This is a genomic window from Pseudoxanthomonas sp. Root630 (genome assembly GCF_001427585.1).
Lineage (GTDB): Bacteria > Pseudomonadota > Gammaproteobacteria > Xanthomonadales > Xanthomonadaceae > Pseudoxanthomonas_A.
In genome coordinates this window covers 108,179-164,650 of record NZ_LMGY01000019.1, presented here as the reverse complement: position 1 = coordinate 164,650, position 56,472 = coordinate 108,179, and the positions used below count along the sequence as shown (strand labels likewise).

Annotated in this window: 52 protein-coding genes and 2 pseudogenes (2 of these 54 only partly in view); 28 read left to right on the top strand and 26 right to left on the bottom strand. The window is 68.2% G+C overall.

What is annotated here, in order from left to right:
* On the top strand, nt 1-272 hold the 3' portion of the coding sequence (locus tag ASD72_RS18560; protein ID WP_056881485.1) for a phosphatase PAP2 family protein. Its footprint begins 250 nt before the window's first position; only the last 272 of its 522 coding nucleotides appear in the window; the start codon falls outside the window, past its left edge; its stop codon occupies nt 270-272.
* Between the two features lie 10 nt (nt 273-282).
* Here the strand turns inward: ASD72_RS18560 and ASD72_RS18555 are convergent, their stop codons facing one another.
* The 7 genes from ASD72_RS18555 to creB form a co-directional block, all read right to left on the bottom strand.
* Nucleotides 283-1,164: a carbon-nitrogen hydrolase family protein gene (locus ASD72_RS18555; RefSeq protein WP_056881450.1), complete on the bottom strand. Its 882-nt coding sequence runs from the start codon at nt 1,162-1,164 to the stop codon at nt 283-285.
* Nucleotides 1,161-1,766, bottom strand: coding sequence for a GNAT family N-acetyltransferase (locus tag ASD72_RS18550; RefSeq protein WP_056881449.1), 606 nt, complete (start codon nt 1,764-1,766; stop codon nt 1,161-1,163). The genes ASD72_RS18555 and ASD72_RS18550 overlap by 4 nt, the downstream gene beginning before the upstream one ends.
* A gap of 58 nt (nt 1,767-1,824) precedes the next feature.
* Nucleotides 1,825-2,136, bottom strand: a complete 312-nt coding sequence (locus ASD72_RS18545; RefSeq protein WP_056881448.1) for a hypothetical protein — start codon at nt 2,134-2,136, stop codon at nt 1,825-1,827.
* Nucleotides 2,137-2,138: 2 nt separating this feature from the next.
* Nucleotides 2,139-2,624 carry a hypothetical protein gene (locus ASD72_RS18540; RefSeq protein ID WP_155944738.1) on the bottom strand — a complete coding sequence of 162 codons (486 nt, stop codon included), beginning with the start codon at nt 2,622-2,624 and terminating at the stop codon, nt 2,139-2,141.
* A gap of 81 nt (nt 2,625-2,705) precedes the next feature.
* Entirely contained in the window at nt 2,706-4,076 is a 1,371-nt protein-coding gene (gene creD, locus ASD72_RS18535) for a cell envelope integrity protein CreD (RefSeq protein ID WP_056881484.1), read from the bottom strand.
* Nucleotides 4,077-4,166: 90 nt separating this feature from the next.
* Nucleotides 4,167-5,606, bottom strand: coding sequence for a two-component system sensor histidine kinase CreC (gene creC / locus ASD72_RS18530; protein ID WP_056881446.1), 1,440 nt, complete (start codon nt 5,604-5,606; stop codon nt 4,167-4,169).
* A 3-nt stretch (nt 5,607-5,609) separates the two neighbouring features.
* A complete protein-coding gene (creB, locus tag ASD72_RS18525; protein ID WP_081420456.1) occupies nt 5,610-6,320 on the bottom strand; it encodes a two-component system response regulator CreB in 711 nt (236 codons plus the stop codon).
* On the opposite strand from creB, the gene rlmJ reads away from it, so the two are divergent.
* From rlmJ to ASD72_RS18490, 7 genes are all read left to right on the top strand, one after another.
* Nucleotides 6,319-7,176 (top strand): 23S rRNA (adenine(2030)-N(6))-methyltransferase RlmJ, encoded by an 858-nt coding sequence (gene rlmJ, locus ASD72_RS18520; protein ID WP_056881483.1) that lies wholly within the window; start codon nt 6,319-6,321, stop codon nt 7,174-7,176. The two genes, creB and rlmJ, sit on opposite strands and share 2 nt — an antisense overlap.
* 67 nt (nt 7,177-7,243) lie before the next feature.
* Entirely contained in the window at nt 7,244-8,197 is a 954-nt protein-coding gene (locus ASD72_RS18515) for a DUF808 domain-containing protein (protein ID WP_056881444.1), read from the top strand.
* A gap of 55 nt (nt 8,198-8,252) precedes the next feature.
* On the top strand, nt 8,253-8,801 hold the full coding sequence (locus tag ASD72_RS18510; protein ID WP_056881443.1) for a GNAT family N-acetyltransferase: 549 nt from the start codon (nt 8,253-8,255) through the stop codon (nt 8,799-8,801).
* Nucleotides 8,802-8,918: 117 nt separating this feature from the next.
* On the top strand, nt 8,919-9,968 hold the full coding sequence (locus tag ASD72_RS18505; protein WP_056881442.1) for a class I SAM-dependent methyltransferase: 1,050 nt from the start codon (nt 8,919-8,921) through the stop codon (nt 9,966-9,968).
* Nucleotides 9,969-9,987: 19 nt separating this feature from the next.
* Nucleotides 9,988-10,260 (top strand): DUF4242 domain-containing protein, encoded by a 273-nt coding sequence (locus tag ASD72_RS18500; RefSeq protein WP_056881441.1) that lies wholly within the window; start codon nt 9,988-9,990, stop codon nt 10,258-10,260.
* Nucleotides 10,261-10,371: 111 nt separating this feature from the next.
* A complete protein-coding gene (gene mfd, locus ASD72_RS18495; protein ID WP_056881440.1) occupies nt 10,372-13,959 on the top strand; it encodes a transcription-repair coupling factor in 3,588 nt (1,195 codons plus the stop codon).
* 58 nt (nt 13,960-14,017) lie between these two features.
* Entirely contained in the window at nt 14,018-14,623 is a 606-nt protein-coding gene (locus tag ASD72_RS18490) for an HD domain-containing phosphohydrolase (protein ID WP_056881439.1), read from the top strand.
* 2 nt (nt 14,624-14,625) lie between these two features.
* Here the strand turns inward: ASD72_RS18490 and ASD72_RS18485 are convergent, their stop codons facing one another.
* A complete protein-coding gene (locus tag ASD72_RS18485) occupies nt 14,626-16,176 on the bottom strand; it encodes a phospholipase D family protein (protein WP_056881438.1) in 1,551 nt (516 codons plus the stop codon).
* 116 nt (nt 16,177-16,292) lie between these two features.
* Here ASD72_RS18485 and ASD72_RS18480 point away from each other — a divergent pair, with 116 nt between their 5' ends.
* From ASD72_RS18480 to ASD72_RS18465, 4 genes are all read left to right on the top strand, one after another.
* Entirely contained in the window at nt 16,293-16,838 is a 546-nt protein-coding gene (locus ASD72_RS18480; protein ID WP_056881437.1) for a phosphoglycerate mutase family protein, read from the top strand.
* 106 nt (nt 16,839-16,944) lie between these two features.
* Nucleotides 16,945-17,808, top strand: a complete 864-nt coding sequence (locus ASD72_RS18475; RefSeq protein ID WP_056881436.1) for a pirin family protein — start codon at nt 16,945-16,947, stop codon at nt 17,806-17,808.
* Nucleotides 17,809-17,955: 147 nt separating this feature from the next.
* Nucleotides 17,956-18,678 carry an aquaporin Z gene (gene aqpZ / locus ASD72_RS18470; RefSeq protein ID WP_056881435.1) on the top strand — a complete coding sequence of 241 codons (723 nt, stop codon included), beginning with the start codon at nt 17,956-17,958 and terminating at the stop codon, nt 18,676-18,678.
* A gap of 243 nt (nt 18,679-18,921) precedes the next feature.
* Nucleotides 18,922-19,383, top strand: coding sequence for a hypothetical protein (locus ASD72_RS18465; RefSeq protein WP_155944737.1), 462 nt, complete (start codon nt 18,922-18,924; stop codon nt 19,381-19,383).
* Between the two features lie 40 nt (nt 19,384-19,423).
* Here ASD72_RS18465 and ASD72_RS18460 read toward each other — a convergent pair whose 3' ends face one another.
* The 10 genes from ASD72_RS18460 to ASD72_RS18415 form a co-directional block, all read right to left on the bottom strand.
* Nucleotides 19,424-20,284: a pirin family protein gene (locus ASD72_RS18460; protein ID WP_056881434.1), complete on the bottom strand. Its 861-nt coding sequence runs from the start codon at nt 20,282-20,284 to the stop codon at nt 19,424-19,426.
* Between the two features lie 116 nt (nt 20,285-20,400).
* The gene (locus tag ASD72_RS18455) at nt 20,401-21,762 is read right to left on the bottom strand and encodes an NAD-dependent succinate-semialdehyde dehydrogenase (RefSeq protein WP_056881433.1); all 1,362 of its coding nucleotides are present in this window, start codon (nt 21,760-21,762) and stop codon (nt 20,401-20,403) included.
* A gap of 76 nt (nt 21,763-21,838) precedes the next feature.
* Complete coding sequence (locus ASD72_RS18450) at nt 21,839-22,687, bottom strand: ABC transporter permease subunit (protein WP_056881432.1); 849 nt, start codon at nt 22,685-22,687, stop codon at nt 21,839-21,841.
* Nucleotides 22,684-23,598, bottom strand: a complete 915-nt coding sequence (locus ASD72_RS18445) for an ABC transporter permease subunit (RefSeq protein WP_200948930.1) — start codon at nt 23,596-23,598, stop codon at nt 22,684-22,686. Before ASD72_RS18445 ends, ASD72_RS18450 begins: the two co-directional genes overlap by 4 nt.
* The gene (potA, locus tag ASD72_RS18440) at nt 23,595-24,731 is read right to left on the bottom strand and encodes a polyamine ABC transporter ATP-binding protein (protein ID WP_056881431.1); all 1,137 of its coding nucleotides are present in this window, start codon (nt 24,729-24,731) and stop codon (nt 23,595-23,597) included. The genes ASD72_RS18445 and potA overlap by 4 nt, the downstream gene beginning before the upstream one ends.
* Before the next feature lie 100 nt (nt 24,732-24,831).
* Nucleotides 24,832-25,956, bottom strand: a complete 1,125-nt coding sequence (locus tag ASD72_RS18435) for a polyamine ABC transporter substrate-binding protein (protein WP_056881430.1) — start codon at nt 25,954-25,956, stop codon at nt 24,832-24,834.
* Between the two features lie 222 nt (nt 25,957-26,178).
* A complete protein-coding gene (locus ASD72_RS18430; protein WP_056881429.1) occupies nt 26,179-27,294 on the bottom strand; it encodes a polyamine ABC transporter substrate-binding protein in 1,116 nt (371 codons plus the stop codon).
* Nucleotides 27,295-27,382: 88 nt separating this feature from the next.
* Nucleotides 27,383-28,747, bottom strand: a complete 1,365-nt coding sequence (locus ASD72_RS18425; RefSeq protein WP_056881428.1) for an aspartate aminotransferase family protein — start codon at nt 28,745-28,747, stop codon at nt 27,383-27,385.
* A 152-nt stretch (nt 28,748-28,899) separates the two neighbouring features.
* Nucleotides 28,900-30,291 (bottom strand): glutamine synthetase family protein, encoded by a 1,392-nt coding sequence (locus ASD72_RS18420; protein WP_056881427.1) that lies wholly within the window; start codon nt 30,289-30,291, stop codon nt 28,900-28,902.
* A 105-nt stretch (nt 30,292-30,396) separates the two neighbouring features.
* Complete coding sequence (locus tag ASD72_RS18415) at nt 30,397-31,152, bottom strand: gamma-glutamyl-gamma-aminobutyrate hydrolase family protein (protein ID WP_056881426.1); 756 nt, start codon at nt 31,150-31,152, stop codon at nt 30,397-30,399.
* Nucleotides 31,153-31,361: 209 nt separating this feature from the next.
* Here ASD72_RS18415 and ASD72_RS18410 point away from each other — a divergent pair, with 209 nt between their 5' ends.
* The 4 genes from ASD72_RS18410 to ASD72_RS18395 all read left to right on the top strand — a co-directional run bounded on the left by ASD72_RS18410 (nt 31,362) and on the right by ASD72_RS18395 (nt 36,289).
* Nucleotides 31,362-32,741 carry a glutamine synthetase family protein gene (locus tag ASD72_RS18410; protein WP_056881425.1) on the top strand — a complete coding sequence of 460 codons (1,380 nt, stop codon included), beginning with the start codon at nt 31,362-31,364 and terminating at the stop codon, nt 32,739-32,741.
* 121 nt (nt 32,742-32,862) lie between these two features.
* Nucleotides 32,863-34,155, top strand: a complete 1,293-nt coding sequence (locus tag ASD72_RS18405; RefSeq protein WP_056881424.1) for an FAD-binding oxidoreductase — start codon at nt 32,863-32,865, stop codon at nt 34,153-34,155.
* A gap of 96 nt (nt 34,156-34,251) precedes the next feature.
* The gene (locus tag ASD72_RS18400; RefSeq protein ID WP_056881480.1) at nt 34,252-35,556 is read left to right on the top strand and encodes a diguanylate cyclase; all 1,305 of its coding nucleotides are present in this window, start codon (nt 34,252-34,254) and stop codon (nt 35,554-35,556) included.
* Nucleotides 35,557-35,827: 271 nt separating this feature from the next.
* Nucleotides 35,828-36,289: a bacteriohemerythrin gene (locus ASD72_RS18395; RefSeq protein WP_056881423.1), complete on the top strand. Its 462-nt coding sequence runs from the start codon at nt 35,828-35,830 to the stop codon at nt 36,287-36,289.
* Here ASD72_RS18395 and ASD72_RS18390 read toward each other — a convergent pair.
* From ASD72_RS18390 to ASD72_RS18380, 3 genes are all read right to left on the bottom strand, one after another.
* A complete protein-coding gene (locus tag ASD72_RS18390; RefSeq protein ID WP_056881422.1) occupies nt 36,286-37,572 on the bottom strand; it encodes an MFS transporter in 1,287 nt (428 codons plus the stop codon). The genes ASD72_RS18395 and ASD72_RS18390 overlap by 4 nt on opposite strands.
* A 209-nt stretch (nt 37,573-37,781) precedes the next feature.
* Nucleotides 37,782-39,284 (bottom strand): aldehyde dehydrogenase, encoded by a 1,503-nt coding sequence (locus ASD72_RS18385; RefSeq protein ID WP_056881421.1) that lies wholly within the window; start codon nt 39,282-39,284, stop codon nt 37,782-37,784.
* Nucleotides 39,285-39,437: 153 nt separating this feature from the next.
* A complete protein-coding gene (locus ASD72_RS18380; RefSeq protein WP_056881420.1) occupies nt 39,438-39,986 on the bottom strand; it encodes a cupin domain-containing protein in 549 nt (182 codons plus the stop codon).
* A 229-nt stretch (nt 39,987-40,215) separates the two neighbouring features.
* On the opposite strand from ASD72_RS18380, the gene ASD72_RS18375 reads away from it, so the two are divergent.
* From ASD72_RS18375 to ASD72_RS18350, 6 genes are all read left to right on the top strand, one after another.
* A complete protein-coding gene (locus ASD72_RS18375) occupies nt 40,216-41,589 on the top strand; it encodes an aspartate aminotransferase family protein (RefSeq protein ID WP_056881419.1) in 1,374 nt (457 codons plus the stop codon).
* A gap of 66 nt (nt 41,590-41,655) precedes the next feature.
* A complete protein-coding gene (gene ald, locus ASD72_RS18370; protein WP_056881418.1) occupies nt 41,656-42,771 on the top strand; it encodes an alanine dehydrogenase in 1,116 nt (371 codons plus the stop codon).
* A gap of 228 nt (nt 42,772-42,999) precedes the next feature.
* On the top strand, nt 43,000-44,490 hold the full coding sequence (locus tag ASD72_RS18365; RefSeq protein ID WP_056881417.1) for a CoA-acylating methylmalonate-semialdehyde dehydrogenase: 1,491 nt from the start codon (nt 43,000-43,002) through the stop codon (nt 44,488-44,490).
* A gap of 32 nt (nt 44,491-44,522) precedes the next feature.
* A complete protein-coding gene (locus ASD72_RS18360) occupies nt 44,523-45,734 on the top strand; it encodes a serine hydrolase domain-containing protein (protein ID WP_056881416.1) in 1,212 nt (403 codons plus the stop codon).
* 102 nt (nt 45,735-45,836) lie between these two features.
* The gene (locus ASD72_RS18355; protein WP_056881415.1) at nt 45,837-46,205 is read left to right on the top strand and encodes a response regulator; all 369 of its coding nucleotides are present in this window, start codon (nt 45,837-45,839) and stop codon (nt 46,203-46,205) included.
* A gap of 43 nt (nt 46,206-46,248) precedes the next feature.
* A complete protein-coding gene (locus ASD72_RS18350) occupies nt 46,249-47,094 on the top strand; it encodes a hypothetical protein (protein ID WP_056881414.1) in 846 nt (281 codons plus the stop codon).
* Between the two features lie 9 nt (nt 47,095-47,103).
* Here the strand turns inward: ASD72_RS18350 and rlmKL are convergent, their stop codons facing one another.
* The 3 genes from rlmKL to ASD72_RS18335 form a co-directional block, all read right to left on the bottom strand.
* Nucleotides 47,104-49,239: a bifunctional 23S rRNA (guanine(2069)-N(7))-methyltransferase RlmK/23S rRNA (guanine(2445)-N(2))-methyltransferase RlmL gene (rlmKL, locus tag ASD72_RS18345; RefSeq protein WP_056881413.1), complete on the bottom strand. Its 2,136-nt coding sequence runs from the start codon at nt 49,237-49,239 to the stop codon at nt 47,104-47,106.
* Between the two features lie 106 nt (nt 49,240-49,345).
* The gene (locus ASD72_RS18340) at nt 49,346-49,873 is read right to left on the bottom strand and encodes an alpha/beta fold hydrolase (protein WP_056881412.1); all 528 of its coding nucleotides are present in this window, start codon (nt 49,871-49,873) and stop codon (nt 49,346-49,348) included.
* Nucleotides 49,870-50,361 carry an MOSC domain-containing protein gene (locus ASD72_RS18335; RefSeq protein WP_056881411.1) on the bottom strand — a complete coding sequence of 164 codons (492 nt, stop codon included), beginning with the start codon at nt 50,359-50,361 and terminating at the stop codon, nt 49,870-49,872. The genes ASD72_RS18340 and ASD72_RS18335 overlap by 4 nt, the downstream gene beginning before the upstream one ends.
* 88 nt (nt 50,362-50,449) lie before the next feature.
* Between ASD72_RS18335 and ASD72_RS18330 the strand changes: the two genes are divergently transcribed.
* From ASD72_RS18330 to ASD72_RS18310, 5 genes are all read left to right on the top strand, one after another.
* The gene (locus ASD72_RS18330) at nt 50,450-51,019 is read left to right on the top strand and encodes an N-acetylmuramoyl-L-alanine amidase (protein WP_056881410.1); all 570 of its coding nucleotides are present in this window, start codon (nt 50,450-50,452) and stop codon (nt 51,017-51,019) included.
* Between the two features lie 57 nt (nt 51,020-51,076).
* Entirely contained in the window at nt 51,077-51,991 is a 915-nt protein-coding gene (tesB, locus tag ASD72_RS18325) for an acyl-CoA thioesterase II (RefSeq protein ID WP_056881409.1), read from the top strand.
* A 10-nt stretch (nt 51,992-52,001) separates the two neighbouring features.
* Nucleotides 52,002-52,505: a DUF2007 domain-containing protein gene (locus tag ASD72_RS18320; protein ID WP_056881408.1), complete on the top strand. Its 504-nt coding sequence runs from the start codon at nt 52,002-52,004 to the stop codon at nt 52,503-52,505.
* A 79-nt stretch (nt 52,506-52,584) separates the two neighbouring features.
* Nucleotides 52,585-53,802 carry a sigma-70 family RNA polymerase sigma factor gene (locus ASD72_RS18315; protein ID WP_056881407.1) on the top strand — a complete coding sequence of 406 codons (1,218 nt, stop codon included), beginning with the start codon at nt 52,585-52,587 and terminating at the stop codon, nt 53,800-53,802.
* A gap of 90 nt (nt 53,803-53,892) precedes the next feature.
* Nucleotides 53,893-55,038 carry a sigma-70 family RNA polymerase sigma factor gene (locus ASD72_RS18310; protein WP_056881406.1) on the top strand — a complete coding sequence of 382 codons (1,146 nt, stop codon included), beginning with the start codon at nt 53,893-53,895 and terminating at the stop codon, nt 55,036-55,038.
* Nucleotides 55,039-55,107: 69 nt separating this feature from the next.
* Here the strand turns inward: ASD72_RS18310 and ASD72_RS21595 are convergent.
* Together ASD72_RS21595 and ASD72_RS18305 are read right to left on the bottom strand one after the other, a co-directional pair.
* A pseudogene (locus tag ASD72_RS21595) lies at nt 55,108-55,242 on the bottom strand (hypothetical protein); the annotation flags it as partial.
* A gap of 51 nt (nt 55,243-55,293) precedes the next feature.
* A pseudogene (locus ASD72_RS18305) lies at nt 55,294-55,809 on the bottom strand (EF-hand domain-containing protein); the annotation flags it as partial.
* A gap of 141 nt (nt 55,810-55,950) precedes the next feature.
* On the opposite strand from ASD72_RS18305, the gene ASD72_RS21590 reads away from it, so the two are divergent.
* A protein-coding gene (locus tag ASD72_RS21590; RefSeq protein WP_056881404.1) for a phosphatase PAP2 family protein crosses the window boundary here: on the top strand, nt 55,951-56,472 show its 5' portion. Its footprint extends 60 nt past the window's final position; the window shows 522 of its 582 coding nt (coding positions 1-522); it begins with the start codon at nt 55,951-55,953; its stop codon lies off the right edge, out of view.

The following is a 56,472-nucleotide window of genomic DNA, read 5'->3' as shown; positions in this document are numbered from 1 at the left end:
CCGACGTGCGCATCCGCGCCTGGATCGCGCCGCTGGACGAATTCAGCTTCCCGTCCGGGCACACGCTGCACGCGGTGGCGTTCACCCTGGTGGCGCTGGCGCATTACCCGGGGCTTGCGCCGCTGCTGATCCCCTTCGCCGGCTGCGTGGCGGCTTCGCGCGTGGTACTGGGCCTGCACTACCCCAGCGATGTGCTGGCGGCGACCGTGATCGGCACGGCCCTGGCGGGGCTGTCGATCTGGCTGGTGCCCGGGGTCAGCTTGTTGGGGTGATCGGAAAGCGTCAGCGCTTTTCCATCCGGGCGCGCGCGATCGCGGGCTGCAGCTGACCCGCCCAGTCCCGGTCGTTCGCCACTTGCGCATCGCTGCGACTGCGCGCCAGCGCGTCGATATCGAGATCAGCGAGCGCCCACACCTCATTGCCGGAGGTCTGCGTGACGATGCCGTCGGCAGGCAGTCCACGATCCATCGGCGCGAAGATCGCGGCCTCGCCGGTGTTGATGTCGAGCGCAGGACTCCACGCCGCCTCGCCCGCCGTCACCGACTGCGCCACGAACACGCGGTTCTCCAGCGCACGCGCCAGGCATCCCACGCGCACGCGGGTCGCGCCGGCCTCGGTATCGGTGCAACTGGGCACCAGCAGCAGGCGCGCGCCGGCTTCGGCCTGCGCGCGCACGGGCAGCGGGAACTCGCTGTCGTAGCAGACGGCCACGCCGGTACGCACACCGTCCAGGTCGAATACCTTCAGCGCATCGCCACCGTCGATGACGCCGAGGCCCTTTTCGAACCCCGTGAGCTGCAGCTTGTCCTGCCAGTGATGTGTGCCCTGCGGCGTGAACACGTCGCAGCGGTTGCGGTAGCGGCCATCGCCCTGCGCCAGCAGGAAGGTGCCGGCCACGACGTACATGTCCAGCGACGTCGCCAGCCGCGCATACAACGCCAACCAGTCCTCGCGATAGCGCTGGATCGCGCCCAGCGAAGCGTGCAGGTCGGCCCGGGTGGCGGCGTCGAACGTGGCCGCCAGCTCCAGCGACAGGTATTCGGGCAGCACGGCGATGCGCGCGCCCTGCGCGGCAGCCTCGCCGAGCACGGCCGCCTGGCGTTCAGCGAATGCGGCGAAACCGGCCGGCGCCTGGATCGGATATTTCGCGACCGCGACCTTCATCGTGCCGTCTCCAGCGGACGCAACCAGAACGTCAGCGCATGGTCGATCTCGCCCTGGCCGATCTCGTCCCACGGCAACCGCATCGTCATGCCGGGGCGCCGCTCGTAGCCGCGCTTGGCCCAGAACACGTCGTTGCCGCGATGGCCTGCGGGCCTGCGCGCATCACCGTCGTCGCGATCCACCGCACAGAACGCCGTCCACGCGAAGCGGCCCAGCGCACGCGCATGCGCTTCGCGATGGTCGAAAAAGGCATGGCCGATGCCATGCCCGCGATGGGCGGGCAGCAGCACCGATTCGCCGAAATAGAAGACGTCCTCGGGATCGATGTCGCTCTCGAGGAACGGCTGGCGGAAGACCGCCGTATCGTCCACCAGCGGCAGCCCGGTGGATGCGCCGATCACCTGCCCCGCCTCCATCGCCAGCACGAACACGCTTTCGGCCGAGCGCGCATAGGCATCGAGATAATCGCGCTCGAAGTCCAGGTCGCCTTCGTACAGGTACGGCCAATCGCGGAACACCGCCACGCGCAGGCGCGCGACATCGTCCAGCCAGGGCGTGATCTCCGGCCCGCGAAAGAGGCCGATGGTGTGCGAAGAGGTCATCCTTGAACTCTAGCGCACGCCATCGGCCGGGGCGAGACGACAGAGGCCCGATGCGGCGTCAGTCGTGCATGCGGTCCGCCTCCGCAGCCGCCATCACGGCCTCCTGCCGGTAACCTGCTTCCATCCACCGGCGCACCACGACGCTCGCAGGCACGGCCAGGCAGAACGCGACGACCAGGGGCAGGACCAGCACGTGGGCGAACATGCCTGCCGCCATGAAACTCAGGCATGCCCTCGCAACGCAGACAGCGCCTGCAAGCAGGACCAGGGGCTGTGCCGGCCGGTAGAAGAACCCTGCCGCCGCAGCGACCAGCGCGAGAGCGCCCAGCGGAAGTGCGAATACCACCACCGAACCCCACAGGAGCGTCATGCTCAGTCCCACCAGCTGTAGACGATGAGACGTTCGGCCGGCAACACCACCAGCCACGCACCGCCACGGGTATCGCGGGTGTAGTAAGCACCCTCCTGCCACGCGGCACTCAACCTGCGGCGCATGCCGGGACCGATGTCCGCATGGGCGATGCCGGGCCACAGGCCTGAGGCGTCATCCCATTTGCTCCAGGTGTCCGGCAACGGCGAGGGTCGCCAGGCCTCGTAGCGCGTCGGCCCGCGCGAGGACAGCACGCCGCGCGACGTGGTGGCGCCATCGAAGTACGCCAGCCCATCACGCTGGATCGCAGTGGCCGCGGGGTCGGACAGTTCCAGCACCACCGCGCCGTGCGATTCGCAGCGCAGCAGCAGACCGAACAGCAGGCATTGCAGCTGCCCGGGCGACATCGCGAAGCGCTGCAGGCCCGAGGTCTCGACCACCGATGGCAGCAGTTGCTGGGCACGGTGGTAGATGCGTACGCGATTCATGGTCCAGCCTGCCGCGAGCACGAGGAGGAAGGCCGCGAGCGCGACCTTCCCCCGTGAACGACGCACGCTGCCCGCCATGGGTCAGCGCAGTTCCGTGCCGAGCGCATACCAGTCCACCTTGCGGGTCACCCACATGATCACGGCGAGGATGCCGAACAGCAGCAGCGAACCCATCAGCAAGGCGTTGTCTTCGGAGACCAGCAACCCGTAGAGCACGCCGTACAGCAAGGTCAGCATCGTGGCGAAGCCTGCCGCGCGCAGCCAACTCTGGAGTACGCCCGACAGATAGACGAACTGCAGTCCGATGCAGGCCGCCGCCGACACCAGGTAGGCCTGCCAGAACGCGATGTGCTCCGAGAGGCTCAGCAGCAACAGGAAGAAGATCGCCAGTGCCAGGCCGACCAGCAGGTATTGCAGCGGATGGATAGGCAGCCGCTTGATCAGTTCGAACAGGGCGAAGCCGACGAAGGTCAGCACGACGAACAGGATGCCGTACTTGCTGGCGCGGTCGGCCTGCGTGTAGACGTCGATCGGATCGACCAGGCCGACGTGCAGCGCATCGACACTGCTGCTCAGCGGGGCCGCCAGCACGCGCCCATCGACGACGCGGTCGGCGCGCGCATCCTGGCCGTCCTCGCCGCGCAGCTGTTTCTGCGCATTGCTGGCCAGCGAGGAGATCTTCCAGGTGGCGTTGAAGCCGGACCCGCTGACTTCACTGCTGGGCGAATAGCCTTCGAACTTCGGATGCGGCCAGTTCGACTTGATGCGGATATCGTTGTTGTCGCCCAGCGGCACGACCGACAGCGATTCGGTGCCCTTGAGCAGCAGCTTCATGGCGACCTGCTGGCCTGCCACCCGGCCCGCCGCGACCGCCGGCAATTCGGCATGGATGCCATCCAGGCGTGCCCCCAGGTAACCCGTACCGGACTTCAGCGGCAGCGCCGCGCCATCCACCTTCAGCTCGGGCGTACCGGCGACACCGCGCACGTCGGAGATGCCGAACACGAGATACGGCGTGCCGTACTGCCGCTCCGCCCCGGTCGCCGCCGGTCCCGGCAGTGCGGAATCGAACGCGGCCTCGAGGTCGGCATGCCATTCGTAAACCCGCACCTTGTACAAGCCTACGGCGCGCTCTGAAGGCTCAAGGCGTCCGGTGACGCGCAACGTCTTCGGCATCTGCATCAGGTGGCCCGCGGTCTTGTCTTCCCGCAGGCGCTTGATGCCCTTGTCGTCCAGCCATTCGATCCGGCGGATTTCCGTCCATGGCACGACCCGGATCGGTCCGGTCAGGCGCTGCTTGCCGGCGGTGCCTTCGATGACGCGCTCGACGGCCTGGTGCCGGTAGGCCTCGCGCTCCTGGATGGTGCCCCGGATCATCATCAGGGGAATGAGCAGCAGCAGGACCAGCCCGCCGATGGTGAGGAAACGCAACAGCAATTTCAGTGACTTCATGTCGATGCCCCGGTTGGATACGCGGTGCATCGTCCGGTGCCCGTGTGCAACGGGCCGGAAGCCTGTTTGAAGGCTGTGTGAAGTGCGGCCTCAGACCGCCGGCAGCGACAGGATGGCTTCGGCGCCGCCGTCGGGCCGGTTGTGCAGCGTGGCTTCGCCGCCGTGCAGGCGCATCACCTCGCGTACGAACGGCAGGCCCAGGCCGGAACTGCGCTGGCCATTGTCGGGACGCGGCAACGAATAAAAGCGCTCGAACACGCGCTCGTGCGCATAGTCCGGCACGCCGGGACCGCGGTCGCGCACGATGAAGCGCACCTGGTCCGCGTCGGACTCGACGGCGAGTTCGACCGCCGCGCCCGCCGGCGAGAAGGCGATGGCGTTGTCCACCAGGTTGCCCAATGCGCGACGCAACAGGAAGCCGTCGCCCTCCACCGCCCAGCTTCCCTGTACCGGAGCTGTGACGACCTGCACACCGCGTGGCGTCAAGCGGTCGTCCACCGCCTGCACGACCTCGTCCGCCAGCGTGGCGGCATCCACGCGTTCGCGGCGCTGCAGCCAGCCATGCTGCTCGACTTCCGCGAGTGCCAGGAGCTTGTCGATGGTTTCGGTCAGCCGCTGTTCCTGCGCCTGGATGTTGCGGGCGAAGCGCTCGCGGTCCGCTTCCGGCAAGGGCTCCTGCAGCAGCTCGGCGGCACCGCGGATGGCGGCCAGCGGGCTCTTCATCTCGTGGGTCAACGACTGCACGTACTGCTCCACGTAAGCCTTGCCGGCCAGCTTGCGGCGCATCGTCTCCAGCGCGCGGCCGAGGTCGCCGATCTCGTCGGCGCGCGGGCGCGGTGGCGGCACCGGTTCGCCCGCGCTGACGGCTTGCGCATAGCGATTGAGGCCGCCGATGCCGCGCACCAGCCACCAGGTCATCAGCACGCCGATCAGCGCCGAGATGCCGATCAGCCACGCACCGCGCAGCAGGATGCTGCGCTGGCTGGCGACGATGAAGGGCTCGATGCTGCGGTTGGGTTGCGACAGCGTGAGCACGCCCAGCAACGTGCGGCGGTCGCCCGGATCGTAGATGGGCGCGGCCACGTGCATCACCGTGTGCGCGGTGTCCCCGGGCGTCTCCGCGCTGGAGCGCGCGCCGTACTCGCCACGCAGGGTGCGGTAGACGTCGTTCCAGCGCGAGTTGTCGCGTCCGACGTCGCGCCCCTGCGAATCGAACACCACCGTGCCGCGGGCATCGGTGACCGTGACCCGGTAGTCCACGGTGCGCTTCTGGAAGCGCCACACCCAGGCTTTCGGGTCGCGCTGCTGCGCCAGCGCCACGTGGCGCGCGAACGCGCCGTCGGCGATGCGCCCGGCCTTGAGATCGTCGGCGGCCACTTCGGCCAGCAGGTTCGCGGCGTCGACCAGGGTGGATTCCATGGCCTGGCGCACGCCGGGCTTCACCTCGTTGACGAACACGCGCATTACGAAGAACGCGGCGATGCCGACGATGAGGAAGAAGCCGAGGACGAGCTTCAGCCCGAGCCGCACCGGTCAGGCCTCGACAGCGTAACCCAGGCCGCGATGGGTGCGGATCGGGTCAGGGTCGGCGCCGGCCGCGCGCAGCTTCGCGCGCAGGGTCTTCACGTGCGTGTCGACGGTACGGTCGGCGCTGTCGGCGTCGCTGTCCCAGCCACGGTCCATCAGCTGCGCGCGGCTGAGGATGGCGCCGGGACGCTGCAGCAGCGCATCCAGCACGGCGTACTCGTAGCGGGTCAGGTCGAGCACCTGCTGGCGGAAGCGGATGCGATGGCCTTCGCGATCGATGGCGAACGCGCCACGTGCGACCCACTCGCCCGCCGCCTGCGCCGTGCCGCCCCCCGACCGGCGCAGGCGCGCCCGCACGCGGGCGACCAGTTCGCGCGGCGAGAACGGCTTGGTGACGTAGTCGTCGGCGCCCAGTTCCAGGCCGAGCACGCGGTCGATTTCGTCGTTGCGGGCGGTGAGGAAGATCACCGGTACGTCGCTGAAGCCGCGAAGTTCGCGGCAGACGTCGAAGCCACTGGCGTCGGGCAGACCGACGTCGAGCACCACCACGTCCACGCCACCGGCGCGCACGCGCGGGGCGACCTCGCGGCCGAGCAGGCAGTGGTCGGCCTCCAGGCCTTCGCTGCGCAGCGCATACAGCACGGCATCGGCGATGGCGGTTTCGTCTTCGGCAATCAATACGCGCGGCATGGCGCAAGCATATATGCTGCGCGCCATGAATTACCGCCACGCCTTCCATGCCGGCAACCACGCCGACGTCCTCAAGCACATCGTCCTGCTGGCGATGGTCGATGCGCTGAAGCGCAAGGACGCGCCGTTCTTCGTGCTGGACACGCACGCCGGCCGCGGCCGCTACCTGCTGGGCGGGGCGGAAAGCCGCAAGACCTCCGAGGCGGACGAGGGCGTGTTCAAGCTGGGCGGCGTGCCCCGCCTGCCCGAACTGGCCGAGCGCTATCTGCGCGCGGTGCAAGCCAACAACCCGGTCGGCGCGCTGGTCGCCTACCCCGGCTCGCCCTTGCTGGTCGCGCAGGCGATGCGTGCACAGGACCGGCTGGCCGCGTGCGAACTGCAGCCTGAGGAAGCGGCGGCGCTGAAGGACGTGTTCGGCCATGACGAGCGCGTGGCGGTGCACGCGCGCGATGGCTACGCGGCGATGAAGGCGCTGCTGCCGCCCCGTGCGGGCAGCCAGCGGATCGCCCGCGGCCTGGTGCTGATCGATCCGCCGTACGAAGCGCAGGATGCCGAGTACCCGGCCATCACCGCGGCCCTGCGCGATGCGCTGGAGCGGTGGCCCGCGGCGACTTACGCCGTGTGGTACCCCATCAAGCAGCGGCGCAGCCTGCTGCCGTTCTTCCGCAAGATGGCGGCCCTGCCCTCCAAGGGCGCCTTCGTGGCCGAACTGCAGGTGCGTCCCGACGATTCGCCGCTGCGCCTCAACGGCAGCGGCATGCTCGTCATCAATCCCCCGTGGCAACTCGACAAAGCGTTGGCGCCGGTCCTGCCGGTGTTGGCGACGAGCCTGGGCGAAGCGGGTGCCAGCCATCGGCTGGAGTGGCTGCGCGCGGCGAGCTGACGCGCACGGCACCGCCACGGGCCTGTGCGAGAATCGGCCCTTCCCCACGACGACCCAGACTTCCTCCATGGCCGGATCCAGCCTGTTCGCCCTGATCGACGACATCGCCACCCTGCTGGACGACGTGTCCGTGATGACGAAGGTGGCCGCGAAGAAGACGGCGGGCGTGCTGGGCGACGACCTGGCGCTCAACGCCCAGCAGGTCACGGGCGTGAAGGCCGACCGCGAGCTGCCGGTGGTGTGGGCGGTGGCGAAGGGCTCGATCGTCAACAAGGCCATCCTGGTGCCGGCCGCGCTGGCGATCAGCGCGCTGGAAACCTGGCTGCACGGGCGCGGCTACAACATTCCGCTGGTGACGCCGCTGATGATGATCGGCGGCGCCTTCCTCTGCTTCGAGGGCGTGGAGAAGCTGGCCCACAAGTTCCTGCACAAGGGCGAGGACGAGCAGCAGCATGCCGAGCGCCTGGCCGCGGTGCAGGACGCGAACGTCGACATGGTCGCGTTCGAGAAGGACAAGATCCGCGGCGCCATCCGCACCGACTTCATCCTGTCGGCCGAAATCATCGTCATCTCGCTCGGCACGCTGGGTGGCCGCACGTTCCTGGAGCAGGTGCTGACCCTGGTCGCCATCGCCGCGATCATGACCGTGGGCGTGTACGGCCTGGTGGGCGGCATCGTGAAGCTGGACGACGCCGGCCTGGCGCTGACCTCCGATGCGCGCGACAGCGCCTGGGCGCGCTTCAAGCGGGCCTTCGGGCGCGGCATCCTGCACAGCGCGCCGTACCTGATGAAGTTCCTCTCCATCGCCGGCACCGCGGCCATGTTCCTGGTCGGCGGCGGCATCCTGGTCCACAGCATCCCGGCGCTCCACCACGTCATCGCGCCCTATGCATTGAAGGGTGGGTGGGGCGTACTGTGGGAAAACCTGTTCAACGCCGGCGTGGGCGTGGTGGCGGGCGCGGTCATCCTGGCCGTGGTCACGGCAGTCCAGCGCCTGCGCGGCAAACGCCACGCCGCCTGAACCGCATGCCCGACGGCCCTCGCCGCCTCTCCGGATTTCATGCGAGCATCCGCCCATGACCGCGCCGAAACGCCTGCCGCCCTGGCATGAACACTTCCGCCTGCCCAGCGGACGCGAATTGCTGATCCGCCCGATCCGCCCGGAGGACGCCGGCCCCATCCAGGGCGCGTTCGGCCTGCTCGGGCCGGAAGAGATCCGCCAGCGCTTCCTGTACGCGCTGAAGGAGCTGACGCCGGACATGGCGCAGCGCCTGACCCATCCCGACCCGAACACCGAGTTCGCGCTGGTCGCGGCCGAACCGCTGCCACCGGGCGAGGCACTGGTCGGCGCCGTCGCACGCGCCTCGCTGGTGGCGCGCACGCGCGATGCCGAATTCGCCATCCTGGTCAGCCACTTCATCGCCGGCCAGGGCCTGGGCCGCCACCTGATGCGGAAACTGGCCAAGTGGGCGCGCTCGAAGAAGCTCGACCGCCTCTACGGCGACGTGCTCGACAGCAACGAGCCGATGCTGCAGCTCGCCCAGTCGCTGGGCTTCAAGCGCGTGCGCGAGGCCGACAGCGCCGGCCTGGTACGCGTGGTACTGGATCTCAACGAAGAACCCTGAGGCCGCCACGCGGCCTGCTGTTCCGATCAACGGCCATTCCGCTCCGCCCCACCGGGGTAACCTGCGCGTCGGGGAGCTGGCGGCAGGCCTTGCCGTGTCCCGGCAAGGTGCCTCCCCATGGACAGCCCCGAAGACCGACTCAATGCCTTCCTCGGCCATGCCGTAGGGGATCTGGGCGCGGCCATCAGCGCCACCCTGATGCTGGTCGGCGATCGCCTCGGCCTGTATCGCGCCCTGGCGGAATCTCCCGCCACCCCCGCCGAACTCGCCGAGCGGACCCGCACCCACGAGCGCTACATCCGCGAGTGGCTGGCCAACCAGGCCGCGGGCGGCTACGTCACCTACGATGCCGCGACGGGGCACTACGCGCTGGATGACGCGCAGCGGCTGTGCCTGGCCAGCCCCGACAGCCCGGTCGACCTGGCCGGCGCGTACTACATCGTCGAAGCCGCCTTCCATGCCCTGGAGCGCACGACCGACAACTTCCGGACCGGCCAGGGCATGGAATGGGGCGAACACCATGCATGCCTGTTCCATGGCACGGAACGCTTCTTCCGCGCCGGCTACCACGCCCACCTAATGACCGAGTGGCTGCCTGCGCTCGACGGCGTGGTGGACAAGCTCTCGCAGGGCGCCCGCGTGGCCGACGTGGGTTGCGGGCACGGGGCGAGCACGCTGCTGATGGCGAAGGCGTTCCCGCGTTCGCAGTTCATCGGCTACGACTACCACGCCGACTCGATCCGCACCGCCAACGAACGCGCGCGGGCGGCCGGCGTCAGCAACGCGCACTTCGCTGTGGCCGATGCGGTCGGCTACGAAGACGAAGGCCTCGACCTGGTGGCGTTCTTCGATTGCCTGCACGACATGGGCGACCCGGTGGGCGCTGCCCGGCATGCCCGCCAGGCGCTCCGTCCCGACGGCCACTGCCTGCTGGTGGAACCCTTCGCTGGCGACGCGGTGCAGGACAACCTCAATCCGGTGGGGCGCGTGTATTACGGCGCGTCGTCGCAGATCTGCGTGCCGGTCTCGCTGGCGCGCCATGGGCCGGCGCTCGGGGCCCAGGCCGGCCAGGCACGCCTGCAGGCGATCATGACCGAAGGGGGATTCGGACGTTTCCGGCGCGCGACGCAAACGCCGTTCAACCTGGTACTGGAAGCCCGCCCCTGACCCCGCCGAGGAGACCCCCATGCCCCGCTACCTGATCGAACGCGACATAGAGGGGGCCGGCCTGATGACGCCGGCCGAGCTGAAAGCCGTTTCGCAGAAGTCCTGCGGCGTGCTCGCCGACCTCGGCCCGCAGGTGCAGTGGGAACACAGCTATGTCACCGACGACAAGGTCTACTGCGTCTACCGCGCAGCCAGCGAGGCGCTCGTGCGCGAACACGCGATGCGTGGCGGTTTCCCCGCCAACCGCATTTCGCCGGTGGTGGCGATCATCGACCCGTTGACCGCCGAATGAGGCATCGCGCGCGGCGGTGAAGGCTGCGCCCCGCGGGCCTGTTGGTACACTGCACATCCCTTTGCGCTGGGCACCCCACGGTGTCCGGCGCTGCTGCTGTTTTGTGCACCCATGACCGACGCCGACAATTCCGCCCCTCCCGCTCCCCCGCTGCCGCGTGGCGGCCAGTCGCGCGCCTGGTGGCGCGCACCCGCTTCGCCGACCGCGCTGGCCTGGTCGATCGCCGCGGCCGCGCGTGCGCACGACGGCCCCGTGTTGATGGTGGCGCGTGACAACCACGAAGCCCACCAACTGGAAGCCGACCTGCACACGCTGCTGGGCGCTGCGAGCGACCTGCCGGTGGTGCCTTTCCCGGACTGGGAGACCCTGCCCTACGACCAGTTCAGTCCGCATCCGGACATCGTGTCGCAGCGCCTCTCGGCCCTGCATCGCCTGCCGACGTTGAAGAAGGGCATCGTGGTGGTGCCGGTGCAGACGCTGATGCAGCGCCTCTCGCCGCTGCGGCACATCGCTGGCGGCAGCTTCGACTACCGCGTGGGCCAACGGCTGGACTTCGATGACGAGAAGCGCCGGCTGGAGGCCGCCAGCTACCGGCACGTGCCGCAGGTGCTGGACCCGGGCGACTTCGCCGTGCGCGGCGGGCTGCTGGATGTCTACCCGATGGGTGCCGATGCGCCGCTGCGCATCGAGTTGCTGGACGACACGGTCGACTCGCTCCGCCACTTCGACCCGGAGAGCCAGCGTTCGCTCGATCGGGTGGAATCGGTGCAGTTGCTGCCCGGCCGTGAAGTGCCGCTGGACGAGCGCTCGGTGGAGCGCGCGATGACGCTGCTGCGCGACCGCTTCGACGTGGACACGCGCCGCAGCGCGCTGTACCAGGATCTGAAATCGGGCCTGGCACCGGCGGGCGTGGAGTACTACCTGCCGCTGTTCTTCGACGCGACCTCGACGCTGTTCGATTACCTGCACGCCAACACGCTGCCGGTGCTGACCGACGGTTTCGGTGAAGCAGCGGAAGCGTTCTGGGCGCAGACGCGCAACCGCTACGAGCAGCGCCGCCACGACATCGAGCGCCCGCTGCTGCCGCCGGACGAGCTCTACCTGTCACCGGACGGCCTGCGCGAGCGGCTCAACCAGCAGTCCCGCGTCGATGTGTGCGGGCCGCAGCACAGCCGCCACGCCGACGCCCTGCCGCTGGGCGACCAACCGTTGCCGCCGCTGCCCGTCGCGGCGAAGGATGCGCCCGCCGGCGAAGCGCTGAAGTCGTTCCTCGGTCACTATCCCGGCCGCGTCCTGATCGCCTCCGATTCGCCGGGCCGGCGCGAGGCGCTGCTGGAAGTGCTGCAGGCGGCGGAACTGAAGCCGACGGTCGTCGCGGACTTCAGCGTATTCCTCCCTGCTCCCGCCGGGAGAAGGTGGCGCGCAGCGCCGGATGCGGGTGCAGCGAAGACCTCGGCAGCAGAACCACCGCGCACGTCCCGCACCCTCTCCCCGACCCCTCTCCCGGAGGGAGAGGGGCTTCCACGCTTCGCCATCACCGTGGCGCCGCTGGAAGACGGCTTCGCCCTCGACGATCCGCGCATCGCGGTGCTCACCGAGCGGCAGCTGTTCCCCGAGCGCGCCACCCAGGCGCATCGTCGCAAGCGTACCGGCCGCGAGCCGGAAGCCATCATCCGCGACCTCGGTGAACTGACCGAAGGCGCGCCCATCGTCCACGAAGACCACGGCGTGGGTCGCTATCGCGGCCTGATCGCGATGGACGTGGGCGGGATGCCGGGCGAGTTCCTGGAAATCGAATACGCCAAGGGCGATCGCCTGTACGTGCCGGTCGCGCAGCTGCACCTGATCAGCCGCTACTCGGGCGCCTCGCCGGAGACCGCGCCGCTGCATTCGCTCGGCGGCGAAGCCTGGGCCAAGGCGAAGAAGAAGGCGGCCGAGAAAGTCCGCGACGTCGCGGCGGAGCTGCTGGAGATCCAGGCGCGCCGCCAGGCCCGCGCCGGCCTGGCGCTGCACGTGGACCGGCCGATGTACGAGCCGTTCGCGGCTGGTTTTCCGTTCGAGGAGACGCCCGACCAGCGCGCGGCCATCGAAGCGGTGCTGCGCGATCTGCAGTCCAGCCAGCCGATGGACCGCGTGGTCTGCGGCGACGTCGGCTTCGGCAAGACCGAAGTCGCGGTGCGCGCGGCCTTCGCCGCCGCCAGCGCCGGCAAGCAGGTGGCGGTGCTCGTACCGACCACGCTGCTGGCCGAGCAGCATTACCGCAATTTCCGCGACCGTTTCGCCGACTGGCCGTTGAAGGTCGAGGTGCTGTCGCGCTTCAAGACCGCCAAGGAAATCAAGGCGGAACTCGACAAGCTGGCCGAGGGCAAGCTGGACGTCATCGTCGGCACCCATCGCCTGCTGCAGCCGGACGTGAAGTTCAAGGACCTCGGCCTGGTGATCGTGGACGAGGAGCAGCGTTTCGGCGTGCGTCAGAAGGAAGCGTTGAAAGCGCTGCGCGCCAACGTCCACTTGTTGACGCTGACCGCCACGCCGATCCCGCGCACGCTGAACATGGCGATGGCCGGCCTGCGCGACCTGTCCATCATCGCCACGCCGCCGGCCAACCGCATGGCGGTGCAGACCTTCGTGACGCCGTGGGACGACGCGCTGTTGAAGGAAGCTTTCCAGCGCGAGCTGTCGCGTGGCGGCCAGGTGTACTTCCTGCACAACGACGTGGAGAGCATCGGCCGCATGCAGCGGGAGTTGCAGGAACTGGTGCCCGAAGCCCGCATCGGCATCGCCCACGGGCAGATGCCGGAACGCGAGCTGGAACAGGTGATGCTGGATTTCCAGAAGCAACGCTTCAACGTGCTGCTGTGCACGACGATCATCGAATCGGGCATCGACATCCCGAACGCCAACACCATCATCATGAACCGTGCCGACAAGTTCGGCCTCGCGCAGCTGCACCAGCTGCGCGGGCGCGTCGGTCGTTCGCACCACCGCAGCTACGCCTACCTGGTGGTACCGGACAAGCGCAGCATCACCGCCGACGCGCAGCGCCGGCTGGAAGCGATCGCCTCGATGGACGAACTGGGCGCGGGCTTCACCCTCGCGACGCACGACCTCGAGATCCGCGGTGCCGGCGAACTGCTGGGCGAGGACCAGAGCGGCCAGATGGCCGAGGTCGGCTTCAGCCTGTACACCGAGCTGCTGGAGCGTGCCGTGCGTTCGATCCGGGCCGGCCACCTGCCCGACGTCGACCTGGGCCAGGAGCGCCGCGGCGCCGAGGTCGAATTGAACGTGCCCGCGCTGATCCCCGAGGACTACCTGCCCGACGTGCATACCCGCCTGACCCTGTACAAGCGCATCAGCAGCGCGCCGGAGAAGGACGACCTGCGCGACCTGCAGGTGGAGATGATCGACCGCTTCGGTCTGCTGCCCGATCCCGCGAAGTACCTGTTCGCCACGGCCGAATTGAAACTGGCGGCGAACGGTTTGGGCATCCGCAAGCTGGAGCTTGGCGAGCACGGCGGTCGTATCGTGTTCGAGAGCAAGCCGAACATCGACCCGATGGCGGTGATCCAGCTGATCCAGAAGCAGCCCAAGCTCTACACGATGGACGGCCCGGACAAGCTGCGGATCAAGGTACCGCTGCCCGACGCGCCGGATCGCTTCAATGCCGCCAAGGCATTGCTGGCCACGCTGGCGCCCTGATGATGTCCTTCGCCTCGCCCGCCATGCGGCACGTCAACTGCTTCGAGGTCCCGCCACCGTGAGCTTCGATCCTTCTCCCGACTTCACCGAGATCGCGTGTTCCCTGGAGTCGCTGGCCCTGGCCATCGAGGTGCGCGATGCCTATACGCGCGGCCACTGCGACCGCACCGGGCGGATCGCGCGGGCGTTGGGCCAGTGTTTCGACCTGGACGCCGCGCAGCTGGAGCAACTCGAACTGGCAGCGCACTTCCACGACGTCGGCAAGATCGGCGTGCCCGACCGCGTGCTGCTGCACCCTGGCACCGTGCCCGATGACGACTGGCCGGCGATCCGCGCGCACAGCGCGCTGGGCGAGCGCATCTTCCTGGCCAGCGGCCACGAGCACGCGGTGGAGGTGGCCAGGCTGATCCGCCACCACCACGAAGCGATGGACGGCAGCGGCTACCCCGACGGCCTGGCGGGCGATGCGATCCCGCTCGGCGCCCGCCTGCTGCGCGTGGCCGACAGCTACGACGCGATGACTACCCGGCGCACCTACGCCGAGGCCCGCCCCCACGACATGGCCATGCGCATCCTGCATGGGGAACAGGACGGGAAGATCGACCCCGAGGTGTTCCGCGTGTTCGAGCGCCTGATGCGCGACACGGCGCTGCGCGACGGCTGACGCTACAGCTGGGATTCGATCGGCAACCAGCCCACCGCGCGGGCCACGCCGCGACGCCACACGCTCGCCTCCGGGTCGCGGTCCCAGGTGCGCGGCGGCTGTCGCGATGCGTCGTCCCAGCGCAGTGCACCGTCCTGCAGGCGCACGCGATAGCTCTTGTCCGGTGCGATCTTCGCCTCGTAGCTGCGCAGCAACGCGGCCGTGGCGGCACGGTCGCGGAACAGGATGCCCATCTCGGTATTGAGGTTGACCGAACGCGGATCGAGGTTGAACGACCCGATGAAACCGCGCTCCGCATCCACCGCGAATGCCTTGGTGTGCAGGCTGGCACCGCTGGAACCGAACAGGCTGCTGTCCGGCTGTCCGTGCGGCATCAGTTCGTACAGCGTCACGCCCCCTTCCAGCAAAGGCACGCGGTACGGCGCGTACCCGCCATGCACGGCCATCACGTCGTTGGCCGCCAGCGAATTGGTCAGCACGCTGACATCCACCCCCTCCGCGCGCTTGCCGACCAGCCAGCGCGTGCCCTCGTCGCCCGGCACGAAGTACGGCGAGATCACGCGAAGCTCGCGCTTCGCCAGGCCCATCGCCTTGCCCAGCCGGTGGATCAACCACTGCGCCTGGCCTTCGCCCTGCCCCTTGACCGCCGGATCCGAATAGACGCCGACTTCATCGAGCCAGTAGAGCGCGTTGCCGCCGACCAGCGCAGGTAATCCCGGGCTGTTCCGCAGACGGGCGACGTAATCGGCGGCGCGCGCCGAACGGTAGCCCGCGTCGCCGTGTTCGCGCAGTTGTTCCAGCGCACCCTCCTCGGCCTGCGACAGTGCGACGAGCGGGATGACCGAAGCGCTGTTCCAGAAATCGTCGAAGATCGCCGAGGTCTGCTGCACCGCCGGGCCCACCAGCACCGCATCCAGGTCGAGGAAGTTGGTCTGCGCGGCGGCATCGAAGTACTCGTCGCCGACGTTTCGCCCGCCGACCACCGCGACGCGCCCATCGGCGATCCAGGCCTTGTTGTGCATGCGGCGGTTCATCGCGACCGGGCGCAGCATCATCTCGCTCGCACGGCCGAGCACACCGACGCGGCTGCGCGAGGGATTGAACAGCCGCACCTCGATGTTCGGATGCGCGTCCAATGCGGCCAGGTGCGAGTCCTTGCCGTGCGCGGTCATGTCGTCCAGCAGCAGGCGAACGCGCACGCCGCGGTCGGCGGCGCGCAGTGCTTCATAGCCCAGCAGGTTGCCGGTGAAGTCGTGGTTCCAGATGTAGTACTGCAGGTCGAGGCTGCGGCCCGCCGCACGCGCGGTGGCGGCGCGGACGGTGAAGGCGTCGAGATTGTCCGGCAACAGCGCCATGCCGCTCTGGCGGGGATGCGCGCGCAGCATCGGCGCGACCGCACGGTCCAGCGCGGTGGCATCCGCCGCCGTGGCCAACGCCTGCGAGGGTGCACCGCGCGCGGTTTCGGCGAACCGGCCATAGCTGTACAGCGCCAGGGCCGAAGCCACCATCAGTACCAGCACTCCCAGGCCCAGCCGGCGCAACCACTTCCGCATCGTGTCCCCTCCCTTGTGCGTCTGCGCCTATCGTAGTGCCTGCGCCGTGAGGGCCGCGCTTGCACGCCCCCGGGGCGCCGTTGCACGCTCGCCCCCTGTCACCGCCGAGGATCGCCATGCGCCCCCTGCCCCTGTTCCGATGCCTGGCCCTGTTGTCCATGGCGCTGCTGGCCGTTGCCTGCAGCACCTCGCCGCGACGCGATGCCGCGGAGGCGCCGCTGACGTTCATCGTCGTGCGGCACGCAGAGAAGGCCACCGACGACCCGCAGGATCCGAACCTGTCCGCCGCAGGTCGCGCGCGCGCCGATGCCCTGGCCCAGCGCCTGGGCGACGCGCCACTCGTCGCGGCCTATGCCACCGAGTTCCGCCGCACGCAGCAGACGGCACGCCCCAGCGCCGATGCCCACGGCCTCCAGGTCGCCGCGTACTTCGCACGGGGTCCGGCGGCGGAAAGCGCGGCGCAGTGGAAGCAGGCGCACCGCAGCGGCACCGTGCTCATCGTCGGCCACAGCAACACCGTGCCCGACCTGGTCGCAGCGCTGTGCGGCTGTACCGTGCAACCGATGGACGACACCGAGTACGACCGCCTGTCCATCGTCCGCGTGGATACGGCAGGTCGCGCGACGCTCGAGGTCGAACGCTACGGTGCGACCGCCCACTGACCTTGCCTGCCCGGATGGGGGATACGCGCAACGGACCGTTTCCGTATCGTCATCCGGGTCGGCGCCCACCCATGCGATGCTGCGCGCCTCCCACCGAGGACATGCCATGACCACGATCATCGCGCCACGCGTGCACGACCTGGGCGGCGGCTTCAATGTGCGCCGTGCCGTTCCCAGCCTGCAGGCCCGCAGCGTGGGTCCTTTCGTCTTCGTCGACCACATGGGGCCCGCGGTGTTCGAGCCGGGCCGCGGCATCGACGTGCGCCCGCATCCGCACATCGGCCTGGCGACCGTCACCTTCCTCTGGGCCGGCGCGATCAACCACAAGGACACGCTGGGTTCGGAACAGGTGATCTCGCCCGCCGACGTCAACTGGATGACCGCGGGCCGTGGCATCGCGCATTCCGAACGCACGCCGGTCGACGTACGCACCGGTCGCCACGACGTGCATGGCATGCAGACGTGGGTCGCGCTGCCGAAGTCGTACGAGGAAGTCGCGCCCGAGTTCCACCACCATGCGGCCGCCACCCTGCCGGTCGTCGACCGCGCCGGCGTTCGCCTGCGCGTGATCGCCGGCCGCGCCTACGGCGAGGAGTCGCCGGTGAAGGTCTTCAGCGGCACCTTCAACGTGGCGGTCGACCTGCAGCCCGACGCGGAGCTGGAAATCGACGCCGGCCACGTGGAGCGCGCGCTCTATGTGCTCGAGGGCGAGGCGCAGGTGGACGGTGCCGACATCCCGGAGAAGCACCTGGTGGTGTTCGACCGCGGCAGCCGCCCCGTACTGCGGGCCAAGACGCCGATCAAGGGCCTGCTGATGGGCGGCGAGCCGCTCGATGCGCCGCGTCACATGTGGTGGAACTTCGTCTCCAGCTCGCAGGAGCGGATCGACCAGGCCAAGCAGGACTGGCTGGACGGCCGCTTCGGCCACGTCCCGGGCGAGACCGAGTTCATTCCCCTGCCCGAGCGCTGAGCCTGGCAGAACAAGTGAAACGTGAGTTCTACTTCACTCGCGTTTGAAGGGCGCGCCGCTAACGCAAAGCAAACACCTGCGTCATCCCCGTTCCGCTATCGTGCGCGCACCGTCATGTGACGGGGCACGCACGCATTGGGGGCTGGCATGAGTCTGGCAAAGAAACTCGCGGCGGAATTCCTGGGGACGTTCTGGCTGGTACTGGGCGGTTGCGGCAGCGCGGTGCTGGCCGCCCACTTCGGTGGCGATGGCAACCCGCTGGGCATCGGCCTGCTGGGCGTCTCGCTGGCCTTCGGCCTGACGGTGCTGACCGGCGCCTACGCGTTCGGCCATATCTCAGGCGGCCACTTCAATCCGGCGGTCAGCGTGGGGCTGTGGGCGGGCGGGCGTTTTCCGGCCCGCGAACTGCTGCCCTACATCGTGGCGCAGGTGGTGGGCGGCCTGGCCGCCGGCTTCATCCTGTTGCAGATCGCACAGGGGCAGCCAGGCTTCGCGATCGATCCGAATGCCGCCGGCGCCTTCGCCAGCAATGGCTACGGCGCCATGTCGCCCGGCGGCTACAGCATCGCGGCGGCCTTCCTCACCGAAGTCGTCCTGACCGCGTTCTTCCTGATCGTGATCATGGGCTCCACCCACGGGCGCGCGCCGGCGGGCTTCGCGCCGATCGCCATCGGCCTGGCACTGACCTTGATCCACCTGATCAGCATCCCGGTGACGAACACCTCGGTGAACCCGGCCCGCTCCACCGCGGTCGCGCTCTTCGCCGGCCCGACGGCGGTCGGGCAGCTCTGGCTGTTCTGGCTGGCGCCGGTGCTGGGCGGCCTGATCGGCGGCATGCTGTACGGCTGGCTGGGGCGCGACCGCGCCTGAGCCGATGCGCCGTGCCCGGCCAAGGCCCGGGCACGCGCGTGACAGAGGGTGTGACTGGGGTCGCCGTTCACGCGCGTAGCGCGTTGTTTTGCGACGCAGCATGGGCTATGGTCGGGCCATTGCCGGGGGAAAACGGCAACCGGCACCGGGGAATACAAGGGATGGAACGGGGCCGGCTGCGCCCGCCACGGTGCGCGGACCACGCGGCATCGCCCTGACCCGGGCACCACCCAGGGGATTTCCATGAAGACCATGATCGCTGCCTGCCTCTGCCTTGCGTCCGCCACCGCGTGGTCGCAGGAGGCGTCGTCCTGCCCCACCCTGCCTGCCAACGCCGGCCTTCAGTGGGAGCAGCGCGTGGACACCAGCTTCATCGCCTGCAAGGCCGTCACCGCCGAAGGGCGACAGGTGCTCAACGTGATGCTGACCTCGCGCGACCCGAAGATTCGCCTCGAGCGCCGGCTGCGCGAAGAGGAGAGCACGTTCTCCGGCGAAGAGATCCACTGGTACCGGTTGGACCTGGCTGGCCAGGAAACCTCGCCCGCCATGGCCTCGCGTCGGATCACGGTGGTCGAGTTCGACAACGACCGCTATGCCCAGGTGTTGATCAGTGCAGACTCGCCCGAGGAACTGGGCACGCTGATCTCGCTGGCCCAGCAACTCGACGTGCGGGCGACCAGCGCGCAGCTTTCCGCCGGCAACTGAGTGCCGCAAGGCGGGACATCGTCCCGCCCCTCCGCAACGGTCAGAAGCGGCCTTCCTGGAAATCCACGAACGCCTGCATCAGTTCCTGCCGGGTGTTCATGACGAACGGGCCGTGGCGTATCACCGGCTCGCGCAGCGGACGGCCCGCCACCACGATCAAACGCGCAGGACGACTCCCTGCACGCACCTGCAGCACCTCGCCGCCGCCGAGCACGCCCATCTCGTGGGTATCCAGCGGCCGTGCTTCGTCACCCTCGCCCACCGTGAGCGCCCCTTCGAACACGTAGGCGAACGCGTTGTGTCCCGCCGGCAATGCGTACTCCCAGGCCTTGCCCGCGTCGAGCGCGATGTCGAGGTACACCGGATCGGTGGCAGGCTGCGAAATCGGGCCCTGCACGTCGCCGACGGTGCCGGCGATCACCTTCACCTCCACACCGGCCGCCGGCTTCGCCACCGGAATGCGATCCGGAGCGAACTCCTGGTATTTCGGTGCCGTCATCTTGTCGCGCGCCGGCAGGTTCACCCATAGCTGGAAGCCGCGCATGCGGCCGGATTCCTGTTCCGGCATCTCCGAATGCACCAGGCCGCGCCCGGCCGTCATCCATTGCACCGCGCCCGGCGTCAGCAGGCCTTCGTTGCCATGGTTGTCGCGATGGCGCATGCGGCCGTCGAGCATGTAGGTGACCGTTTCGAAGCCACGGTGCGGATGCTCCGGGAAGCCGGCGAGATAATCCTCCGCCTTGTCCGTGCCGAACTCGTCCAGCAACAGGAACGGATCCAGATCCGGCATGTCGGGGCCGCCGATCACGCGCGTCAACTTGACGCCTGCGCCATCGGACGTGGGTCGGCCGCGGATCGTGCGGATCACGCGGGCGGGCGTGGTATCGGTCAGGGTGGCCATGGTGCCTCCGGTTCAATTCCCGACAAGATGGCACCGGCGCGACCGCTTCGGAACGGCGACCGACGTAACCATCCGTTCCACCGGTGGATCGTCGCCCGGCGACGGGGCCACCCGGCTCAGGCCACGTAGACCGACTTGATGTTCATGAACTCGTGGATGCCGTGCTGGGCCAGCTCACGACCGAAACCGGAGCGCTTGGTGCCGCCGAAGGGCAGTCGCACGTCGCTGCGGACGATGGCGTTGACGAAGGCTGCGCCCACCTGCAGTTGCCGCGCGATCCGGTCGCCGCGATCCACATTGCGCGTCCACACGCTGCCGCCGAGGCCGAAGGTGGTGTCGTTCGCGACCCGCACGGCCTCGGCATCATCCTTCACCCGCAGGATGCTTGCGACCGGGCCGAACAACTCTTCCTCGTAGGCCGGCATGCCGGGCACGACGGCATCGAGGATCGACGCCGGATAACCCGCGTGCGACGCATCGGGCTCGCCACCGAGCAGCACCTTCGCGCCCTTGGCAACGCTGGCCTGCACCTGCTTGTGCAGTTCGTCGCGCAGGTCCTGCCGCGCCATCGGCGCAAGCGTGGTGGCGTCCTCCTGTGGGTCGCCCAGTTGCAGCTTCGCCGCCGCTTCGACGAAGCGCTTCACGAATTCATCGGCGATGCCTTCCTGCACGATGAAGCGCTTCGCCGCGATGCAGGTCTGCCCGGCATTGCCGAAGCGCGATGCCACGGCGCCGGCAACGGTCTTCTCGAGGTCGGCATCGTCCAGCACGATGAACGCGTCGCTGCCGCCGAGTTCCATCACGCTCTTCTTCAACTGGCTGCCGGCGTTGGCGGCGACGGAGCGACCGGCGCGTTCGCTGCCGGTCAACGTCACCGCCGCGACACGCGCATCGCGGATCACGTCGGCGGCCTGGTCGTTATCGATATGCAGCACGCCGAACACGCCCGCCGGCAATCCCGCCGCGGACAGCGCTTCGGCGATGACGTCCGCGCAACGGGGCACGTTGCTCGCATGCTTCAGCACCGCGACGTTGCCCGCCATGAACGCCGGCGCGAGGAACCGGAACACCTGCCAGATCGGGAAATTCCACGGCATCACCGCCAGCACGCAGCCGATGGGCTCATAACGCACATAGCTGCGCTGGCCGTCGGTGGACACCGGCTGGTCCAGCAGATAGTCGGCCGCGTGGTCGGCGTAGTAATCGCAGGCGCCGGCGCACTTGTCGACTTCGGCCAACGCCTCCTTGCGCAGCTTGCCCATCTCGGCGGTCATGATGCGCTGGATGTCGTCGCGGCGACGGCGCAGCTCGGCGCCGATGGCGCGCAGCACCTTGCCGCGCTCGGCCAACGACAGCGCCGCCCAGGCGGGAAACGCCCGCTGCGCGGCAGCCAGCGTGGCATCGACCTGCCCGGCCGTCATCAGCTCATGGCGATACTCGACCTGTCCGGTCGCGGGATTGATGGTTTCGACGGTCATGGCATCACGGAGTGCAGGGAAATACCGGGCATTGTCGGCGGTACGGCGTTAGGAGATCGTGGGCAACGGCACGCCGTCACCCGTTCTCCTGCAGCGCCAGCTGCATGTCGCGCTGGCGGCGCTTCTCCTCGCGGTACATGAACCACCAGCCGAGGAAGGCCGCCGCCGTGACCACCAGGATCATCAACGTGGCGAGCGCGTTGATCTTCGGGCTCAAGCCCAGGCGCACCGACGAGAACACCTTCATCGGCAGCGTGGTCGAACTCGGCCCGGCGACGAAGCTGGCGATCACCACGTCATCGAGCGACAGCGTGAAGGCCAGCAGCCAGCCCGAGACCAGCGCGGGCGCGATGATCGGCAGCGTGATCAGGAAGAACACCTTGATCCGGTTCGCGCCCAGGTCCATCGCGGCCTCTTCCAGCGACTTGTCCAGCTCGGACAGGCGCGAGGACACGACCACGGTGACGAAGGCCAGCGTGAACGTCACGTGCGCGATCCAGATGGCGACGATGCCTTTCGGCGCGAAGTAACCGTCGGTCAGTCCCTGCAACGAGACGAACATCAGCAGGATCGACAGGCCGATGATCACTTCCGGCATCACCAGCGGGGCGGTGATCAGCGCACCGAACAGGGTCTTGCCGGAGAAGCGGCGCATGCGCGTCATCACCAGCGAGGCCATGGTCCCCAGCACCACGGCCGCCGTGGCGGTCCAGAACGCCACCTTGATGCTCACCCAGGCGGCATCCAGCATCTGCTTGTCGCGGAACAGCTCGCCATACCACTTGAACGAGAAGCCCGACCACACCGTGGCCAGGCGCGACTCGTTGAAGGAGTACACCATCAGGATGAGCACCGGCACGTACAGGAAGGCGAACCCCAGGCCGAGCACCGTCCAGTTGACGGCGCGTTGTCCGATCCGGCTCATGTCAGCCTCCCTTCCATCTCGCGCTGCTGTACGCGGTTGAAGATCAGGATCGGGATCAGCAGCAGGATCAGCATGACGATGGCCACCGCGGAGGCCGCCGGCCAATCGCGGTTGTTGAAGAACTCGCCCCACAGCACGCGGCCGATCATCAGCGTGTCCGGACCGCCGAGCAGTTCGGGGATGACGAACTCGCCCACCGCCGGGATCATCACCAGCATGCAGCCGGCGATGATGCCGGCCTTGGACAGCGGCAGGGTGATGGTGAAGAACGCCTTCCACGGCTTGGCGCCGAGATCATAGGCGGCTTCCAGCAGGCGGTGGTCGTGCTTCACCAGGTTGGTGTACAGCGGCAGCACCATGAACGGCAGGTAGCAATAGACGATGCCGATGTACGCCGCCATCGGCGTGTACAGGATCTGCAGCGGCTCGTCGATGAGGCCGATCTTCATCAGCAGGTTGTTGAGCAGGCCGTTGTTCTTGAGGATGCCGATCCAGGCGTAGACGCGGATCAGGAACGACGTCCAGGATGGCAGCACCACCAGCATCATCGCGATGTTGCGCGTCGAGGGCGGCATGCGCGCGATGACGTAGGCGATCGGATAAGCCACCAGCAATGCGAGGAACGTGGAGATCGCGGCGATCTTGATCGAGCTCAGGTACGCGGCGACGTACTGCGAATCGGTGAACAGCGCGGCGTAGTTGCCCAGGTTGAGCTTGAGCGTCAGCGCCTCGTCGATGTACTCCAGCACGGGCGTGTAAGGCGGCATCGCGATCGCGAGCTTGGAGAACGAGATCTTCAACACGATCAGGAACGGGATCGCGAAGAACAGGAGCAGCCACAGGTAGGGCACCGAGATCACGCCCCAGCGCGGCCCCGGCAAGCGTTTCTGGAGGGAGCGCAGGATGTTCATGAGGTCAGCACCACGCCGTCGTTGTCGCCCCACCACACCCACACTTCGTCGTTCCAGGTGAGCCCTTCGCTGGCCCATCGCTGGACGTTGGCGAAATTGGCCATGAACTTGTAGCCGCTCGGCAAGCGCACGTGGTAGACCGAGTGGCTGCCGAAGTAGGCGATGTCCTCGATCACGCCCTTGGCCTTGTTGTGCGGCTGCGAGGGCTCCTGCTTGCCGATGCCCAGTTTCTCGGGCCGGACCGCGAACCCGACTTCCTGCCCCTCGAAGCCGGAAATGCCGTGACCGATGTAGATGGGATCCGGCAGCTGCGGCGAGCGGATGGTGACGTAGTTCGCTTCGTCCTCCTCCACCGCGCCCTCGATCAGGTTGACCGAGCCGATGAACTCGGCGGCGAAGCGGCTGGTGGGCTGCTCGTAGATCTCATCGGGCGTGCCGACCTGGCGGATCCAGCCCTGGTCCATCAGCGCGATGCGGGTGGCCATCGTCATCGCTTCTTCCTGGTCGTGGGTGACCATCACGCAGGTCACGCCCGACTTCTCGATGATGCTGACCAGTTCCAGCTGCATCTGCGAGCGCAGCTTCTTGTCCAGCGCGCCCATCGGCTCGTCCAGCAGCAGGAGCTTCGGCCCCTTGGCCAACGACCGCGCCAGCGCCACGCGCTGCTGTTGGCCGCCGGAGAGCTGGTGCGGCTTGCGCTTGGCCAGCTTGCCCAGCTGCACCAGCGCCAGCATTTCCTCGACGCGCTTCTTGATCGCATCCTTGGCCAGGCCATCCTGCTTCAGGCCGAAGGCGATGTTCTGTTCCACCGTCATGTGCGGGAACAACGCGTACGACTGGAACATCATGTTGAGCGGCCGCTCGTAGGGCGGCAGGTCGTTGAGCAACTGGCCGTCCAGGAAGATCTTGCCGGAGGTCGGCTTCTCGAAGCCCGCCAGGCAGCGCAGCAGCGTCGACTTGCCGCTGCCCGAGCCGCCGAGCAGCGCGAAGATCTCGCCCTTGCGGATGGTCAGGTTGGTGTCGTCGACCGCGACGAACCCGTCGAATTCCTTGCGCACGTCGACGATGCGCAGGTACTCCTGCGCGTTCGCCTTGCCGTTCGGTGCCGCGCCGTTGCCCTGTTCTGCCGCCATGGAGTTCCCCTGGTCGCCGGCGCTGGATCGGCGCCGGCCGTGGTGTGTCGCGTGGATCCGTCGGATCCGGGGCGGCGGTGGTCCGCCCCGGCGGCGGCGCTTACTTGCCGGTCTTCAGTTCCGTCCAGATGCGCGTGTACTGGCGATCCACGTCAGGCGGAATGATGGCGAAGGTGAAGAGCTTGGCTTCGACCTCGGGCGTGGGATAGATGGTCGGATCTTCCGTGATCGTCTTGTCCATCAGTTCCTTCGCCTTCGGGATGGCGTTCGGGTAGCTGATGAAGTTGGAGTTGTTGGCCATCACCTGCGGGTCGAGCAGGTAGTTGATGAAGGCATAGGCCGCATCGACGTGCTTGGCGTCCTTGGGAATGGACAGCATGTCGAACCACTGCGGCGCGCCTTCCTTCGGGATGGCGTAGGCGATGTTCACGCCGTTCTTCGCCTCGGCGGCGCGGTCGCGCGCCTGGATGATGTCGCCCGACCAGCCCACCACCAGGCAGGTGTCGCCATTGGCCATCGCATCGATGTACTGCGAGGAATGGAAGTTGGTGATGTACGGACGGATCGTCTTCAGCAGCGCCGCCGCCTTGTCGATCACCGCCGGATCCTGGCTGTTGGGATCCTCGCCCAGGTAGTTCAGCGCGATCGGGATGATCTCCGACGGCGTGTCGAGGAAGGTCACGCCGCAGTCCTTCAGCTTGCTGATGTTCTCCGGCTTGAACACGATGTCCAGGCTGCTGGCGATGTCGGTATTGCCGAAGGCGGCCTTCACCTTGTCGACGTTGTAGCCGATGCCGGTGGTGCCCCACATGTAGGGGATGGCGTACTGGTTGCCCGGATCCTGGTTCTCCAGGCGCTTCATGAGGGCCGGGTCCAGGTTCGCGTAGTTGGGGATCTTGCTCTTGTCCAGCGGCAGGAACACGCCGGCCTGGATCTGCCTGCCCAGGAAGTTCATCGTCGGCACGACCACGTCGTACCCGCTGCTGCCGGCCAGCAGCTTGGTCTCCAGGACCTCGTTGCTGTCGAACACGTCGTAGGTGACCTTGATGCCCGACTGCTTTTCGAAGTTCGGGATGGTGTCTTCGGCGATGTAGTCGGACCAGTTGTAGACGTTGACCTGTTTGTCGCCGCCATCGGCGGGCTTGGCGGCATCGCCTCCGCCGCTCTTGCCGCAGGCCGCGAGGGTACAGAGGGCCAGGGTGGTTGCCAGTACGCGCAGTTTCATCAATCTCTCTCCATTCGGCCCGCGAGGGCGGCTTGATGTGATCCCCGCGTCGGCTCGTGCTTGCCGCGGGCGTGCTGTCATTGCAGTGGCCGGTTCCGTGCCGTGATTGCTTCCCCTACTTTCCCTTCCCCTTTTTGCCGCCTCCCGTGGCGCCGTCCGCTCGCGCGTCCGTCGCCACCATGACGAAGGGCGCGTCCATCATGGCCCGCGCCCTTGTGTGTTTCAGCGTCCGGTCTTCAGCTCCGTCCAGATGCGCGTGTACTGGCGATCCACTTCCGGCGGCAGCACCGCGAAGGTGAAAAGCTTCGCGTCCACGTCGGCCGGCGGATAGATCGTCGGGTCGTCCGCGATCGCCTTGTCCACCATCGGCTTCGACGACGGCACCGGATTGGGATACGTCACGAAGTTGGTGTTCGCCGCCGCGACCTTCGGCTCCAACAGGTAGTTGATGAAGGCATAGGCGTTGTCGACGTTCTTCGCGTCCTTCGGGATCGCCAGCATGTCGAACCACTGCGGCGCGCCTTCCTTCGGGATGGAATACGCGATGTTGACGCCGTTGCCGGCCTCGGCGGCGCGATCGCGCGCCTGGATCACGTCGCCCGACCAGCCGACCACCAGGCAGACGTCGCCATTGGCCAGGTCGTTGATGTACGAGGACGAATGGAAATTGCGGATGTACGGGCGGACGGTCTTCAGCAGCGCCGCGGCCTTGTCGATCACCGCCGGGTCAAAGCTGTGCGGATCCTCGCCCAGATAGTTCAGCGCGATCGGGATCAGTTCCGACGGCGTGTCCAGCACGGTGATGCCGCAGTCCTTCAGCTTGGCCGCGTTCTCGGGCTTGAACACCACATCCCAGCTGCCGGTGACGGCGGTGTCGCCGAAGATCGCCTTGATCTTGTCGACGTTGTAGCCGATGCCGCTGGTGCCCCACAGGTACGGCACCGCGTACTGGTTGCCCGGGTCCTGCTGCTCGATGCGCTTGAGCATCGCCGGGTCGAGGTTCTTCAGGTTCGGGATCTTGCTCTTGTCCAGCGGCAGGAATACGCCGGCCTGGATCTGCCGGCCCAGGAAGCTCAACGACGGCACCACCACGTCGTAGCCGCTGCTACCGGCCAGCAACTTGGTCTCCACCATCTCATCGCTGTCGAACACGTCGTAGGTGACCTTGACGCCCGACTGCTGCTCGAAGTTCGGGAGGGTGTCCTCGGCGATGTAGTCGGACCAGTTGTAGACGTTGAGCGCCTTGGACGGCGCGCCGTCGGCGGCTTTCTCGTCCTTGCCGCCACAGGCGGCCAGGACGGCGGCGGCCAGCATGACGGTGAGGGTCTTGAGCTTCATCGGGGTCTCCATGGAACAGGATCGGGGGATGGAAACATCATACGCCCGGGCCGCGGTACTGTGACGCAGCGCACGCGTACCCTCGCGCCTACAACCCCAGGTCCGTTGCGGTGTCGTTGAGCGCCTTCCATGTCTTGTCGAACAACTCGTCCACCTGCGCGCGGGTGATGATCAGCGGCGGCGACAGCAGCATGGCATCCCAGGTCGCGCGCAGGATCAGTCCGTGCTTCAACGCGTGGTCGCGGCAGCGCGGGCCGACGGTGCCGCGCTCGGGGAAGAACGCCCGCTTGCCCTTGTCCGGCACCAGTTCCAGCGCGCCGACCATACCGGCGATGCGCGCCTGTCCCACCAGGCGATGTTCGCCCAGTTCCGCCCAGCGCTGGGCCAGGTAGGGCGCGACGTCGGTCTTCGCGCGCTCGACGATCTTCTCGTCCTGCAGGATGCGGATGTTCTCCAGCGCGACCGCCGCGCAGACCGGGTGGCCGGAATACGTGGCGCCATGCGCCAGTTCACCGCCCTGCTCCTTCAGCACCTTGGCCACGCGATCGTTGAACATCGCCGCGCCGAGCGGGATGTAGCCGGAGGTGATGCCCTTGGCCACCGGCATGATGTCGGGCTGGAACCCGAAGTACTGCGAACCGAACCATTCGCCGGTACGCCCGAAACCGCAGATCACCTCGTCGGCCACCAGCAGCACGTCGTACTGGCGGCAGATGCGCTCGATCTCGGGCCAGTAGGTCTTCGGCGGGATGTAGACGCCGATGGCGCCCATGATCGGCTCACCGATGAAGGCCGCCACGCGTTCCGGCCCCAGTTCCAGGATCTTCTGCTCCAGCCGGCGCGCGGCGACCAGGCCGTATTCGTCCTCGGACAGGTCGCCGCCATCGGCGAACCAGAACGGCGGATCGATGTGGTGGATGTCCGGGATCGGCAGGCCGCCCTGCTTGTGCATGCCCTTCATGCCGCCGAGGCTGGCGCCGGCCATGGTGGTGCCGTGGTAACCATCGTGGCGGCCGATGAAGATGTTCTTCTTCGGCTGGTCCTGCACCGCCCAGAAGTGGCGGACCATGCGCAGGATGGTGTCGTTCGCTTCAGAGCCGGAATTGACGAAGAAGGAGTGGTTGAGGTCGCCGGGCGCGAGCTCGGCGAGCTTGGCCGCCAGTTCGATGGTCGGCTCGGTCGTGCACTGGAAGAAGCTGTTGTAGTAGGCCAGCTGCGTCATCTGCTTCGACGCCACCTCGCCCAACTCCTTGCGGCCGTAGCCGATGTTGACGCACCACAGCCCCGCGAAGGCATCGAGCAGCTGGTTACCATCGGCATCCCAGACATAGCAGCCCTCGCCCTTGGTGAGGATGCGCGTGCCCTTCTTCGCCAGCGCGGCATTGTCGTTGAACGGATGCAGGTGGTGCTCGGCGTCGAGCTTCTGCAGGGTGCGGGTGTCGAGTTGGGTCATAACGGCTCCGTGGATTCGAGCCCCTCTCCCAACGGGAGAGGGGTTGGGGTGAGGGTTCGGCGAAGTCCTCCAGATCCGGATCACCTGGACTTCGCCGCACCCTCATCCGGCGCTTCGCGCCACCCTCTCCCGAAGGGAGAAGGGCACAGCATTCAGACGTTCAACAACAGGAATTCCCGCTCCCACGAGCTGATCACGCGGAAGAAGGTCTCGTATTCCTTGCGCTTGACCGACACGTACGCACGCACGAAGCGCGCGCCCATCAGCTCCTGCAGCGGCTTGCAGCCTTCCAGTTCGTCCAGCGCCTCGCCCAGCGAACGCGGCAGTTCGAAACCGATGTCCTGCGCGCTGCTCGCCAACGGCTCGGTCGGCTTGAGCTGTTCGCGGATGCCCATCAGGCCGCACGCCAGCGTGCCGGCCATGGCCAGGTAGGGATTGGCGTCGGAACCGGCGAAGCGGCTCTCCACGCGCATGTTCTCAGGGGTGTCCATGGGTACGCGCAGGCCGCAGGTGCGGTTGTCGTAACCCCACTGCACATTGATCGGCGCCACCTGCCCCAGCGCGAGCCGGCGATAGGAATTGACGTTGGGGCCGAAGAACGCCATCGCCATCGGCACGTACTTCTGCAGGCCGGCCAGGTAGTGCCCGAACAGCTTGCTGCCCTTGCCTTCGGTCTTGCCGGAGAAGACGTTGCGACCGGTCTTGATGTCCAGCAGGCTCTGGTGGATGTGCATCGCGCTGCCCGGCTCGTTCTCCATCGGCTTGGCCAAGAAGGTGGCGTACACACCGTGGCGCAACGCGGCTTCGCGCATGGTGCGCTTGAACAGGAACACCTGGTCCGCGCGCGACAGCGCATCGTCATGGGTGAAGTTGACCTCCAGCTGCGCAGCACCGGATTCGTGGATCAGCGTGTCCACGTCCAGCTCCATGGCCTCGCAGTAGTCGTACATCAGGTCGAGGATGGGGTCGAACTCGTTGACCGCATCGATCGAGTACGACTGGCGCGCGGTCTCGGGCCGCCCGGAACGGCCGGCCGGCGGCAACAGCGGGAAATCCGGGTCGGTGTTCTTCTGCACCAGGAAGAATTCCAGCTCCGGCGCGACCACCGGGCGCAGGCCTTCCTTCTCGTAGGCGGCCAGTACGCGGCGCAACACGCTGCGTGGGGCCAGCTCGTGCGGCTTGCCATCCTTGGTGAAGCAGTCGTGGATCACCTGCGCCGTCGCATCCGCCGCCCACGGCACCATGCGCACGGTATCCGGGTCCGGGCGCAGGAACATGTCCGAATCCGACGGCGAGGTCAGCTCGTAGTAGTCGTCGGGATAGTCGCCGGTGACGGTGGTGGCGAAGATGCCTTCCGGCAATCGCGTGCCGTAGTCATGGCTGAACTTGTCGGCGGGAATGATCTTGCCGCGCGCGTTGCCGGTGATGTCCGGCACCAGGCATTCGACTTCGGTAATGCTGCGTTCCTTCAGCCACCGGCGCAGCGAACTTTCGGACGGCTCCGCGGCCTCGGCTTTCTTTCGTTGGGTCTGTTTCTGGCTCATGGGAAGAGGGTCTTTCGGAGGGAATGGGCCGGCGCCAACGGCCACCGGACGCGACAGCACGGGCGCGTCAGCGCCCGCCCTCCCATGGCGGCGGGTGGCGCCGCTTCATGATGGCCTCCGTGCCGCGCGGACGCGGCATGCATCGCCGAACGCACGGAAGATGGCCAGGTAGAACGGGTTCTCGCGCACCTTCCATTCCGGATGCCACTGCACGGCGAGCATGAAGGCCGGGCCGTCGTGGCGATACGCCTCGATCAATCCGTCGGGCGCCTGCGCCTCCACCACCAGGCCTTCGCCAAGGCGGCGTACGCCCTGACCATGCAGGGAGTTCACGACCGCCTGGGTATCGCCGGCCAGCGTGGCCAGCAGCCCGCCCGGCACCAGCGCCACGCCATGCGCCGGGCCATATTGAACATCCAACGGATCGTCCTTGTTCTCGCGGTGGTCCATGAAGCCCGGCTGCTCGTGCACCTTCTGGTGCAGGCTTCCGCCGAAGGCCACGTTCACTTCCTGGAAGCCGCGGCAGATCGCCAGCACGGGCACGCCCATCTCGATGGCGAGCGGGATCAGCGGCAGGTTGGTGGCATCGCGGCGTGGGTCCAGCAGGTTGCCCTCGTAGCTGGACTCGTCGCTGTAATGGTGCGGTTCGATGTTGCTGACCGCACCCGTCAGCAGCAGCCCATCCAGTCCGGCGAGCATCTCGCGCAACGGCAGCACCGGGTCGAGCGTGGGCACCAGCAGCGGCAGGCAGCCCGCCCCGTCCACCACGGCGCGCACGTACTTCTCGCCGACGGCAAGGAAGGGATGCGCACCGATTTGCTTGTGGTCGGTCGGCAGACCGACCCGCGGCAGCGGGGTCATGCAGGAAGCCCGGGATGGCTTCCGGGCAACTTAACCCGGCCGTTTTATTTTTACAACACGAACGCTCGCCACGAGGTTTTCAGCGCCGATATGGTGCGATGCGGCACCCATTTAGGGCGTTTCCGGGGCCTGCGCGAATTCTCCCGTTGAGTATTCTTGACGCAACCGTTGCTCTGCTAAGCTGCGCCGCAGCCTCCAGGAACGCCCTCATGCGCCCCGATTCCGCCGCATCCTCCCTGCCCGCCGACGATGCCGCCACGCTGGCGTCCATCCCCGACTGCGAGCAGATCGACCTGCTGCTGCCCGACATGAACGGGCTGCTGCGCGGCAAGCGGATCACCCGCGACGCGCTGGAGAAGGTCTACCGCGACGGCGTATGCCTGCCGATGTCGCTGATCGCGACCGACATCACCGGCAATACGGTGGAGGAAACGGGGCTCGGTTACGACATCGGCGACGAAGACCGCATCTGCCGCCCCGTGCCGGGCTCGCTGCGACCCGTGCCGTGGTCGCCGCGCCCGGCCGCGCAGCTGCTGCTCAGCATGGAGGACGCGCAAGGCGGCATGTTCGAAGCCAACCCACGCGACGTGCTGAAGCGCGTGCTGGCACGTTATGCGGCGCGCGGGCTGAAGCCGGTGGTGGCGGTGGAACTGGAGTTCTACCTGTTCGACCAGCGCATGGACGACGCGGGCCGCCCGCGCACGTCGATCAATCCGGCGACGGGCCTGCGCAACACCAGCACGCAGGTCTACTACATGGAAGACCTGAACGACTACCGCGGCTTCACCGATGCGGTGGCCGCCGCGTGCCGCGCGCAGCGCATCCCCGCCGACACCGCCGTAGCGGAGTACGCGCCGGGCCAGTTCGAAATCAACCTCAAGCATCGCGACGACGCCCTGCTCGCCTGCGACGATGCGATCTACCTCAAGCGCGCGATCAAGGCGGCCGCGCAACAACAGGGCCTGATGGCCAGCTTCATGGCCAAGCCGTTCGCCGACCAGGCCGGCAGCGGCATGCACATCCACGCCAGCGTGCTGGATACCGAGGGCCGCAACATCTTCGCCTCGCCACAGACGGCCCCGGCCGATGCGCTGAAGCACGCCATCGGCGGCCTGCAGCGCAGCGACCAGGACTGCCTGCTGCTGTTCGCGCCGCATGCCAACAGCTACCGGCGCTTCGTGCTCAACGCGTTCGTCCCGCTCAACGACGTGTGGGGCTACAACAACCGCACCGTCGCCATGCGCATCCCGCACAGCGACGAAGCCAACACGCGGATCGAACACCGCATCGCCGGTGCCGACGCCAACATCTACCTGGTCACCGCTGCGGTGTTGGCCGGCATGCTGCACGGCATGGAACAGGGCTTCGACCCCGGCCCGCCGATCACCGGCAACGCCTACGACCAGACCGAGATCCGCACGCCGTTCTGGCGCGAGGCCATCGGCGCGTTCATGGGCAGCGAGTTCATCCGCGAGCAGTTCGGCACATCCTTCCAGCACATCTACGGCCAGCAGAAGCTCAAGGAGATGCACAGCTTCTACACCGAAGTGACCGACCTGGAATACGCGTGGTATCTGCGCGCGGTGTGATGGGGGGCATGGCCTCCCCCTTATCGTCGTTCCCGCGAAGGCGGGAACCCAGCGCCTTGTACATCGCGAAGGCAAAGGCACCGGGTCCCCGCCTTCGCGGGGATGACGGTGCGGAGGCAGCGTGAGCACCGCCCCTTCCAACGCCGCCTACCCCGACAGCTGGTACGCCGCCAGCACGACGCCCTTACCGGCGCAGCCCGTGCTGGAAGGCCGCATCGAGGCCGACGTCTGCATCCTCGGCGCCGGCTACACCGGCCTGGCGGCGGCACTGGAACTGGCCGAAGCCGGCTACAAGGTCGTCGTGCTGGAAGCCGAGCGCATCGGCTGGGGCGCTTCGGGCCGCAACGGCGGCCAGGCGATCGCCGGTTTCGGTTGCGGCGAGGCCAAGCTGGAGGCGCTCGTCGGCTTCGATGACGCGAAGAAGATGTTCGACCTGTCGGTGGACGGCCTGCGCTGGCTGCGCGGGCGGATCGACCGGCACGGGATCGACTGCGACTGGCGCGACGGCCACGCCACCGTGCCGATCAAGCCGCGCCAGCAACGCGAGGTCGAACAGGCGGTCGAGGACTTCAACACCCGCTACGACCATCCCGTGCAGTGGTGGAGCCGTGAGCGGCTGCGCAGCGAACTGGCCAGCGATCGCTACCTCGGCGCGATGTACGACCCGGTGAGCGGCCACCTGCATCCGCTCGCGTACGCCCTGGGCCTCGGCCGCGCGGCGCTCGCCGCGGGCGCGACGATCTTCGAGGGCTCGCGCGTCACACAGTTGGTGCGCGGTACGCGCCCCGTGCTGAAGACGGCGCGTGGCGAGGTGGTCTGCGACCAGGTCATCCTCGCCGGCAACGCGCTCTTGCGCGGGATCGCGCCGGAACTCGAATCGCGGATGATGCCGGTGGGCACCTACATCGCGGCCACGCCACCGCTCGGCGAGGCGCGCGCGCGCGCCCTCATCCGCAACGACATGGCGGTGGCCGACACCAACTGGGCGCTGGACTACTTCCGCCTGGGCCGCGACCACCGGGTGCTGTTCGGCGGCCGCGCCAGCTATTCCACCCTGCCCCCGCCCAACCTGCGCGGGGTGATGACCCGGCGCATGCACCGCGTGTTCCCGCAGCTGCGCGATGTCGGCATCGAGTACCTGTGGGGCGGGATGATCGACATCTCGCTCAACCGCGCGCCGCACTGGGGCCGGCTGGCGCCCAACCTGTATTTCGCCCAGGGCTTCTCGGGCCATGGCCTGATCGCCGCAGGCCTGGCCGGCACCACCCTCGCCCAGGCCATCCGCGGCCAGTCCGAGCGGCTGGACCTGTTCGCGAAGATCGACCACCACCCGTTCCCCGGGGGACGCGCCCTGCGCACCCCCCTGCTGGTGGCCGCCATGGCCTGGTACAAGCTCCGCGACGCGCTCTGGTAGGTCGCCGGCCCCGCGCTTCACTTTCGTGACGGGGCTCTCAAGTCCGGGCCAGCGGGGCCGATAGGGAGGCATGGAACCTCCGTAACGCCCATGACGATGCCGACACCCCTGCGCGCTTCGCCCGCCCCCGCCAGCCCAACTCCGCTGCCCCAGCGCATCCTGGTGGTGGAGAACTCGCGCACGCACGCACGCCTGATCGGCGAGGCGATCGAACAGAAACTCAACCTGCCGGTCGTCTACGCCGCCACGCTTGCGGAAGCACGCGCCGCGCTGGAACGGCACCCGGACTGGTTCATGGCGGTCACCAGCCTGGTGCTGGCCGACGGCAGCCATGACGAAGTCGTGGAATTCTTCCTGTCGCGCCAGCTGCCTACGGTGGTGGTCAGCGGTGTCTACGACGACGGCCTGCGCGAGCAGGTGTTGCGCCGGCAGGTCGTGGACTACGTGCTGAAGAACACGCCCGGCAGCATCGATTACCTCGTGTGGCTGGTGCAGCGACTGGAGCGCAACCGGCGGATCGCGGCGCTGGTCGTCGACGACTCGCGCTCGGCGCGCCAGCACGCGGCCGCGCTGCTGTCGATGTACGGCTTCCGCGTGGTCGAAGCCGCGGACGGCGAGGCCGGCCTGGCGATGCTGGATGCCAATCCCGATATCCGCCTGGCCATCGTCGACCAGGAAATGCCCGGCATGAAGGGGCATGAGTTCACCCGTCGCCTACGCGCACGCCATGCGCGCGACCACCTGGCGATCATCGGCATTTCCGGCACCAGCGATGGCAGCCTGGTGCCGCGCTTCCTGAAAAGCGGCGCCAACGATTTCCTGCACAAGCCATTCTCGCGCGAAGAGTTCTTCTGCCGCGTGTCGCAGAACATCGACCAGCTGGAACTGATCGGCACGCTGCAGGACCTCGCCACGCGCGATTTCCTCACCGGCCTGCCGAACCGCCGCCACTTCCTGGCCGAATGCCATGCACTGCTGCCGAACACGCTCGGCCGCCAGCAGGCGGTGACGGCGGCGATCGTCGACATCGATCACTTCAAGCACATCAACGACACCTACGGCCATGAAGCCGGCGACGTGGCGTTGAAGGCCGTCGCCCAGGCCATCGCGCGCCATGCGGGCACGCAGGACCTGGTGGCGCGCTTCGGCGGCGAAGAATTCTGCGCGCTCGTGCCCTACCTCGGCGAGAGCGAGGCGGTGGACCATTTCGAGTCCCTGCGCGCCGACATCGAGGCGCTCGAGGTCGACATCGGCAACCAGAAGATCCGGATGACCGTCAGCATCGGCGTGTTCCGCACGCGCTTCCCGGGCCAGACCCTCAACCACCTGTTGAGCGAGGCCGACCGGCGCCTGTACCTGGCCAAGGCCGGGGGGCGGAACCGGGTGGTGTCGAGCGGCTAGTGCCTTCCTTGTAGGAGCGACGTGAGTCGCGACCTGAAGAGCGATCGGCCTGCGTCGGATCGATGCAAGCCAATGCTGGCACCCCTTAGGCTCTCGCTTGACCCAGGGCCACCTGACTTGCCAGCTCGACGGTCGCGACTCACGTCGCTCCTACAAGAGCCCGCCCCCCCTGCGACCGCATGTCGCGGCATTGATCGGAATCAATGCCGCGCGGCAGGCGCGCACCTAGATTTCCCCTGCATTCCGGCATCCGCCGGCAGGGGACACGCACATGACACTGCTGATCTGGCAGGACGACATGGACACGGGCATCGACATCATCGATGGCCAGCACCGCCGCATCGTGGAGATGATCAACCACCTCCACGTCACCCAGAAATCGATGGAGCGCTTCGCCGTGGGCGAAGTGATCGACGAACTGGTCGACTACACCCTCTCCCACTTCGCCTTCGAGGAGGAGTTGATGGAAGAGGCCGGGTATCCGTTCAGCGCGGCGCACAGGCGCGTGCACGAGGTGTTCACCAAGCGCGTCTCCGAGTACCGGCTACGCTTCGAGGCCGGCGAGGACATCGTCGACGACCTGCGCAGCATGCTGTCGCGCTGGCTGTTCAACCACATCCGCAACGACGACAAGGCCTATGCGGATTCGGTCAAGCGGCATCTCAACCAGTTCGTGCGCGACCACCAGCAGGGCGGCTGGCTCAGCCGCACCGTGAGGCGCCTGTTCGGCTAGTCGTTCGTGCGCGGGCGCGGCATCGCCAACAACGCCAGCAGGGTCAGCGCGGCCATGCCGGCGAGATACCAGCCCACCGACGCGAGGCCGTAGCGCTCGCCCAGCCGCGTGGCGATGTACGGGGCCGGTGACGCGCCCAGGATGCCCGCCATGTTGAAGGCCAGCGATGCCCCCGTGTAGCGCACGGCCGTGGGGAACATCTCCGCCAGGATCGTGCCGCAGGGGCCGTAGGTCAGCCCCATCGCCCCGAGCCCCAGCGCCAGGAAGGCGAGCACGCCGAGGTCGCTTCCAGATTCCAGCAGCGGCGCGAAGACGAAACCGAACCCGATGATCAGCAGCGTCGCCACGATCATCGCGTTGCGCCTGCCATGGCGGTCCGCGTACAGCGCCGACAGCGGGATGGTCAGCGCGAAGAACAGCACGCCGCCCATCTGCAGCATCAGGAAATGCTCGCGCGAATAGCCGAGCTTGGACGTGCCCCAGCTAAGCGCGAAAACCGTCATCAGGTAGAACAGCACGAAGGTCGCCACCAGCGCGAAGGTGCCCGCGACCAGCGCGAACGGGTGTTCGCGCACGACCGTCAGCATCGGCAGCTTGACCCGTTCGTCCTCGTCGAGCGCTTTCTGGAAATCCGGCGTCTCGGTGATCCGCAACCGCACCCACAACCCGACGAACACCAGCGCCGCGCTGGCCAGGAACGGGATGCGCCAGCCCCATGCCAGGAACTGCGCGTCGGTCATCGCCGCGGTCAGCAGCAGGAAGATGCCGGTCGAGCAGAGGAAGCCGATCGGCGCGCCCAGCTGCGGGAACATGCCGTACCACGCGCGCTTGCCCGGCGGTGCGTTCTCGGTCGCCAGCAACACCGCACCGCCCCATTCACCGCCCAGGCCGATGCCCTGGCCCAGCCGGCAGAGCGCGAGCAGCGCCGGTGCCAGCACACCCACCTGCGCATACGTCGGCAGCAGGCCGATGACCACCGTGGAAATACCCATCGTCAGCAACGCCGCCACCAGCGTTGCCTTGCGTCCGATGCGGTCGCCGAAGTGGCCGAACAGCGCCGAGCCCACCGGCCGTGCGATGAACGCCAGCGCGAAGGTGGCGAACGACTGCAGGGTGGCGCTGGCCGGATCGCTCTGCGGGAAGAACAGCTTCGGAAAGACGATCACCGCCGCCGTGGCATAGATGTAGAAATCGAAGAACTCGATCGTGGTGCCGATCAGGCTGGCGAACAGCACGCGCCTGGGCGAGTTGGCGGGCGTAGGGGCAACGGCGGTGGCGGTCATGGACGGGCCGATCGAAGGGACGGGGCGATTCTGGCAGAAGAACTTCTTCGATGACTCCCCTCTCCCCGTGTACGGGGAGAGGGGGCCGAAGGCGGGTGAGGGGCGAACGAAGATGCGATGCCTGCGCGCCGGTCAAGCGTCAGCGCTCGCCCCTCATCCGCCCTCCGGGCACCTTCTCCCCGCCGAGCGGGGAGAAGGAACGGCCCGGCTCAACTACCCAGATTGATCCAGGTCGCCTTGATCTCGGTGTACTTGTCGAAGGCGTGCAGCGACTTGTCGCGCCCGTTGCCGGACTGCTTGTAGCCGCCGAACGGCGCGGTCATGTCGCCGCCGTCCCAGTAGTTCACCCAGACGCTGCCCGCACGCAGCTTGCGGGCCACGCGGTGGGCACGGCTGATGTCGCGCGTCCACACGCCCGCAGCCAGCCCGTATTCGCTGTCGTTGGCCATCCGCAGCGCTTCCTCCTCGCCGTCGAACGCGATCACCGACAGCACCGGCCCGAAGATCTCCTCACGGCTGATCGTGTGGTCGTGTGCGACGTCATCGAACACGGTCGGCTCGATGTAGCAGCCGCCACTCACCACGTCAGCGCGCTGGCCGCCCAGCGCCAGCCGGGCGCCCTCGGCCTTGCCCTTCTCGATGTAGCCGAGCACGCGCTGGGTCTGGCCTTCATCGACCATCGCGCCCATCGGCGCGCCGGGGTCGAGCGGATGGCGCGGCCGCATGGCCTTGCCGGCCTCGACCACGCGGGCGACGAACTCATCCTTGATCGACCGTTCCACCAGCAGGCGCGAGGCTGCCGTGCAGACTTCGCCCTGGTTGTAGAAAATGCCGCCGGCCGCGGCCTTCGCCGCCACCTCGAGGTCGTGCGCATCGGCGAACACGATGTTCGGGCTCTTGCCGCCGCATTCCATGTAGGCGCGCTTCATGTTCGACAGGCCCGCGCATTGCAGCAGGCGCTTGCCGACGGCCGTGGAGCCGGTGAACACCAGTCCGTCCACGTCCATGTGCAGCGCCAGCGGTTCGCCCGCGGTCTTGCCGAAGCCGGGCACCACGTTGAGCACACCGGCGGGGATGCCCGCCTCGATCGCGAGTTCGGCCAGGCGGATCGCGGTGAGCGGTGATTTCTCCGACGGCTTGAGCACGATGGAGTTGCCCATCGCCAGCGCAGGCGCCAGTTTCCACGTGGCCATCAGCAGCGGGAAATTCCACGGCACGATCGCGCCGATCACGCCCAGCGGTTCGCGCGTCACCAGGCCCAGTTCGTCCTGGCCGGTGGCGGCGACTTCGCCGTAGACCTTGTCCAGCGCTTCGGCGGTCCAGCCCATGCAACGGATGCTCGCGGCGACGTCGACGCTGCGCGCGTCGCCGACCGGCTTGCCCATGTCGAGCGATTCCAGCAGCGCCAGTTCGTCGGCGTGCTGTTCGATCAGTTGGGTGAGCTTGAGCAGCACCTTCTTGCGATGCGTCGGCCGCGCGTTGGACCACGCGCCGGCATCGAAGCTGCGCCGCGCGGCGGCGACAGCGCGGTTGATGTCCTCTTCCTGCCCATCGGCCACCCGGCCCAATACGCGTCCGTCGATCGGGCTGACGCAGTCGAAGGTCTTGCCCGAGGCGGCATCGACGTATTGCCCGTCGATGAAGGCCTGGGTGCGGATCGACAGCGTGCCGGCCATGGCCTGCCAGTCCTGTTGGGTGCGGGGATTGCTCATGGGGGCTCCTGGCTGTGTTCCCTTCTCCCACCGGGAGAAGGTGGCGCGTAGCGCCGGATGAGGGTGCGGTGGGGTCCGGGATGCCTGACTTGCGCTGGCTTCGCCGCACCCTCACCCCAAGCCCTCTCCCGACGGGAGAGGGGTTCGAATCGTTTAGAACGTCGCCGGCGTGTTCGCGCTGACGATCACCGCATCCACGTCGCCGACATTGCGGAAGCGGTGTGGCGTACGGCTTTCGAAGTAGTAGCCTTCGCCGGCCTTCAGCACGCGGACCTGCTCGCCGACGGTGACCTCCACTTCGCCGGTGATCACCACGCCGCCCTCCTCGCCGTCGTGCGCCAGCATGCTGTCGCCGGTATCGCTGCCGGGCGGCATCACTTCGCGCAGGATGCACATCTGCCGCTGCGGGCGATGCTGGCCCAGGAGGAAGTAGTGGATGCCGTTGCTGCCCACGTCCGGCAGGTCGCCGGCCCCGTAGAACGGGCTGTCGGGCAAGCCTTTTTCCAGATCCAGGGTGAAGAAATCGGCCAACGAGATCGGAATGCCGTCCAGCACCTTCTTCAGCGAACTGACCGACGGGCTGACCTTGTTCTGCTCGATCAGCGAGATGGTGCTGTTGGTGACGCCCACGCGCTTGGCCAGCTCGCGCTGGCTGAGGCTTTTGGATTTGCGGACCAGTTGCAGGCGCGCGCCGATGTCCATCACCACCCTGGCAGGAAAGCGGAAAGTGTTGCGGGATACTTTACACCGCATAACGGCCCGCTTGGGAAGCACCGCCCCCGCGGCTGCAGGAGGGGCTTCAGCCCCGACCTTTGGCTGCGAAAGCCTCGGAGCTAAAGCCTGTCCTGCAAAAGGCCGGCCCGACTCATGGCACGGTTGTAAAGTTTTTTCAACGCGCTAAGCTGCGCCCAGTCCTTGCCCTGGAGCCGCGATGAGCGCTGACGACACCCCCTCCTCCGCCCTGGCCGACCATTACGCGCGCCAGAACCTGGAAGCGCCGGGCTCGCTGGACAACTTCTGGATGCCGTTCACGGCCAACAAGCAGTTCAAGGCCAAGCCGCGCCTGCTCGCCAGCGCGTCGGGCATGTACTACAAGGACGTCGACGGCAACGAGGTGCTGGATGCCACCGCCGGCCTGTGGTGCTGCAACGCCGGCCATGCGCGGCCGCGCATCGTCGAGGCGGTGAAGCAGCAGATCGGCACGCTCGACTTCGCGCCCAACTTCTCGATGAGCTCGCCGCTGCCGTTCAAGCTGGCCGAGCGCCTGGCCGCGCTGGCGCCGGGCGACCTCAACAAGGTGTTCTTCAGCAACTCCGGCTCGGAAGCCGTGGACAGCGCGCTGAAGATCGCGCTGGCCTACCACCGCGTGCGCGGCGAAGGCCAGCGCACGCGCTTCATCGGCCGCGAGAAGGGCTACCACGGCGTCGGCTTCGGCGGCATGTCGGTGGGCGGCCTGCCGAACAACCGCAAGTGGTTCGGCCCTGGCCTGCCCGCGGTCTCGCATATCCGCCACACGCTGGATGTGTCGCGCAATGCGTTCTCGAAGGGCCTGCCGCCGCACGGCATCGAACTGGCCGAGGACCTGGAACGACAGATCGCGCTGTACGACGCCTCCACCATCGCCGCCGTCATCGTCGAACCGATCTCCGGTTCGGCCGGCGTGGTCATTCCGCCGCAGGGCTACCTGCAGCGGCTGCGCGAGATCTGCGACAAGCACGGCATCCTGCTGATCTTCGACGAGGTCATCACCGGCTTCGGTCGCGTCGGCCATGCCTTCGGTGCGCAGCGCTTCGGCGTCACCCCGGACATGATTACGGCGGCAAAGGGCATCACCAACGGCTGCGTGCCGATGGGCGCCACGTTCGTCTCCGAGCGCCTGTTCGATGCCTTCATGAGCGGGCCGGACAACGCCATCGACATGTTCCATGGCTACACCTACTCCGGCCATCCGCTGGCCTGCGCCGCCGCACTCGCCACGCTGGATACCTACGAAGAGGAAAACCTGTTCGACAAGGCGCTCAGTCTGGGGGACTACTGGCAGGAAGCGCTGCACTCGCTGAAGGATCTGCCGAACGTCATCGACATCCGCAACTTCGGCCTGGTCGGCGCCATCGAACTCGCGCCGCGCGCGGGTGCGCCCGGCACCCGGGCCTACGACGTCTTCGCCCGCGCCTTCCATGAAGGCCACCTGCTGACCCGGGTGACCGGCGACGTGATCGCCCTGTCGCCGCCACTGATCGTGGAGAAGGACCACATCGACCGGATCGTGAATGTCCTGGCGGACACCATACGGGCAACCGCGTAAAATTACGGACCAACGGCCCCAGCGCTCCCCCGCGCGCGAAGCCCCTTCCCGCTACTGGAGAGCAACATGCTGATTGGCGTCCCCAAGGAAATAAAGAACCACGAATACCGCATCGGCCTTACGCCGTCCGGTGCGCGCGAGCTGGTCTCGAATGGCCACCAGGTCATCGTCCAGCGCGACGGCGGCAAGGCCATCGGCCTGACCGACGAGCAGTACGTCAAGGCCGGCGCGGAGATCGTCGACACGGCGGCGGAGATCTTCGCCCGCGCCGACATGATCATCAAGGTGAAGGAACCGCAGCCGAACGAGTGCGCCATGCTGCGCCCCGGCCAGGTGCTCTACACCTACCTGCACCTCGCGCCCGATCCGGAGCAGACCAAGGCGCTGGTCGCCTCCGGCGCCACCTGCATCGCGTACGAAACCGTCACCGACCGCAAGGGCGGCCTGCCGCTGCTGGCGCCGATGTCGGAAGTGGCCGGCCGCATGTCGATCCAGGCCGGTGCGCACGCGCTCGAGAAGGCACAGGGCGGTTCCGGCGTATTGCTCGGCGGCGTGCCCGGCGTGAAGCCGGCCGAAGTGCTGGTGATCGGCGGCGGCGTGGTCGGCATCAACGCCGCGCGCATGGCGATGGGCATGAACGCGCACGTCACCATCCTCGACCGTTCGCTCGACCGCCTGAAGTACCTGGACGAGTTGTACGGCCACCAGCTGACCACGATCTACTCGACCCGCGACGCCATCGAGGAACGCCTGCCCGACACCGACCTGGTGATCGGCGCGGTGCTGATCCCCGGTGCGGCCGCACCCAAGCTGGTCGCACGCGACCAGTTGAAGCTGATGCGCCCGGGCTCCGTGCTCGTGGACGTGGCGATCGACCAGGGCGGGTGCTTCGAGACCTCGAAGGCCACCACCCACCAGAACCCGACGTACGAAGTCGACGGCATCATCCACTACTGCGTGGCGAACATGCCGGGCGGTGTCGCCCGCACGTCCACCTTCGCGCTGACCAACGCCACCCTGCCCTTCGCGGTGCAACTGGCGAACAAGGGCGCGAAGCAGGCACTGCTGGACGACGAGCACCTGCTCAACGGCCTCAACGTGCATGCCGGCAAGATCACCTACAAGGCGGTCGCCGACGACCTGGGCTACACCTACGTGCCGGCGCGCGAGGCGCTGGCCTGATCTTGCTTCTCCCTTCTCCCCGCCTGCGGGGAGAAGGTGCCGAAGGCGGATGAGGGGCACGCCGGAGCAGTCATTGCCTCAGTGGTAGCCGACTGAGGGAAGGTCCGGAAAGCAGAACACTCGCAACAACGCATCAAGTTTGAAGACACGAGCGCCGTCGCCCCTCACCCGCCCTCCGGGCACCCTCTCCCCGCACGCGGGGCGAGGGACTCCACCAGGTAGTCCGTCATGGCCGAAGCGATTTCCCACTTCATCAACGGACACACGGCCGCCGGCACCGGCGTCCGTTTCGGTGATGTATATGACCCTGCCACCGGCACCGTCACCGCGCGCGTACCGCTGGCCTCGGCCGATGACGTGAAGCAGGCGGTGGACGCGGCCGCCGCCGCTTTTCCTGCCTGGGCCGCAACGACGCCGCTGAACCGCGCGCGGGTCATGTTCCGCTTCAAGGAACTGCTGGAGACGCAGGCCGGCGACCTGGCGAAGATCATCACCTCCGAGCACGGCAAGGTGCTGTCCGACGCGCGCGGCGAAGTGACGCGCGGGCTGGAAGTGGTGGAATTCGCGTGCGGCATCCCGCACCTGCTCAAGGGCGAGCACTCGATGAATGTCGGGCGCGACGTCGATTCGTGGAGCGAATACGCGCCGCTGGGCGTCGTCGCCGGCATCACGCCGTTCAATTTCCCCGCGATGGTGCCGCTGTGGATGTTCCCGGTGGCGCTGGCCTGCGGCAACACCTTCGTGCTGAAACCCTCGGAGCGCGATCCGTCCGCGGCGCTGTTCATGGCCGACCTGTTGAAGAAAGCCGGTCTGCCGGATGGCGTGTTCAATGTCGTGCACGGCGACAAGGCCGCGGTGGACGCGCTGCTCGACGAGCCGCGCGTGCAGGCGCTGAGCTTCGTCGGCTCCACGCCGATCGCCGAATACATCTATGCGCGCGGCAGCGCCAACGGCAAGCGCGTACAGGCCCTGGGCGGCGCGAAGAACCACATGGTCGTGCTGCCCGATGCGGATCTCGATGGCGCCGTCTCCGCGCTGCTCGGTGCCGGCTACGGCTCGGCCGGCGAGCGCTGCATGGCGATCTCCGTCGCCGTCTGCGTGGGCGACGCCACCGCAGATGCGCTGGTGGCGACACTGGCCCCGAAGGTCGCAGCGCTGAAGATCGGACCCGGCTGCCTGGATCCGGAAATGGGTCCATTGGTCACCGGCGCGCACCGCGACAAGGTGCGCGGCTATGTCGATGCCGGCGTTGCGGAAGGCGCGAGCCTGGTCGTCGATGGCCGCGGCCATATCGTCGATGGGCACGCGGAGGGCTTCTTCCTCGGTGGCTGCCTGTTCGACCGCGTCACGCCGGAGATGACGATCTACCGTGAGGAAATCTTCGGGCCGGTGCTGTGCGTGATGCGCGTACCCGACCTCGACGCGGCGCTGCGCTTGGTCAACGAGCACGAATACGGCAACGGCACCGCCGTGTTCACCCGCGACGGCGGCGCGGCGCGCGAATTCGCCCACCGCGTGCAGGCCGGCATGGTCGGCATCAACGTACCGATCCCCGTGCCGATGGCGTTCCACAGCTTCGGCGGCTGGAAGCGCTCGATCTTCGGCCCCCTGCATGTGCACGGCCCGGATGGCGTGCGCTTCTACACGCGACTGAAGACCATCACCGCCCGCTGGCCCGAGACGCATGCCGCCGAGTTCGTGATGCCGACGATGAAGTAAAGTCGGTGCCGGTCCCCGCGAGGCGCTGGCGCATGTCCTTCCGTCGTATCCGCATCCTGGCCCTGTTGCCCTGCTTCGCCTTCGCGGCGATCGCATCCGCAAGCGAACCCGTCGCGCAGGTGCGCGTCGCCTTCGACCGCGACGGCATCGTCACGAGCCGCACCGAGGGGTTCGCCGACCTCGCCGCGGAGCGCAAGGTCACCGCCGACGATCCGGTGCGCGTCGCCTCCATTTCCAAGCTCGTCACGGCCATCGGGGTGATGCGACTGGTCGAAGCCGGCGCGCTCGACCTCGATGCCGATGTGTCCCGTTATCTCGGCTGGACCTTGCGCCATCCGCGCTACCCGGACACGCCGATCACGCTGCGCCTGCTGCTCTCGCACCGCTCCAGCCTGACCGACGCCGCCGGCTACTACGCCACGCCGCTGGGCGAGCCGCTGAAGACGATCCTCGACGACCCCAAGGCCTGGGACGACGCGCACGCGCCCGGCACGCACTTCCGCTACACCAACCTCAATTTCCCGCTGGTGGGGATGGCGATGGAGCGCGTCACCGGCGAGCGCTTCGACCGGCTGATGCAGCGCCTGGTGATGGAGCCATTGAAGCTCGATGCCTGCTTCAACTGGGCGACCTGCGACGACGCGACCGCCACGCGCGCCGTGGTGCTGTACCGCGACCGGCAGGTGGTCCGCGACGACAACCGCGTGGGGAAACCGGCATGCCCGGTCGTTACGGCCGAAGGCGGCGATTGCGACCTCGCCCGTTGGAAAGCCGGTGAAAACGGCGCCCTGTTCTCACCGCAGGGCGGTCTGCGCATCTCCGCCAACGGACTGGCGAAGATCGGCCGCCTGCTGTTGAACAACGGCGAGCTCGACGGCGTGCGCCTGCTGTCGCCGGCGTCGGTCGCCACGTTGACGACACCGCAATGGACCTTCGACGGCCACAACGGCATCACCCACGAGGAAGACACCGGCACGGCCAAGGCGTTCTTCTGCCGGTACGGCCTCGCGGTGCAGACGCTGGCGACGCCGGTGCAGGGCTGCGGCGATGATCCCTTCGGCGACGGCGTCGCCCGCGTAGGCCACTCCGGCGACGCCTATGGCCTGCTCTCGGGCCTGTGGCTGGACCCGCGCGGCGGCACCGGCGTGGCGTACTTCGCGACGGATGCCGGCGGTTCGGGCGCCGGCGCCCATTCGGCATTCAGCAGCATCGAGGAAGCCCTGGCGACCGGCGGCGCACGCTGACGCCCCCTCGCTCAAGAACTCCCCGGATCGGCCGATACGGCCTACATGTCGACCCGCGTCGCATCCGCGCGCGGCCAACACGATCCACAGGGGGATCTTGAAATGACGTCACGTCCGACGGTTCTGCTTTGCGATGATTCGCGCGCGCTGCGCATGCTGGCGGCCCGCCAGCTCGACGATTGCGGCTTCCATGTGGTGGGCGAGGCCGGCAACGGGCTTGAAGCCGTCAGCCAGTACCAGGCACTGAAGCCCGACGTGGTCCTGATGGACCTGGTGATGCCCGAATGCGATGGCAAGCAGGCGCTGGGCCGGATCCTGGCGCAGGACCCGGATGCGCGCGTGGTGATCCTCAGCTCGCTCGGCGCGCAGAGCGACATCGAGGAATGCCTGAAGCTGGGCGCGAAGTCCTACCTGCAGAAGCCCATCGATCCGGAAGTGATGGATCGCGTGCTGCACGAAGCGGTCGCCTGACCGGCACGCACGTCCTTCCACTTTACGTACGAGACGACCCACCATGGCAGCGAAATTCCTGGGCCAGTTCCTGCTGGAACGCGGCACCATCACCTCGGGGCAGCTCCTTGCCGCACTCGACGCGCAGCGCGCGTCCAATCCCCTGCTCGGCGAACTCGCCACGCAGCACGGCATGCTGGACGCGACGCAGGCGCGCCGCATCAATGAACGGCAGCGCGCGGAAGACCGCCGCTTCGGCGACATCGCGCTGGAGATGGGCTGGCTGAGCAACGTGCAGCTCGACGTGCTGCTGGCCGCGCAGAAGCAGGGCCGCACCCTGTTCGGCCAGATCCTGGTCAACCAGGGCGTGCTGACGACCGAGCAACTGGAAGCCGAACTGGTCGCGCACCGCCGCGATCTGGACGAAGCCAACCACGCGCTGGCGCTCGGCATCGCCGGCCATACCCTGGCCGACGCGGTCACCAGCGCGATCCGCGTCTGCAACCGCCTGTTCCCGCGCCTGGTGGGCAGCCAGTGCCAGGCCGCCGGCATCGCCGACGACGCCGCACTCGATGCCTGCGAGTTCACCGCCCATGTGCGCATCGCCGCCGCCTCCGAATCGTTGCTGGTCGGCGTGGGCTGCAGCCGCGCCACCATGCACGCGATGGCGTGCGCCCTGCTCTCGCTGGCGCCCGAACAGTGCGACGACGAACTCGCGCTCGATGCATTGGGCGAACTGGTCAACGTGCTGATGGGCTATGTCGTGCGCGACACGCTGCCCGACGATGCGACCTACCGCGCGCAGCCGCCCTCCACGCGCCTGTCGGCCGCCGATCTCGCGGCCACCGGCAGCACGCTGGCGCTGTCGATGGCCTCGCAGCGCGGCGACTTCGTCCTGATCGTCGGCTGACGCCCTGCGCTACGCCCGCATCAGCCGCCACGCGCGGTGGATGCGGGCGTTGCGTTCGAAGTCCGGCGGAATCGTGCCGGCGCTGATGTCCTCGCAGCGCGCGAATTCCGCCACCGCGTTCTCGTCCAGCTTGAACCGGCGGAAGTTGTTGCTGAAGTACAGCACCCCGCCCGGCGCCAGCCGCGCGACGGCGGCGCGCAACAGTCGCACATGCTCCTTCTGCACGTCGAAGTCGTCGGCGCGCGCGGAGTTGGAGAACGTCGGCGGATCGCAGAAGACCAGGTCGTACTCGGCCTGCTCGGCCTCGAGCCAGCGCAAGGCGTCGGCCTGCACGAGGCGATGCTTCGCGCCGCCCAGCCCGTTTTCGGCAAGATTATCCGCGCACCACTGCAGGTAGGTCGCCGACAGGTCCACGCTGGTCGTACTCGCCGCACCCGCCACTGCGGCCTGCACGCTGGCCACGCCGGTGTAGCAGAACAGATTGAGGAAGCGCTTTCCGCGCGCTTCCTGCGCCATCCGGCGACGCAGCGGCCGATGATCGAGGAACAGGCCGGTGTCGAGATAGTCGAACAGGTTGGCCCGCAGCAACGCGCCCGACTCGCGCACGACGATGAATTCATCGCGCTGCTGCATGCGTCCGTACTTGGACCCGCCCTTGCCACGCTCGCGCGCCTTCACCGCGATCTGCTCCTGCGGCACGCCGAAGACCTCGCGGGTGGCCGCCAGCAGTTCGCTGAAACGGCGACGCACGTCGTGCTCGGGAATGGCGGCCGGCGCGGCGTATTCCTGCACGTGCAGGAAGGTGCGGGCCTGTCCGCCCTCTTCCACGTAGACGTCGATAGCCGCCGCGTATTCGGGCAGGTCGGCGTCGTAGGCGCGATAGCAGGTGATGCCCTCGCGCGTGCGCCAGCCCTTGAACTTCTTGAGGTTCTTGCGCAGGCGGTTGGCCACCATCTGCGCACCGTCCGACAGCGGCTTGGCCTCGCGCGGTTCGCGGGCGGGCGCGGCGACCGGATCGCAGACGATCAACGCGCACTCGATGGCGCCGTTGAACAGCTGGTACTTCTTGGCGGCACGCAAGCCGGTGGCGTAGCCGAGCTCGGCATTGCCGCACAGCAGGCTGGCGCGCCATTGCGGCACGGCGCGCTGCAGCGCATCGCCCAGCGCGCGGTACAGATCGGCATCGGCGGCGAGGCGTTCATCGTAGGGCGGATTGCAGACCACCAGTCCGCGCGGTTCCTCACGCGTGGGCAACTGCGCCACATCGTGCGTCTCGAACTGCAACTGGCCCGCGAGGCCGGCGAGCACCGCGTTGTCGCGGGCGGCGCGGATCGCACCCAGGTCGACGTCGCTGCCGAAGAACACCGGCTTCAGCGCCTTGCGGCCTTCCGTTTCGCGCTGCACGGCGTCGGCGAACAGCGTGCGCCATGCATCGACATCGAAGCCAAGCCAGCGCGTGGGCAGCGCCGGACCGTGCCGCTGCATGCCAGGCGCAACGTCGGCCGCCATCAGCGCGCCTTCGATCAGCAGCGTGCCGCTGCCGCACATCGGGTCGAGCAACGCGCCACCTTCGTGGTACAGCGCCGGCCAGCCGCCACGCATCAGCACGGCGGCCGCCAGGTTCTCCTTCAACGGCGCCTCGTTCTGCGCCTGGCGCCAGCCGCGGCGGTGCATCGGGCCGCCGCCCAGGTCGATCGATATCGTCGCGCGGTTCCTGCGCAGCGACAGGTTGATGCGCAGGTCCGGCTGTTCGACGTCCACCGACGGCCGCTCCAGGCCCTGCTGGCGCAGGCGGTCGACCACGGCATCCTTCACGCGCTGCGCGGCATAGCGTGCATGGGTGATCGCCTCGCCGGACACGTGTGCATCCACCGCCAGGGTGAGTTCCGACCGCGTGTGCGTTTCCCACGCGATCGCCATCACGCCGTCGTACAGCGCCTGCTCGTTCAGGCACTCGAATTCATCGATCGGCCACAGCACGCGGCTGGCGAGGCGCGACCACAGCACGGCGCGCTGCGCGTCCACCGGCTCCCCGTCGGCATTCACGCCGGCGATGGTGGCGGTGGCCTTGGGCACGCCGAGCGCGAGCAGCTCGTCGGCAAGCAGGTATTCCAGGCCCTTGGCGCAGGAGACGAAGAATTTCAAAGTGCAATCTCGGTAGTGGACGTCACCCCGGCGCAGGCCGGGGCCCAGTGACTTTGGCCGGAGCGATCGACGACGCTGGGTCCCGGCCTGCGCCGGGATGACGACGTCAAAGATCCGCGAGCAACTGCCCGAATGCCTCCGCCGAAGCGACGACATGGTCGGACAAGCGATGCCCATCGTTGACCAGCAGCAGGCGCGCGCGACGCGCATGCACCCAGTCGGTCACGGCCTGCGCGGGAATCAGTTCGTCGTCCCAGCCATGAATGACCGAAACAGGTACCGGCGCGGCATCCAGCAGCGGCAGCGGACCCATGGTGATCGGCGGTGCCATCAGGAACAGGCCGCGCACCGGCACCTCCAGCGAGATGCGGCCTGCGATATAGGCGCCCAGGCTGGAACCGGCCAGTACGACCGGGCCGCGCGCTGCGGCGGCCTGCGCCAGCGTACGCAAGCGGTCCAGCCGCGCGACCACATCGCCCAGCGAACTGACGTCGCGCCGAGCGTCGAGATCGGTGTAGTCGGGGCGTTCGTGGGTCCAGCCCAGGCGCTCGGCCACGTCGGCGAGCGCGGTGACCTTGGTGGCGTCCGGGCCGCTTTCGAACCCGTGCGACAGGATGCAGTGGCCGCGCATCACAGCGCCTCCACCGGATCGCCGATGCGGAACGTGCCACCTTCGACGATCCGCGCGCATAGACCGCCATGGCCGCGCATCGCGTTGTAGCCGCCGGGGCCGAGCGCATCTTCCATCCGCGAGCACGGGTCGCACTCTTCCGTACCCTCGAACACCGCACTGCCGATGCGGAAGCGGCGCTCCTTCAGCGCGATCAGCGGAATGCCGGACACGACCACGTTACGGCGCAACAGCGAAGGCGCCAGGTCGGGGTGCTGCGCGAGCGCGGCGATGGCCGGCAGGTGCTCGGCCTGGATCAGGGTGATGCCGCGCTTGCCGCTGCCGCCCTTGTAGCGGTCACCGACCAGACCGCCGCCGGTGACGGCCTCGACGGCGCCGGTAGACACCATGACCTCATCGCGGGCCGGCCGCAGGCCGATCCATTCCACCTTGCCGGCACGCGGCAGGGTGGCCATGAGCTTGGCCAGCGGGGATTCGGGATTGAGCGGCATGGGAAACCCGCGCGACGGGAAAGACCGCCAGTTTACCGGAGCGGCCCGTGTCCAGCCCGTTCCCCGCCCCGCCTGCTAGCATCGAAGCATGCGCACTGACCTGCCCTTCACCCCCGTCATCGACCTGCTGCCCTACGAGGCCAAGCTGGAAGCCCGGCCGCTGGAGCAGATCGACCTGGTCGTCATCCACTGCACCGAGCTGCCGGACATGGCGCTGGCGCGCGAGTACGGCGAGCGCATCCTGCATGCCTCCGGCACCGGCAACAGCGGCCACTACTACATCGATCGCGACGGCACCGTGTACCTCTACGTGCGCCCGCCACGCGTCGCCCACCACGTGCGTGGCTACAACCCACGCTCGGTGGGGATCGAGCTGGTGAACACCGGTCGCTATCCCGACTGGCTCGCCGTCGGCAGCCAGTCGATGGACGAGCCTTACACCGATGCGCAGATCGAGGCACTGTCGGCGCTGCTCGCGCACCTGCGGCACGAACTGCCGGCGCTGCGCTACATCGCCGGCCACGAGGACCTCGACACCACGCGCGAGCCCGCCAGCGACGATCCGAGCGTCCTGGTGCCGCGCAAGATGGACCCGGGCCCGCTGTTCCCGTGGGACGCGGTGCTGCGCACGACCCCGCTGGAGCGGCTGGTGCCCTGACGGGCCGCGCACGGGCGGCCGGTATAATCGCCGCTCGCCAAGACTCCAGGCCCTGCCGTGCCCGCACCCGAACCCGTCGTCTCCGAGCTGATCGAACTGCTGTCGCTGGAGCGGCTGGAAGACAACCTGTTCCGCGGCCAGAGCCGCGACATCGGCACCAAGTACGTGTTCGGCGGCCAGGTGCTGGGCCAGGCGCTGTCGGCCGCGCAGGCCACGGTGGGGGGCGATGCCGACGAACGCCGCGCGCATTCGCTGCACGCCTACTTCCTCCGCGCCGGCAACATCGAAGCACCGATCGTCTACGAAGTGGACCGCACGCGCGACGGCGGCAGCTTCTCGGTGCGCCGGGTCACGGCGATCCAGCACGGCCGCGTGATCTTCTTCTGCGCGGCCTCCTTCCAGGCCGAAGAGGAAGGCGCCGAGCACCAGCTGTCGATGCCGGAAGTGCCGCAACCGGAAGACATCCCGCCCGCACCGCCGGTGCCTGCGGAGGTCATGGCCACGCTGCCGCCGAAAGTGCAGCGCTGGCTGTCGCGACGCGGCCCGTTCGAGTTCCGCCACGTCTACCCTCGCGACGAGTTGAATCCGCCCAAGCGCCCGCCGTTCCAGCAGGTCTGGTTCCGCTTGAGCGAGCCGGTCGGCGATTCGCCCGAACTGCACCGCGCCCTGCTCGCCTACGCGTCCGATTTCCAGTTGCTCGGCACGGCCACCTATCCGCACGGCATCAGCTACTACCAGCCGAACGTGCAGATGGCCTCGCTGGACCATGCGCTGTGGTTCCACCGGCCGTTCCGCGCGGACGACTGGCTGCTGTATTCGATCGACAGCCCGAGCGCGAGCAGTTCGCGCGGACTGGCGCGCGGGCAGATCTTCGACCGCCAGGGCCGGCTGGTCGCCAGCACCGCGCAGGAAGGCCTGATCCGCGTGGTGCCGGACGCCGAAGCGGCCTCGGCCGTGCCGGCGAAGGACTGAGGGCTCACGCATGCGGCAAGTCTTCTCCAGCCAGCGCATCGAGACCGTCGAGGGCGTCGCCAAGCTGCTGACCGAGGCGGGAATTCCTGTCCTGATCAGCAACGGCCGCTCCTACCACAGCAAGCGGGGCGGACAGTTCAGCTATACCGAACCGGTCAAGGCGCAGCTCCAGCCCGCCGTGTGGGTACGCCATGCCGAGGACCAGCCGCGCGCGCGCGAACTGTTGCGCGAGGCCGGCCTGATGGAAACCACGCGCCCGGGCTACGGCCCGACGCTGACGTTCCGCAGCGACCAGGACCCCGCGGCCACGCCGCAGCGTTCCTGGGCCTGGCGCATCCGCCTGATCCTGCTGGCGTTGATCGCCCTGGCCGCCGTCATCATGTGGATGCGGCGCCCGGTACCGCCGCCTGCCGCGCCGGTCCCGGTGCCGCAGGAACAACCCGCCCCGCCCGCCCCCGCGGTCGAGGCGCCCGAGGAAGAGCGCATCCGCATCCAGCCCGCCACGGGCGGCTGACTGCGCGGGCGCAGGCCAGCGGTCACATCCGTCCTCCCGGCCCGTCAGGGTCATCAGCCCACCCGATGATCCTGACGCCATGAATACCCTCGCCCTGGACCTGATGCTGCAGGCCGAACTGCCCGCCGCCACGCGCGGCAGCCAGGAGGCCTACGGCCGCATCGTCCACGCCTGCCAGAACACCGTCACCGCCATCGCGCTGGCGATCACGCGCGACGTGCAGGCCAGCGAAGACATCGCGCAGGAAGCCTTCCTCAAAGCCTGGCAGCAGCTCGACCGGCTGAAGAACAGCGCCAGCTTCCTGCCCTGGCTGCGCCAGATCACCCGCAACCTCGCCCGCGACTGGCTGCGGGCGCAGCATGGCCGGCCGATGTCCGGCGAGGCCGCGGAGATCGCGATCGGCATGGCCGCCGATCCCGGCCCGACGCCGTCGGAACACCTGCTGCAGACGGAGGAGGAAATCGTCGCCACCGAGATCATCTCGGCCCTGCCCGAGGACAGCCGCGAAGCCCTGCTGCTGTACTACCGCGAAGGCCAGAGCTCGCAGCAGGTCGCCGACCTGCTCGGCCTGAGCGACGCCGCCGTGCGCAAGCGCCTGTCGCGCGCGCGCAGCATGGTCCGCGACGAACTGATGCAGCGCTTCAGCGAGTTCGCCCGCTCCACCGCACCGGGCGCGGCCTTCACGATGATCGTGCTGGGCGGCCTGGTCGGCGCAATGCCGGCGGCGAGCGCGGCGACGGTGATCGGCACCGGCGTGCTGGGGAGCGGTATCGGCCTGGGCAAACTGGGCACGGGCGGCGTGACCACCGGCGGCATCACCGGTGGCGTGGCGGGCGGCTCGCTGGGCGTGATCTTCGAACAGATCACCCAGCATCCGGCCGCCCTGGGCGGCGCGCTGGGTGGCGTCGTTGGTGGGCTGATCGGTTACGCCCTCACCTGGTGGTACCTCGCGCGCTTCTGCCAGACCGCGCAGGAACGGCTGCAGGTACGCCGGTTCATGGCCCTCAATACCATCACCGGCTCGGCCTGGCTGTTCGGCCTGATGCTGGCCACGGTGCTCGCGCCCGGCTGGGCGGCGATCGTGACGGTGACCGTGATCGGCATGTGCGCGATCAACTACCAGTACCTCGTCACCCTGCCACGGATCATGGATCCGATCCTCGCCCATCCGTCGAACGCGAAACGCCGTCGCGGCTACGACTACGTGATCGGCCGCAAGGCCGTGATGCTCAGCAGCGCGCTGGCGATCGGCGCCATCCTGTTCGTGCTGGTCAGGACGGGGCGCCTGCCCCTGTAGTTCCGCTGCCTGCCGGGGTGGGTCACACTTCGGTTCCTCGGTCGTCGTGCCTGCATGGCCCGGAAGCACCGGGCGGAGCATGGAGACCGGATGGATACCCTGGCGATCGAACTTTCCCTGCGGGATGCCCTGCCCGCCGCGGCGCGCGGCGACCAGGCCGCTTATGGCCGCGTCGTGGCGCTCTGCCAGAACGCCGTGACCGGCATCGCCCTGGCGATCACCCGCGACGTGCAGGCCAGCGAGGACATCGCGCAGGAAGCCTTCCTGAAAGGCTGGCGGCAGCTGGCGACGCTGAAGAACCCGGACAGCTTCCTGCCGTGGCTGCGCGAGATCACCCGCAACCTGGCCCGCGACCACCTGCGCGCGCAGCGGCGGCGACCGATGACGGGCGAAACCGCCGAGATCGCCCTTACGCTCGCCGCCGACACCGCGCCCACGCCGGCGGAAACGCTGCTGCAGACCGAACAGGAAGCCGCGGCGCGCGAGGTGATCGCCGCCCTGCCGGAGGACAGTCGCGAAGTGCTGTTGCTGTATTACCGCGAGGGCCAGCGCACGCAGCAGGTCGCGTCCCTGCTCGGCATCACCGATGCCGCCGTGCGCAAGCGCCTGTCGCGTGCACGCCAGTACGTGCGCGAGGAGCTGATGGCGCGCTTCGGCGAATTCGCCCGCGCCTCAGCCCCGTCGGCGGCGTTCGCCAGTGGCGTGCTCGGCATGCTCGCGATCGCGGCGCCGCCATCGGCGGGTGCGGTGGTGCTCGGCGCTGGCGGCGCGGTGGCCGGCAAGGGATTGCTCAAGCTGATGGGCGGCGCGCTGGGTGCGACCGCCTTCGGCACGCTGGTAGGCATCGGCGCGGTCTGGTTCGGCATCCGCAAGTACCTGCGCGATCCGCTGGATGCGCGCGAGCGCCGCGACCTGCTGCGCTACGGCGCGGTCAACACGCTCGCCATCCTGCTCTTCATCGTCGGCATCAGCGCGCTGGCGCGGGTGCCGGGGTGGATGCCGCACACCGCGCTGACCCTGGCCTACATGGCCGTCATCTGCTGGACGTCGGGGCGCTGGTTGCCGCAGATCCTGCAGCGTCGGCAGGCGCGCGACCTGCTGCGCGACCCCGAAGGCGAGCGCCGCCGGATGCAGCGCCAACGCAAGTGGCGGGTCTGGGGCGTCGTCCTGGCGGTGACGCTGGCGACCGCCGGCCTGCTGACCGGCCTGGTGATGTCGGGCCGGCTGACGTTCTGAAACGAAGGGCACGTGCACCCGGGAACCGGGTGCACGTCGTTGCACTCAGCGACGGGCGGGCTTGCCCGCGGCCAGTTCGTCCTTGGACAGGAAGCCGTCCTTGTTGGTATCGAGCGCGTCGAAGCGCGCAGCCAGGCGACCGTCCTTCACCTCATCGCGCGACAGGCGGCCGTCCTTGTTGGTGTCTGCGGATGCGAAGCGCTCGTCCATGCGGGCCTGCATGCGCTGCCGCGCCTCGGCGCGACGCGCGGCGTCGGCCTGGTCGATCTCGGCGCGGGTCAGCTTGCCGTCCTTGTCGGCATCGGCCTTGGCGAACCATTCGTCGCGGTGCTGCTTGCCGCGCAACTCGCGGTCGACGCGATCGATCGCGCCGTCCTTGTTCGCATCCAATGTATCGAAGCGCTGCGCGAACGTCGGATCGGCCGCGGCTTCGGCCCGGCTGATCTTGCCGTCGCCATCGGCATCCAGCTTCTTGAAGGCGATCCCGCCACGCTCACCGCCGCCATGACGGCCGGGGCCACGCATGCCCTTGCGCTGCGGACGTTCGTCGGCACTGAGCTTGCCGTCGCCGTTCTTGTCCAGGTCGGCGAAGCGTTCCGCCAGGCGCGGATGCGCGGCGGCCTCGGCCTTGTCGATCACGCCATCGTTGTTCTTGTCCAGGTTCGCGCGCGCCGGCTTGTGCGCGTCGCCCGCCTGGGTGGCGGCCAGCGCGGAACCGGCGCCGAGGGCGGCCAGGACGGCCACGAAAAGCAGGGTCTTGCGATTCATCATGTTCTCCTGAAGACGCGGCGCGAGCTGCGCCACTGGCAGGGAAAACGCCCGCACGCGGTTCCGGTTGACGCGCTGACGGACGCGTTCAGGCAGCGGACGGTCGCGACCCACGCGACGGAGGCGCCGCAGTATGCTGCCCGCATGTCCCACGCCCTCGCCCGCGCGCTGTCCATCTCCGGCCATCCGATGCTGGTGCTGCCGCTCGCGGTGGTGGTCATCGCCCTGGTGCAGGGCGACCGCGGCGCGGCCGCGTGGGCGGCGCTGGGATTCGGCCTGTTCGCCACCCTCGTCATGGGCTTCTCGTGGTGGCAGGTGCGACGCGGCCGCTGGACCCACGTGGATGCCAGCGCGCGCCATGAGCGCGGCAGCCTGAACCGATTCCTGTTGGTGGCGCTGGTGGCCGGTGCGTTGCTCGTGGCCTGGCGTGGCACGCAACCGCTGTTCGCGCTCGGCATGGCGATGTCGGCTGCGATGATCCTGGTCGCGATGCTGACGGCGCGCTGGTGCAAGTTGTCGCTGCACATGGCCTTCGCGGTGTTCGCCGCGTGGCTGCTGCGCGAGCTCGGCATCCCATGGATGCTGGCGGCGCTCCTGTTCGCGGCCGCTATCGCGTGGTCGCGCCTGGCACTCCGCCGGCATACGCCGCGCGACCTCGTCGCCGGG

Excerpts from the sequence above, each read along its gene's own strand:
- ASD72_RS18465 (WP_155944737.1), top strand. The coding sequence starts at position 18,922 with ATGAAGACCATGATCGCTGCCTGCCTCTGCCTTGCGTCCGCCACCGCG.
- ASD72_RS18375 (WP_056881419.1), top strand. The coding sequence starts at position 40,216 with ATGAGCGCTGACGACACCCCCTCCTCCGCCCTGGCCGACCATTACGCG.
- ASD72_RS18355 (WP_056881415.1), top strand. The coding sequence starts at position 45,837 with ATGACGTCACGTCCGACGGTTCTGCTTTGCGATGATTCGCGCGCGCTG.
- creD (WP_056881484.1), bottom strand. The coding sequence starts at position 4,076 with ATGAAGTCACTGAAATTGCTGTTGCGTTTCCTCACCATCGGCGGGCTG.
- ASD72_RS18430 (WP_056881429.1), bottom strand. The coding sequence starts at position 27,294 with ATGAAGCTCAAGACCCTCACCGTCATGCTGGCCGCCGCCGTCCTGGCC.
- ASD72_RS18460 (WP_056881434.1), bottom strand. The coding sequence starts at position 20,284 with ATGGCCACCCTGACCGATACCACGCCCGCCCGCGTGATCCGCACGATC.
- ASD72_RS18365 (WP_056881417.1), top strand. The coding sequence starts at position 43,000 with ATGGCCGAAGCGATTTCCCACTTCATCAACGGACACACGGCCGCCGGC.
- potA (WP_056881431.1), bottom strand. The coding sequence starts at position 24,731 with ATGGCGGCAGAACAGGGCAACGGCGCGGCACCGAACGGCAAGGCGAAC.
- ASD72_RS18395 (WP_056881423.1), top strand. The coding sequence starts at position 35,828 with ATGACACTGCTGATCTGGCAGGACGACATGGACACGGGCATCGACATC.
- ASD72_RS18350 (WP_056881414.1), top strand. The coding sequence starts at position 46,249 with ATGGCAGCGAAATTCCTGGGCCAGTTCCTGCTGGAACGCGGCACCATC.
- aqpZ (WP_056881435.1), top strand. The coding sequence starts at position 17,956 with ATGAGTCTGGCAAAGAAACTCGCGGCGGAATTCCTGGGGACGTTCTGG.
- ald (WP_056881418.1), top strand. The coding sequence starts at position 41,656 with ATGCTGATTGGCGTCCCCAAGGAAATAAAGAACCACGAATACCGCATC.
- ASD72_RS18550 (WP_056881449.1), bottom strand. The coding sequence starts at position 1,766 with ATGACCTCTTCGCACACCATCGGCCTCTTTCGCGGGCCGGAGATCACG.
- ASD72_RS18515 (WP_056881444.1), top strand. The coding sequence starts at position 7,244 with ATGGCCGGATCCAGCCTGTTCGCCCTGATCGACGACATCGCCACCCTG.
- ASD72_RS18435 (WP_056881430.1), bottom strand. The coding sequence starts at position 25,956 with ATGAAACTGCGCGTACTGGCAACCACCCTGGCCCTCTGTACCCTCGCG.
- ASD72_RS18330 (WP_056881410.1), top strand. The coding sequence starts at position 50,450 with ATGCGCACTGACCTGCCCTTCACCCCCGTCATCGACCTGCTGCCCTAC.
- ASD72_RS18335 (WP_056881411.1), bottom strand. The coding sequence starts at position 50,361 with ATGCCGCTCAATCCCGAATCCCCGCTGGCCAAGCTCATGGCCACCCTG.
- ASD72_RS18410 (WP_056881425.1), top strand. The coding sequence starts at position 31,362 with ATGCGCCCCGATTCCGCCGCATCCTCCCTGCCCGCCGACGATGCCGCC.
- creB (WP_081420456.1), bottom strand. The coding sequence starts at position 6,320 with ATGGCGCGCAGCATATATGCTTGCGCCATGCCGCGCGTATTGATTGCC.
- ASD72_RS18310 (WP_056881406.1), top strand. The coding sequence starts at position 53,893 with ATGGATACCCTGGCGATCGAACTTTCCCTGCGGGATGCCCTGCCCGCC.
- ASD72_RS18485 (WP_056881438.1), bottom strand. The coding sequence starts at position 16,176 with ATGCGGAAGTGGTTGCGCCGGCTGGGCCTGGGAGTGCTGGTACTGATG.
- ASD72_RS18320 (WP_056881408.1), top strand. The coding sequence starts at position 52,002 with ATGCGGCAAGTCTTCTCCAGCCAGCGCATCGAGACCGTCGAGGGCGTC.
- ASD72_RS18415 (WP_056881426.1), bottom strand. The coding sequence starts at position 31,152 with ATGACCCCGCTGCCGCGGGTCGGTCTGCCGACCGACCACAAGCAAATC.
- ASD72_RS18315 (WP_056881407.1), top strand. The coding sequence starts at position 52,585 with ATGAATACCCTCGCCCTGGACCTGATGCTGCAGGCCGAACTGCCCGCC.
- ASD72_RS18445 (WP_200948930.1), bottom strand. The coding sequence starts at position 23,598 with ATGAACATCCTGCGCTCCCTCCAGAAACGCTTGCCGGGGCCGCGCTGG.
- ASD72_RS18390 (WP_056881422.1), bottom strand. The coding sequence starts at position 37,572 with ATGACCGCCACCGCCGTTGCCCCTACGCCCGCCAACTCGCCCAGGCGC.
- ASD72_RS18380 (WP_056881420.1), bottom strand. The coding sequence starts at position 39,986 with ATGGACATCGGCGCGCGCCTGCAACTGGTCCGCAAATCCAAAAGCCTC.
- ASD72_RS18510 (WP_056881443.1), top strand. The coding sequence starts at position 8,253 with ATGACCGCGCCGAAACGCCTGCCGCCCTGGCATGAACACTTCCGCCTG.
- ASD72_RS18500 (WP_056881441.1), top strand. The coding sequence starts at position 9,988 with ATGCCCCGCTACCTGATCGAACGCGACATAGAGGGGGCCGGCCTGATG.
- ASD72_RS18385 (WP_056881421.1), bottom strand. The coding sequence starts at position 39,284 with ATGAGCAATCCCCGCACCCAACAGGACTGGCAGGCCATGGCCGGCACG.
- ASD72_RS18425 (WP_056881428.1), bottom strand. The coding sequence starts at position 28,747 with ATGACCCAACTCGACACCCGCACCCTGCAGAAGCTCGACGCCGAGCAC.
- ASD72_RS18540 (WP_155944738.1), bottom strand. The coding sequence starts at position 2,624 with ATGAATCGCGTACGCATCTACCACCGTGCCCAGCAACTGCTGCCATCG.
- mfd (WP_056881440.1), top strand. The coding sequence starts at position 10,372 with ATGACCGACGCCGACAATTCCGCCCCTCCCGCTCCCCCGCTGCCGCGT.
- rlmJ (WP_056881483.1), top strand. The coding sequence starts at position 6,319 with ATGAATTACCGCCACGCCTTCCATGCCGGCAACCACGCCGACGTCCTC.
- ASD72_RS18475 (WP_056881436.1), top strand. The coding sequence starts at position 16,945 with ATGACCACGATCATCGCGCCACGCGTGCACGACCTGGGCGGCGGCTTC.
- ASD72_RS18555 (WP_056881450.1), bottom strand. The coding sequence starts at position 1,164 with ATGAAGGTCGCGGTCGCGAAATATCCGATCCAGGCGCCGGCCGGTTTC.
- ASD72_RS18480 (WP_056881437.1), top strand. The coding sequence starts at position 16,293 with ATGCGCCCCCTGCCCCTGTTCCGATGCCTGGCCCTGTTGTCCATGGCG.
- ASD72_RS18400 (WP_056881480.1), top strand. The coding sequence starts at position 34,252 with ATGCCGACACCCCTGCGCGCTTCGCCCGCCCCCGCCAGCCCAACTCCG.
- ASD72_RS18455 (WP_056881433.1), bottom strand. The coding sequence starts at position 21,762 with ATGACCGTCGAAACCATCAATCCCGCGACCGGACAGGTCGAGTATCGC.
- ASD72_RS18545 (WP_056881448.1), bottom strand. The coding sequence starts at position 2,136 with ATGACGCTCCTGTGGGGTTCGGTGGTGGTATTCGCACTTCCGCTGGGC.
- ASD72_RS18360 (WP_056881416.1), top strand. The coding sequence starts at position 44,523 with ATGTCCTTCCGTCGTATCCGCATCCTGGCCCTGTTGCCCTGCTTCGCC.
- ASD72_RS18450 (WP_056881432.1), bottom strand. The coding sequence starts at position 22,687 with ATGAGCCGGATCGGACAACGCGCCGTCAACTGGACGGTGCTCGGCCTG.
- ASD72_RS18505 (WP_056881442.1), top strand. The coding sequence starts at position 8,919 with ATGGACAGCCCCGAAGACCGACTCAATGCCTTCCTCGGCCATGCCGTA.
- ASD72_RS18420 (WP_056881427.1), bottom strand. The coding sequence starts at position 30,291 with ATGAGCCAGAAACAGACCCAACGAAAGAAAGCCGAGGCCGCGGAGCCG.